The sequence below is a fragment of the Streptomyces sp. NPDC054794 genome (assembly GCF_053611585.1).
Window position 1 is genome coordinate 10,315 of sequence record NZ_JBSHAQ010000060.1, and the last position, 51,618, is coordinate 61,932.

Here is a 51,618-nt window from a genome sequence, read left to right on the forward strand (position 1 = left end):
GCCCCCGGCACTGCCGGGGGCCCCTTCTCGTACGCGGGTCGTGTCTCAGACCGTGGTGATGACGTCGTCGTACGCCAGTCGCGGCGAGCGCGGGAACCAGGCGTCCTCGCCCGGCCGGCCGATGTTGACGACCATCAGCGGGGTGTGGTCGTCGTCCAGGAACTCCTTCTGGACGCCGGCGAAGTCGAGACCGGTCATCGGGCCGGCAGCCAGGCCGGCGGCGCGGACGCCGATGATGAAGTAGGCGGCCTGCAGGGCGGCGTTCAGCGTGGCGGCACCCTCACGGACGGGACGCTCGTTGAAGAACACGTCCTTGGCCTGCGGGAAGTGCGGGAAGAGGGTCGGCAGCTCCTCGTGGAACTCGTTGTCCGCGGAGAGGATCGCGACCAGCGGGGCGGTGGCCGTCTTGGCCTGGTTGCCCTCGGCCATGTGCTTGACCAGGCGCTCGCGGGCCTCGGCGGAGCGGACCAGCGTGATGCGCAGCGGGGACTGGTTGAAGGCGGTCGGGCCGTACTTGACGAGGTCGTAGATCGCCTGGACCTGGTCCTCGGTCACCGGCTCGTCGGTGAAGGTGTTCGCGGTGCGGGCCTCACGGAACAGCAGGTCCTGGGCGGCGGGGTCAAGAACGAGAGACATGCGTGAACTTCCTCGAATGCGCGTCCGGTCCTGGAATGCCGGACCGGCTTACACGAGTGAACGTACGCCAATGAAGTTCAAGCTTCAACCAAAAGTGGGGCGTCGTGATCCGCTTCACAACCGACCAGCGCGTATGCCTAGCCGGCGGACCCTTCCGGCGACTCGGTCTCTTCCTCCTCGGCCAGGGCCGCGTCCAGCCGCGCCCGGGCCCCCTCCAGCCAGCGCCGGCACACCTTGGCCAGCTGCTCGCCGCGCTCCCACAGCGCCAGGGACTCCTCCAGGGTCGTCCCCCCGGCCTCCAGCCGCCGTACGACCTCGATCAGCTCGTCCCGCGCCTGCTCGTAGCCGAGCGCCTCATCCACCTTGCCGGTCATCCACTCACCCTAAGAATCGACTCGTACGGAGAACTCACCCTCGGCGACCCGCGCCCGCAGCGCCTCGCCCGCCGCCACCTCGTCCGGATCCCGCACCACATGGCCGTCGGACCTCTGCAGCACGGCGTAACCACGCTTGAGCGTCGCCGCGGGGGACAGGGCGACCACGCGCGCGTGCGTGTGCGTCAGTTCCGAGTCGGCACGGTCGAGCAGATGGCGCAGCGTGCGCCGGGAACGCTCCACCAGCGCCGCGACCTGGTCCGCCCGCTCCTCGATCATCCGGTGCGGATCCTCCATCGAGGGCCGGGCGAGCGCGTGCGCCAGCCCCCGCTCCTCACGCTCCACGATCGCCTCCACGCACCGCCGCGCCCGGTCCCGCAGCATGCGCACCCGCTCGAACTCCTCGCCCACGTCCGGCACGACCTTCTTGGCCGCGTCGGTCGGGGTGGAGGCGCGCAGGTCGGCGACATGGTCGAGCAGCGGGTTGTCCGGCTCGTGGCCGATCGCGGACACGACCGGCGTACGGCAGGCGGCGACGGCGCGCACCAGCTGCTCGTCGGAGAAGGGCAGTAGATCCTCGACGCTGCCGCCGCCGCGGGCCACGACGATGACGTCCACGTCGTCCCGCTCGTCCAGCTCCTTGACGGCCTGCACGACCTGCGGGACCGCATGCACGCCCTGCACGGGGACATTGCGCACCTCGAAGCGGACGGCGGGCCAGCGGTGCCGGGCGTTCTCCAGCACGTCCCGCTCCGCGGCCGAGGCGCGCCCGCAGACCAGCCCGATCAGCTGCGGCAGGAACGGCAGCGGTTTCTTGCGCTCCGGCGCGAACAGCCCCTCGGCGGCCAGCGCCTTCTTCAGCTGCTCCAGCCGCGCCAGCAGCTCGCCGACCCCCACGGGCCGTATCTCGGCAGCCCGCAGCGACAGCTGCCCGCGCGGGGCGTACCACTCGGGCTTCGCCTGGACGACCACCCGCGCGCCCTCGCCGACGACATCGGCGACGGCGTCGAAGACCTGCCGGTAGCAGGTCACGCTCACGGAGATGTCGTACGACGGATCGCGCAGCGTCAGGAACACCACGCCGGCACCGGGCCGCCGGGACAGCTGGGTGATCTGGCCCTCCACCCACACCGCCCCGAGCCGGTCGATCCAGCTCCCGATGAGCCGCGACACCTCACCGACGGGCAGGGGAGTCTCCGCGGACGTGTTGACAGCCATGCGCCGAGCGTAACGGCCGCCACCGACAACCGGGCGAGCGCGGCGAAGGGGCGCGGGGGCGGTGGGGACACGCGCTCTCGGGGCCGTCGAACGTGGCCCTTACGATGGGTCCATGACCGCTTCGCCTGGCCGCCGTGTCCTGCTCGCCGCCCCCCGGGGCTACTGCGCCGGTGTGGACCGCGCCGTGATCGCCGTCGAGAAGGCCCTTGAGCAGTACGGGGCCCCGATCTACGTCCGGCACGAGATCGTCCACAACAAGTACGTCGTACAGACCCTGGAGAAGAAGGGCGCGATCTTCGTCGAGCAGACGGAGGAGGTGCCCCCGGGGAACATCGTGATGTTCTCCGCGCACGGCGTGGCCCCCCTCGTGCACGAGGAGGCCGCCCGCGGCAGTCTCGCCACCATCGACGCGACCTGCCCCCTGGTCACCAAGGTCCACAAGGAAGCCGTCCGGTTCGCGGGCGAGGACTACGACATCCTCCTGATCGGGCACGAGGGCCACGAGGAGGTCATCGGCACCTCCGGCGAGGCCCCCGACCACATCCAGCTGGTCGACGGCCCCGGGGACGTGGCGAAGGTCGAGGTCCGCGACCCGTCGAAGGTCGTCTGGCTGTCCCAGACCACCCTGTCCGTCGACGAGACCATGGAGACCGTCGACGCGCTGAAGGACAAGTTCCCGCAGCTCATCTCCCCGCCGAGCGACGACATCTGCTACGCCACGCAGAACCGCCAGCTCGCCGTGAAGCAGATGGGCGAGGAGGCCGAACTGGTCATCGTGGTCGGCTCCCGCAACTCCTCCAACTCCAAGCGGCTCGTCGAGGTCGCCAAGCTGGCCGGCTCCCGCGAGGCCTACCTCGTGGACTTCGCCGACGAGATCGACGAGGCCTGGCTGGAGGGCGTGACCACGGTCGGCGTCACCTCCGGCGCCTCCGTCCCGGAGGTCCTGGTCGAGCAGGTCCTGGAGTGGCTGGCCGAGCGCGGCTACGGGGACGTCGAGCTCGTCAGGGCGGCCGAGGAGTCCATCACCTTCTCGCTCCCCAAGGAGCTCCGCCGCGACCTGCGCGAGGAGGCGGCCGCCCTGGTCGCCGAGCGCGGCGGGTCCGGTACGCCCGAGGCGTGAGCGGCGGTCCCGCCGAACGCGTCACTGTCAGTCGTACGACGTAACGTAGAGCCATGAAGATCTTTGGTGTGGACATCGGCGGGTCCGGGATCAAGGGTGCACCCGTGGATCTGGAGCGGGGCGATCTGGCGGAGGAGCGCTTCAAGGTGCTCACTCCGCACCCGGCGACGCCGGACGGGGTGGCCGACGGCGTCAAGGAGGTCGTCCACCACTTCGGCTGGACGGGCCCGGTCGGGCTGACCTTCCCGGGTGTGGTCACCGGCGGCGCCACGATCCGTACGGCCGCCAATGTGGACAAGAGCTGGATCGACACGGACGCGCGGGCGCTGTTCAGCGACCGGCTCGGCGGTCACGAGGTGACGGTCGTCAACGACGCGGACGCCGCCGGTGTCGCCGAGATGGCCTTCGGCGCGGGCCGCGACCGCCGCGGCACGGTCATCCTCCTGACCTTCGGCACGGGCATCGGCAGCGCCGTCTTCGTCGACGGCGCCCTCGTCCCGAACACCGAGCTGGGCCACCTGGAGCTGAACGGCCACGACGCGGAGAAGAAGGCCTCCAGCAAGGCCAAGGAGGACGGCGAGCTGACCTGGGAGCACTGGGCCCGTCGCGTCCAGAAGTACCTCGCGCACGTCGAGATGCTCTTCTCGCCCGAGCTGTTCATCATCGGCGGCGGCGTCAGCCGCAAGGCCGACAGGTTCCTGCCCCTCATCGAGGGCATCAGAGCGGAGATGGTCCCGGCGCAGCTGCAGAACAACGCGGGCATCGTCGGCGCGGCGATGCACGCGAGGAAGCGGGACTAACCGACCCGGGCCGCCCGGCGTCGGCGGTTCACCAGGCGGACTCTGCGGACGATCACGATCACTCCGGCGATGAGCGTCCCCCCGTACAGCCACCCGGCCTGCGTGGCGAGCCCGGTCACCAGGCCCATCAGCCGGCTCAGGATCCCGCCGCTGTCGTCGGCGACGGGCAGCAGGCCGGCGGCGAAGGCGATCGGCACCACGACCGGCGCGGTCAGCAGGTCACTCCCGCGCACCCACAGCGCGGTCAGCGCGCACACCGGCAGGAACAGCACCCCGTACACCGTCAGGGACGCCCCGAACAGCAGCTGGTCGAGCAGGCCCAGCAGGAACATGACCGCCAGGCAGAACAGCCCGCCGCCGAGCCCGGTGAGCCGGGGGTTCGGCATCCGCCCCGGCTGCCGAACCGGCCGTTCCGGCCGCGGGGCGGGAGGCCGTCCCGCCGGTGGGCGGCGTCTGGCCTGCGGCGGGAGATGTGCCGGCGGCGTGCCGCGTCGCGGTGCGTGCTGCGGGGGTCGCGTCCTGTGTTGCTCCACTGGACCAACTTAGGTCTGTTTATGTGCAGAATCGCCCCTCAGACACGCCGAACGGCCGAGCTTGGCCAAGCGTTCGACGGGACCGACGGGCCGGGCACCGGACGCCGTAAACTGGTGGATCGGCCGGACCTCTGGCCCCCTGGCCCTCTGACTACGGGAAGTCGCAACGTGTCGCTCACGATCGGAATCGTCGGTCTGCCGAATGTCGGCAAGTCGACCCTGTTCAACGCCCTGACCAAGAACGACGTGCTGGCGGCCAACTACCCGTTCGCCACGATCGAGCCCAACGTCGGCGTGGTCGGCGTTCCCGACGCGCGCCTCACCAAACTGGCCGAGATCTTCTCCTCGCAGCGGACCCTTCCGGCCACCGTCGACTTCGTCGACATCGCCGGCATCGTGCGCGGCGCCTCCGAAGGCGAGGGCCTGGGCAACAAGTTCCTCGCGAACATCCGTGAGTCCGACGCGATCTGCCAGGTCATCCGCGCCTTCAAGGACGAGAACGTCGTCCACGTCGACGGCAAGGTCTCGCCGAAGGACGACATCGAGACGATCAACACCGAGCTGATCCTCGCCGACCTCCAGACCATCGAGAAGGTCCTGCCGCGGCTGCAGAAGGAGTCGCGGATCAAGAAGGACATCGCGCCCAAGGTCAAGGCGGTCGAGGAGGCCAAGGAGATCCTGGAGAAGGGCGACACGCTCTTCGCGCACGGCATCGTCCAGGGCACCGAGCGCAACGAGCTGCTGCACGACCTGCACCTGCTGACCACCAAGCCCTTCCTCTACGTCTTCAACGTCGATGAGGACGAGCTGGTCGACGAGGACTTCAAGAACGAGCAGCGCGCCCTGGTCGCCCCCGCCGAGGCCATCTTCCTCAACGCCAAGCTGGAGGCGGACCTCGCCGAGCTCGACGAGGAGGACGCGCTGGAGCTCCTGGAGTCGGTCGGCGCCGAGGAGCCCGGCCTCGCCACCCTCGCCCGCGTCGGCTTCAACACCCTCGGCCTGCAGACCTACCTCACGGCCGGCCCGAAGGAATCCCGCGCCTGGACCATCAAGAAGGGCGCCACCGCCCCCGAGGCCGCCGGTGTCATCCACACCGACTTCCAGAAGGGCTTCATCAAGGCCGAGGTCATCTCCTTCGCAGCCCTCGTCGAAACGGGCTCGGTCGCCGAGGCCCGCGCCAAGGGCAAGGCCCGCATGGAGGGCAAGGAGTACGTGATGCAGGACGGGGACGTGGTGGAGTTCCGCTTCAACGTCTGATCGGACGTGGACAAACGGCCTGACCTGCGAGAAAGCAGGTCAGGCCGTTGTGGTCCGCAGCTGTCCGCAGAAGCTGGAGCAGCTATGTGCCGTAGACCGTGGAGCGGTGTCCGACGTGTACGACCCACACCACCAGCTCCCCGTTGTCGATCGTGTAGACGACACGGTAGTCACCGATCCGAAGGCGGCGGCGCTCAGGCTGGGACACGAGTGCGGTGGTGTTGAAGCCGAAGGGGTCGCTCTCCAGCTCTGTCAGTTTGGCCAGGATGCGAAGCGCCATATCCCGCGGGATCTTGCGCAGCTCGGCCTGGGCCTCGGGCCGGAACACCGTGCGGTAGTCACTCACTGCGTGCGAGCGTCTCCCTCATCACGTCCTCGATCGGGACGCCCGCGGCCGGGCTCGCCATGCGCTCGTCGATGATGCGGTTGATCTCGCGCTCCTCCCACTCCTGGTACTTACGCAGCACGTCGATCGAGACCACGGCGGCGACCTGCTTGCCGCGACGGGTGATGACGGTGGGCACGTCGTCACGGTCGGCCCGTTCGACGACTTCGGCCAAGTGGGCGCGTACGTCGCGGATGGACTCTATGGGCAGCGGCTGAGTCATGCTTCAAAGGTACCGAGTGTGCCATGTGTACACAACGCCTGTGGGCCCCGGTCGGTGCCAGGAGCCGCTAGGTCGCGTGCGGCGAAGTAAGATTCAATCTACGTAATAATTGATCTGCGTTACCTCCTGGAGTGTGTCGTGGAGTTCCAAGGCCGGGTCGGGGATCTTGAACTGCTGGCCGAGCAGTACCGGGCAGTGGCGGAGGGCGCCGGTGCCACGCGAGGGCGGGCCGTGATCATGACGGGCCGTCGCCGCGTGGGGAAGTCGCGGCTGGTCCAGGAGTTCTGCGATCGCTCGGGAGCGCCGTACGTGGTGTTCCAGGCCACCCGGGGGCGCAACCCCGTGACGGAACGTGCCGAGTTCGCCGCGACCCTCGGGCAGTCGCTGTTGCCAGGGGCGGAACTGGTCGCCGGCCTTCAGTCGCAGGACTGGAACCAGGCCCTGCGCTCGCTCGCGCTTGCGGTACCCGACGACTCTCCCGCCATCGCGGTGATCGACGAGGTGCCCTGGCTGGTCGAGCAGGATCAGGAATTCGAGGGCGCGCTCCAGACCGTCTGGGACCGGCACCTGTCTGCCAAGCCCGTACTTCTGCTGTTGGTCGGCAGCGATACATCGGTGATGGAGGCACTGCAGTCGTACGGGCGCCCGTTCTTCGGCCGTGCGGCGACCATGACCGTCCGTCCCCTGAACCTGGCCGACGTGCAGGACATGACCGAACTCGACGCCGCGGCGGCCGTCGACGCCCAGTTGATCACCGGCGGATTCCCCGAGATCGTGCAGTCGTGGCGGCCGGGAATGGATCGCACGGCCTTCTTGCGGGCGTCGGTCGCCAATCCGCTCTCGCCCTTGCTGGTGGCAGGCGAGTTGTCCCTGCTGGGTGAATTTCCCGAGGCTTCGCACTCACGTGCCGTACTGGAAGCGGTGGGGAGTGGTGAGCGCACGTTCAGCGCCATCGCGGCCCGGGCGGGCGGCGCCGGCGCACTGCCGTCGGGCACGCTCTCCCCGCTCCTGGCCATGCTGCAGGCCAAGCGAGTCCTGGCCGCTGACCTCCCCCTGTCCGTCAAGCCGGACACCAAGAACAAGCGGTACCGGATCGCCGACCCCTATCTGCGGTTCTGGCTGGCCTTTCTGGCACGCGCGATCCCGCTCATCGAGCGTGGCCGCGGTGACTTGGCGCTGGAACGTATCGAGCGGTCGTGGACCACTTGGCGCGGACGGGCGGTCGAGCCGCTGGTCCGCGAGTCCTTGCTGCGTCTGATGCCCAACGACGAGTGGCCCGAGACCGAGGCCGTCGGCGGTTGGTGGAACCGGCAGAACAACCCCGAGATCGACCTCATCGGCACGGACCGTGAGCCGTTGGCTCGGCGGGTGCACTTCGTCGGGTCGGTCAAGTGGCTGGAGACCGAGCCCTTCGGGCGCCACGATTACGACGCCTTGGTACGTGACATGTTCGCCGTCCCCGGCACCGCCCCGAACACTCCCCTGGTGGCGGTCTCCCGCTCAGGGGTGGCCGACGATCTGCCCCTCAACGCGTGCTGGGGTCCGCAAGACCTCGTACGGGCCTGGCAGCCCCGATAGCCGCACCTGATGGATGCGGGCTGCTCCATCGGGTCCGCTGTACGGGGTCAGGTCTTCGGGTGGAGGTCCGTGCGGTCGATCCAGCTGGGGGCGACGAAGATGTCGTCGGCGATCGGGGCGTTCGCGGCCTGGCGCAGGGACTGGGCGCGGGACTCCTCGACCAGGTGCCCCCAGGGGGCGGTCCAGTCCAGTTCCTGGTCCGTGCCGGGGCCGTAGACCCAGTAGGTGCGACCGCTGTCCACGCGCCAGAACTGGGAGTGGAGGATCACCTGGGCGTGGTCGGCCAGGTCGTCGACGAGCTCGGTGAAGCGGGCCGAGGGCCAGCCGGGGGCGTCGGGCCCGGCGGCCGCGCGGAGGCGGGCGGTGAGGGGTGGGACGACGGGGGTGCGGGCGCCGAGCGCGGTCAGGGCCCAGCGGATGCCGCCGGGCTCGGTCCAGTCGGGCGGGGTCTACCGTGCCAGGCAGGCGCGGTAGGCGCGGCGCAGCGGCTCGACCGCACCGTCGATCTCCAGGCTCGCCAGTGCCATGGCCGCCCATTCGCGGACGGTCGGGTCGTCGCTGTCCAGCAGCTCGACGAGAGCGGGGCCGCAGCGGGCGTCGCCCACCCCCTCGAAGACCTCGATGGCGGTCAGCTGCCCGAAGCCGCCCAGGGAGGGCAGCCCCTCGACGACGGCGGGGATGACTTCGGGGCCGATCCCGATCAGCTCCGCCCGGGCGTCGTAGGACGCGCCGGCCTCGCCGTCGAGCTGCTGCACGAGGCTCGCGATTCTCTCCGTCCGGGAAGTCACCGGTGCAGTCTCGGCTACGGGCCGGTCCCGGTGCCAGGCATTTCCGTCGGCGTCGTGGCGCCCTCCTGGTGCAGTTCCAGCGTGACGCTCAGATGGATCTGGGCGTCCACCCAGGCCGGGACCGCCGTGGTCGCGCCGTCGCGATGGAGGGTCGTGTGCAGGTCGGTCAGCAGGCGTGCGGCGGTGTGCAGGCCGGTGCGGCGCAACTCGGCCGCGCCGTCGGTCAGTCGGGTGCGGTTGGCGCCGGTCAGCCGGCTCAGACCGTGGTGGGCCGCGTCGGCCAGGGCGGTCAGGGCCGATTCCAGTGCCGCCGTGATCGGGTCGGCCGGGCGCAGCGGCGCCGTGTCCAGCGTGGCGTCGCCGGTGCCGGGCGCGAGGTCCGGGACGACCATGCCCGTGGCGGTCAGCACCGCCAGCGGGTCCAGCACGATCCGGCCGTCGGCGCGGTTCAGCATGCCGCTGACACAGCGGACCTCGTCCTCGCCGAGCGCGGCCGCGAGCGCGTCCAGGCCGCCCGGGCAGAGCGGGTTGTAGTCGGCGCGGATCAGGATCTCGTTGCCCGCCGGGTCGTGGACGATCGCCTCCAGACGCTGTGCCGCGGGGTCGTAGCCGACCGAATCCACGGTGCTCACCGCGACCACCCGCACCGACTCCGCCTCGACGCGGGGCCGGACGAGGCGCGGCGGGCGGTCCCCGGCGGCCCGCAGATGGGCGGCGACGTCCCGGAGCAGCAGGGTGCCCGGCAGTTCCGTCCAGGCGGAGCCGACCGGGGTGACGCTGGTGGCGGCGATCCGGCCCCGGGAGATGGCCACCGTACGGTCGGCCGCGCGCGAGGTGTGCTCGCTCACCACGTTCGCCGTGGCCAGCCCGAGCAGCGGGGAGCCGAGCAGGCGCCGCGTGGACAACTCGTGGCCGGTGGGCTCCTGGCCCTCCGTCAGCTCCCAGCGCTTGCGCAGCACCAGGACGATGCCCGCGTCGGCGTGGGCGAAGTACGTCTCGGCGGTACGGTCCCCGGCGGTGCCGCCGATCCGGCAGCCGAGCGCCACCAGACGTACCCGGCGCAGCGGGGTCACCGGCGCCTCCTTGGTGCCCAGCACCCCGGCCGGGTCGCGCCTTGCCGCGCGGTGGCGGGCGTGCAGTTCGGCCAGCAGAGAGGCGAGGAGCCGCGGGTCGTAGTGCGTGCCGCGCGCCGCGTACGCCCCGACCTGCTCCTGGAGCTCGGCCACCGCTCCGGCCGGCCAGTGCCGGGACGTGGCCGTCAGCGCCTCCCGGGCGCGCTGGAGCGACCCGGCGAACACCGGGCCCGCCTGCTGCACTCCGTCCAGCAGGAGTTCGTCGGCCAGCGCGAGGGCGGTGCGCAGCGCGTCGTCGGGGCCGTCCGCGGCGGCCGTACGACCGCCGACGGCCACCTCGGTCGTCCGTCCGGTGTCGCCCGCGCGGAAGGCCCAGACCGCCAGGGCCACGACCTCGCCGCGCAGCGGACCGGCCGCGTCGGTGAGGGCGTACCCCAGCTCGCGGGGGACCGGGAAGCTGACGGAACAGGTGGGCAACTCGACGCGGGGCACCGGGTCCTGGGGGTCGGGGCGGTGCAGGCGCGCGGTGTAGCCGCGGTCGCGGAGCCGGCGCGCGGAGGTCAGCGCGGGGCGGCCCAGGGCCGCGGTGAGCGCGTCGTCGTCGAAGTCGCCCGGTGACCAGTCGACGAACCCGCGCTCGGTGCCGGGCTCGACCGGGGTCGTTGCGGAGTCCCCGGCGCGCTCGACCGGATTCGTGAGGGTGTCGCGGGCGCGCTCCGAGGAGTCGGGGGCGTCCGCGTCCGTGCGGTGATCCGGGGTGCTCCCGTCCGTGTCCCGGTCCGGCGCCTCGGGTGCGGTGCCTGGACCGGGGACGTCCGCCGTCGCACGATGCTCCTCCGGGGCGCCCACGGCCGTCCGCCGATACGCGAGGACCAAGCCGATCCGGTGCCGGCAGATACCCGCCGCGCCGCAGCCGCACTTCGCCTCGTCCAGGCCGACGCCCGGCGCCAGTTCGGTCTCGGTGCCGTCCGGGAACGTCCCGCGTACCGTGCCGTCGTCGGTGGTGGACACGGTCGGACCGGAGCCCGCCGTGAGGTCCTTCTCGGCGCGCTTGACGAGGCCGCGGTTGGCGAGGGCGGCGAGCGTCTCCGGCGTCAGCGCCCGCAGGTCGGCCCGGTTCATCGGCTCTGCCCTCCGCTGCCCACCTTCTCGGCGACGAACTCGGCCAGCCGGCCGGGCGTCATCGCGCCCACGTGCGCCCCGGCCTCCGCGAGCCGCGCCCCGAGGGCCCGGTCGTAGACGGGATCGGCCTCCTCGTCCAGCGCGGCCAGACACAGCACGGTGGTGCCCTGCCCGACCATCGTCCGTACGGTACGGACCAGGCGGTACGAGTCGCCGCCCTCGTAGAAGTCGGAGACCACGGCGACGATGCTCCGCCGGGGGTTCCCGATCAGACCGGCGCCGTAGTCGACGGCGCGGGCGATGTCGGTGCCGCCGCCGAGCTGGACCTTCATCAACAGCTCCACCGGATCGGTCACGTCGGAGGTCAGGTCCACCACCTGGGTGTCGAAGGCGACCAGATGGGTCTTCAGACCCGGCAGGCTGAACAGGCAGGCGGCCGTGACGGCGGAGTGGATCACCGAGCCGGCCATCGACCCCGACTGGTCGACCAGCAGCACCAGTTGCCACTGCTCCAGGTGGCGGCGGGTACGGGAGTGGAAGTGCGGCCGCTGGATCAGGATGCGGCGCTCCTCGGGCTGGTAGTGGGCGAGGTTCGCCCGGATCGTGCTCCGGAAGTCGAAGTCCCGGGCCAGGGGCAGCAGGCTGGGGCGGCGGGAGCGGGCGCCGGTGAAGGCCCGGCGGACCTCCGGCCGCAGACGCTCCATCAGGTCCCGTACGACCTTCTCCACGATCCGCCGGGCCGCCGCCAGCACGTCGGCGCTCATCAGGTGCTTGGTACGCAGGACGGCGCGCAGCAGGGTCTGGCTGGGCTCGACGCGGGCGAGGACGTCCGGGTCGGTGACGATCTCGTGGATCTCGTACTGCTCCACGGCGTCGCGCTCCAGCCGCTCCACGGTCTCCTTCGGGAACAGCCGGTGGATGTCGTCGAGCCAGTCGACGGCGGTCAGCTGGGACGGCTCCGAGCCGCCCTCGCGAGGGCCGCCCGGGCCACGCCGCACACCACGTCGGCGCAGGTCCTCGTCGCGGCCGTAGAGCCAGTCCAGCGCGGCGTCCTGGGCGGCGGCCGAGCCGTGCAGCGCACCGGTGCAGCGTTCGGCGGCGGAACCGAGGATCAGACGCCAGCGTTCGAGGGAGGCCTCGGGGACGGGGGCGCTTCCCGACGCCGACGCCGGGGCCGGGGCCGGTTCCGAGGCTGCTCCCGAAGTCCCCTCCGGTTCGACGGAGTTCATCGCGTCGCCCCCAAGCCGTACCGGTCGAGCATTCGGGCCACGTTGTCCTCCAGGGCTGCGGCGCGGGCCAGCAGCAGTGGGTCGGCGGTCGTGCGCAGCAGGGAACGGGCCGAGCCGCGTGCCCCGCGCCGCTCCAGCAGGCGCTGTGCGATGCGCTCCCGTTCGCGGGGCGGGAAGAAGGCGAAGGCCTGCCGGAGCGCGGGCAGGCCGATGAGGAAGTCGCCCTCGGTCATCGCCGAGACGACCCCGTCCAGGACGTCCACCAGTGGCTCCCCGCTCGCCGCCGCGCCGCCCACGACCTCCTCGCGGGCCACGGCGAACAGGCCGGCCAGCCAGTCCCCGAGGGTGTCGGCCGGGGCCGAGGCGAGAGCCCGTACGGCCGCCGCCGGATCGTCCGGGGTGCCGAGCGCCCGGCGCAGGCCGAACGCGGCACCCCGCAGGTCGGCGGGGGCCCGCTGGTCCCGGCTGATACGGCCGGCCGCCTCGGCGGCCGCCTCCCGGGTCAGCGAGAGAAGTTCGGGTGCGTGCAGCAGCGCGTCCCGCGCGGCCGCGAGCGCGCGCAGCCGGGCGAAGTCCACGCCGGGGCCGCCGTGCAGCCCCTCCGCCAGCCAGAACACCCGGTCGGCCGCGTCCGCCACCACGCTGCCCAGCAGCCGGTCGCGGGCCACGCCGAACACCCGGTCGTGGCGCCACAGGCCCAGCGCCGCCGCCAGCACCTCGCCGAGCGAGCCCAGCTCCCTGATCTGCCCCACCCGCGCGGCCAGAGCACCCAGCAGTTCCCCGCACAGCGGGCCCACCCCGCACAGCACCGTGTCGAACAGCAGCCCCGCGAGCGGGCCGACGTCCGGGCCCGCGTCGCGCGCCCGCTCGCCGAGCACCACCGAGGCCGCCTCGTCCAGCCGCGCCCCGTACGCGCCCGCCTCGATGAGTGCCGCCTCGCGCCCGCTGGCCCGGCCGGGCTGCCAGCGTTCGGTGAACACCGGGTCGGCGCCGTCGGCCGGCCCCGAGACCCGGGTGAAGCCGGGGATGTCCAGCACCCGCAGCCGGTGCAGGACCTGGCTGCGCAGCAGTCCGTCCGCCGACGTCAGGTCGAGGGTGACCGGTCCTTCGGCGTCGGCGAGACCCAGGCGGACGAGCCGCTCGGTCACGTCGTGCACCAGTGGGGGCAGGGGCGTGTCGGGGTGCAGCCGCCCCTCGGCCTCACCGGCACAGGCGGCGACCATCTCCACCACCACCGGGTGCGTGCCCGCGCCGAGCGTGCCGCCGGTGGTCCACGGCAGCGGCCGGTCCAGGTCGTCGCTGATCAGAGCACCGGCCAGACCGTCCAGGACGTCCACCCGGGTCTCGTACGGATGCCCGCGCAGCAGGGTCAGCCCCTGGGCCAGACCGCGCGCGGCGATCAGGTCGGCCGTGGACACCGGGATCCCGCGGGCCCGCAGCCGGTCGGCGACCGAGCGGAGCAGGTCCCGCGCCGCCTGCTCCGGGCCCGCTTCCCACAGCCGCTGGTAGTAGCCGGGCGAGGGCATGCCGGACTGGTAGCCGGAGAAGGCGTCCAACTGCCGGAAGGAGTACGGCACCAGGAAGCTCCCGCCGAGCGCCTCCCCGGGCGGCGCGGGCACCTCGGGCCAGTCGGCCGGGCCGTCCCGGTCCGCCAGAGCGCGCAGCGCCGGCTGGTGGAAGCCGCCGGTCACCACCAGCACCGGCCGCCCGCCCGCCCGCGTCAGCGCGGCGCGCACCCACGACGCCATGTACTCCTCGCGCGCCCGGTCGCCGGGGTCCGCCTCGGCGTCGCCGCGGACCAGGTCGAAGTAGGCGTCGAGGCGCGTCATCAGGTCGTCACCCGGTTCGGTGACCTCGAACAGCCCGTCCCACAGCGCGTCCACCGAGTCGACGTCGAAGTGCGCGCACAGCCGCTCCGTCGCCCGCGCGTAGCGGGCCTCGGCGTCGGCGTAGCGGTTGGCGTACCGCTCGGCGCGCTCCGCGAAGGCCGGGTGCCAGGCGGGCAGGTCGATGAACCGCACCTGCGCTCCCGAGGCCCGCCCCTGACGCAGGGCGATCCACTCCGGGGAGTACTCGCACAGCGGGGCCCACGAGGTGGCGACGCGCGCCTCGTCGCGGTAGTGGCTGAAGACGGCGATCGGCAGCCGGTGTTCGAGCAGCAGCTCGTCCAGCCGGGCGTTCATGTCCGCCGGCCCCTCCACCAGCACGTACGCCGGCCGCAACGTCTCGATCGCCCGGGCGACCAGACGGGCGCAGGCGGGGGAGTGGTGTCGTACGCCCAGGAAGACGGCGGACGCGGTGGAGACGGTGGAGCCGGCGGCGGCGACCGGCGCCGACGGGTCGGCGGGCGGGGTGTTCGTCATCAGTCCGCCAGCAGGTGCCGTGCGTCGTGCAGGGCCCGCCACTGGGTGCCCTTGCGGCGCGGTACCTCCTGTTCCAGGAAGCGGCGCAGCCGGGCCAGGTCCTCGGGGCTGTCCTTGGCCGCCGTACCCGCGAGGCTCGCCACCACGTCGGCGGCGCTGCCCGGCTCCCCGCGCAGGAACCAGCCGCGCACCCCCACCGCGTGCGCGACGGACACGGCCTCGGCGGTGCTCATCACCGTGGACATCCGCTCGCCCTGCCCACCGGCGCCGCGCAGCTCGCGGAACGTGCCCACCAGGACCTCCAGCACGTCCCGGCGCGGCGGCGGCTCCACCCCGGACTGCCGCAGCAGCGCCGTGGCCTCGGCCTCCACCAGGGCCAGCTCGGTGTCGAAGTCGGCGATGGGGAAGACCGTCTCGAAGTTGAAGCGGCGCTTGAGCGCGGCGCTCATCTCGTTGACGCCCCGGTCGCGGGTGTTGGCGGTGGCGATGACGTTGAAGCCCTGCTTGGCGAAGACCAGGCCCTGCGGTCCGTGCAGTTCCGGGATGGTGATGACCCGGTCGGACAGCAGGGAGAGCAGGCAGTCCTGCACCTCCAGGGGGCAGCGGGTGATCTCCTCGAACCGTACGATCCGCCCCTCGGCCATGCCGCGCAGCATCGGCGCGGGCACCAGTGAGCGGGGAGAGGGTCCTTCGGAGACCAGCAGCGCGTAGTTCCAGGAGTACTTGATCTGGTCCTCGGTGGTGGCCGCGCCGCCCTGCACGGTGAGCGCGGAGCTGCCGCTGACGGCCGCCGAGATCAGTTCCGACAGCAGCGACTTGGCCGTGCCCGGCTCGCCGACGAGCATCAGGCCGCGGTTGGTGGCGAGGGTCACCAGGGCCCGCTCCACCAGGGAGGCGTTGCCGACGAACTTGCGGCTGATTCCGGCCCGTTCGTCGCCGACGATGAAGCGGCGGGCGGCGCGCAGGCTGAGCTGCCAGCCCGGCGGGCGGGGATCGCCGTCGGTCGCGCGCAGGGCCGCGAGTTCGTCGGCGTACCGCACCTCGGCGGGCGGGCGCTGCACCAGCTCCTCGGTGCCGGTGCCGGTGCCGCTATCGGTGCCGGTGGCGGGTGTGGCGGTCACTTCGCGGTCACCTCGGTGAGGTCGGCGAGCAGTTCGGAGGCGATCACCGGGGGGAGGCCGGCGAAGCGGAGCGGGAACGGGCGGCTCTCCCAGAAGTCGCCCGGAGTGGTGTCGATCCAGACGGCCCGGAAGGTCTGGTCGCCGAGCCCGTCGACCCAGCCGACGGGGATGCCCGGGTCGAGGTCGATCACCAGGTAGCGGCCGTCGTCGATACGCCGGTGGAACCAGCGCTCCACGCCCGCGTCCTGCGGTTCGCCCCGCTCCCAGCCGCGCTTGGTCAGGCCCAGCAGCTTGCCGACCGGCACGGTGGCGCCCTCGAACCGGGCCAGCCGGTGGCCCGACTCCTCCTCCGCGGTGAACGCGTGGACCGCGCGGCCCAGTTGCGGGAAGGGCTGCAGGATCTCGTAGTCGGCGAACAGCTCCGACCAGGTCTCCAGGTCCCCGCCCAGGTGGAGCGGGTGCGCGACGCGGACGGTCGCCTCCTGGGACAGCGTCAGCTCGTCGTCGTCGACATCGGCGAACGTGCGGTCCTCGGCGACCCGGAAGGCCGTCACCGTACCGTCCGTCTCGCTGAGCCAGACCAGCCGCCGTACCAGGTGCCACAGCAGCGGGTGGGCGACGAACAGCTCCTGGAACTCGCCCGCCGTCCAAGCGCGCTGCGCCACCATAGCCGCCTCCAGCCGTCGCACCTGGTCGGTGGCGACGGTGCGGACGTCCTTCTTCAGCGCGGCGAACCGCTTGCGCTCGGCGGGCGCCAGCTCCGGGTCGTCCTTGGCGCCGGGGGCCGGCAGGGCCTTGCGGCGCTTGCCGTCGGAGTCGCGGACGTAGGGGCGCAGCTGCTCGTCGAAGCCCACGGTGAAGCTGCGCGTGCCGTAGTCGATGACCGTGCTGCCGTCCGCGTCGAGACCGAAGTCGGGGACGAGACGGTCGCCCAGCTGCTCCGCCGTGAGCCCCAGGCCCTCGGCGACCTCGGTGATCTTCTCCTGGGCGCGGACCTTGAGCGCCTTGAACGGCACCCGCTGGGCTATGCCGTGCAGATGCAGCAGCGCCACGTCGGTGCCGATCGTCGCGAGGACGCCCAGGCCCTCCACGGCACGGTGGTGCGCCCCGTCGCCGGGCCAGGCGCGCAGCACGGGAGTGAGGCGGCGTACGGTCTCGTCGTCGCCGAGCCAGCCCAGCGCGTACAGCGCCCAGCTGTCCTTGGCGGGCATGCCGGACAGCCGCCACTGCTCGAACAGGCCCCAGACGAAGTCGGCGAGGGAGTCGGCGGTGCAGCGCGTGGTCAGGGTGTCCAGGCCGGGGTAGACCTCGCCGGGCTTGGACAGCGCGAGCAGGGTGAGGGCGTGCCGCACCGCGTCGGCGGGCAGCGCGCCGCCCTCCGTGAGCACCAGCTGCGGCAGCACCGCCGGGTCGGCCCAGGCGGCGACGGCGGGGATGCGCGCGGGAAGGGCGCTCTCCAGCGGGTCGGCGGCCAGCAGCTCCTCGACGATGCCCGCGGCCTCCTGTCCGCATGCGGCGGCGGCCCGCAGGACCGCCTCGTCGCCGTGTTCGGCCGCCAGCAGCCGCAGCGCCTTCTCGCCGCCGCGCCGCACGACGCCGACCGGACCCACGGCGTGCGGCACGAGGACGGGCACGGCGGCCAGGCCGTGCCGCGACAGCCAGGCGCGGCCCGTGGCGTCGGCCGACTTCAGACGGGCCAGCCAGTCGCACACCTGACCGGCGACCTCGACGTCCAGATACGGCAGGAGCAGCGGGCCGAGCGTGCCGGGGTGCCGTGCGGAGGCGCGCAGCAGCAGCGGGAGGGCGTGCACACCGTGCTTCGCCGCCACCGGCTTGAGCGCGTTCTCGCCGTCCCAGTAGTCCTCGGGGGTGAAGTGGGCCAGCAGCGGGCGGACCACGTCCGCGGCGACGGCCACGAACAGCCGGGCGTCCCGGACGTCCTTGAGCTGCTCGCCCCGCCGGAGCTTCTTGATCTCATCGCTCCAGGTGTACGAACCGCGCCAATTGCTGTACCAGGAGGTGGTCCCGGCCCAGGTCTCCTGCTCGTCCGGCTGCCAGACGACCCGCGGCGCCGGGGCCGCAGGTATCTCGGCCGTCACGCGGGCCTTGCGCGCCGTACGCTTCTTCGTCCACGGCGGGTTGACCAGCAGCGGCGGCAGCGCGTCCGCCGGAGCCTCGGGCATCCGGTCGGTGCGGGTGAGCAGGGGTTCGACGTGGGCGGCGACCTCGGCGGGCAGGTCGGGCAGCGCGGCGGCGGTCAGTTCCGGGTGCGCCAGGACGTGCGAGGCCAGCAACTGCTCGGCCACCGGCGCGTACTTGGCGGGGCCGCGCGCCGCCTCGCTCAGCAGGCGCAGGGCACGGACCGGGTAGCAGCGCATCGCCTCCAGGAGGTGCGGGCGGACGTGCTTGTCCTCGACACGGGTCAGGAGGCTGTGGAAGGCACTGTCCGTCGGCAGCTTCACCAGGGCGCCGGCGAAGACCTTGACCCGGTCGGAGCCGTACGCCGACTCGATGGCCTCGTCCAGCACGGGCGCGAAGGCCTTGCCGGTGCCCTCGGCGAGCGTGGCGACCAGCGACATGGTCCAGTCGTTGTAGCCGAGGCGGAAGCTGCGGCCGAAGTGGGCAAGCTGCTCGGGGGAGTTCAGCGAGCACAGCAGCATCGCCCTCAGCGCCCCGTCGGCCTTGTCCGCCTCCGCGCAGCACTCCTCGACCCAGTCGCGCTCGCCGGGCACCAGGTAGGACACGACGATGCGGCGGCGCACGTCGCCGCGGCAGTCGGCCAGGGCGGCGACCGTCCGCCGGTAGGTCTCCTCGTCCGCCGCGGCCAGCAGGAAGCGGATCCGGTCGGCGAACTTGGACCGTCCGTCGTGGAAGCCGAGGGGGCTGGTCACCGGGAGCGCGGAGATCCAGGGGTCCTCCCGGTGTCCCCCGTACTGCATGTAGTGGAGTTCGATGTCGAAGTACTCCACCACCGCGCGGGCGGCGAACGCCAGCCCGTGGTCCTGCACCCAGGTGTCCGCGAAGACGCCGTCGGGCAGCTGGTAGTGCATGGTCAGATGCGCCACGACGGCCGCGCCCAGCGGGTTGTGGCTGCCGTTCAGGTGCGCCCGGGTGTCCTCGACGATCCGCTGGTCGCTCTTCGGGGCGGACAGCATCTCCTCGATCCAGCTCGCCGACTCCTGCCGCCGGCCGGCCACCAGCTCAGCGGCATCGGCGTGCGGCCGGGGGACGCTGCGCTCGATCCCGCCGCGCCTCGGGTACACCAACCGCCGCCAGCCGACGGGCATCTCGAAGGACTCCTCGTCGGGGAACACCACGCCCTGGGCGTCCTCCGCACCGGCCGACACGTCCTCCGCACCGCGCTGGGTGCCGCCCTCCGCTCCGCCCGGTACGTCCGCCGGTGCGGGCGCGGTCTGCGCCGTCACCGCCCGCGTCGCGGTCCCCGACGCCTCGTCCGTGACCTCCACGTACCCCTTGCGCTCCTTCTCGGCGACCACCTTCGCCAGGTACCGCTCGGCCGCCTCGGCGGACTCCAGCTCCTTCACCTGCGTACGACCCTCCGTGCCGATGCGCCCGTAGCGCACGGTGACGGTGTCGCCCTCGGCCTCCGCCTCCCAGAACTTCGCCGAACCGTCGCCGACCAACTCCCAGCGCCCCACAGCCCCTCCTCCGCCGACTCGGTGGTCGGATGATCGCTCGATCAGGTGGCGGTCACAGTAACGGGGCACACTGACAACGCCTCCGCCTGTCCGTCAGAAGCCGTATATCCGCAGGTCCATAGCGTTGTCAGTGGCCCCTGCGATGATCCGTTCATGCGCTACGACACCCTCCTGGACGCGGCCCGGCGGACGTTCGAGGCCGGTCGCAGGAGTGCCCGATGAACACCGCCGAGCGTCTGACACGCGCGCTGACCGATCCGGCCTCGCCGCACGACGTGCGAGGCATCGACCTGTCGCGGATCTCCGACGAGGAACTCGGCGACCTCGTCCCGGTGGCCTACGGCCTCGGCCGTGCCGCCACGCCCACGGCGACCTGGGCCCGCTTCGCGGTCGAGGGCGCCGGCAAGGAGCGGCAGCCGCGCTACACGCCCGTCGCGTGCCGCCGGATGTTCGAGGCGCTCGTCGCGCAGACGGAGGTCCGTGACTGGGCGGACCTCACACTCGGGGCAGGCTCGCTGGTGCGCTGCACGGGCCCGCTGCCCGACCTCGCCGAACCCGCCCGCGCACTGGTCCGGTTCCGCCTCGACGGCGACGACGTACGCCAGCCGTACGCGCTGCTCGCCGTGGCCGGGCTGGCCGGCGACGACTGCCTGCGCGCGGCCGCCGAGCGCCTGGGCCGGGACGAGGGTGCCGTCGCCCGGGACGAGATCGCCGTCGTCCGTGACCTCGCCCCGGCCGAACGGCTGTTGCTGTCCGAGGTCGACCGGGCCCATTCGTTCACCTCGCCGCCACCCCTGCCGGACGTGTGGCGGGGGCCGGCCGGCATCCCCGCCTACGCCGCGTACGCCCGCCGCGCGCTGGAAGCGGCTGTCGACCGGGCCGACGCGATCCACGCGGGCACGATCCCCTACCGTTCGGACAAGGCCTTCACGCCCGGGGAGGTCACCGCTCTCGGGCATGCCGCCCGGGTGGCGCTGCTGCGCGACGAGCCGTGGCTGCCCGAGCTGTTCGACCGGCTGCTGCCCGGCATCTCCCTCGCCCCGACGGCCGCCCGGACACTGCCGTCGTCGGCGCTGCTGTACGAACTGGTGCGCGCGGGGCAGGACTTCCCGACCCCGGAACTGGTGACCGCGATACGCACCGTACGGGCGAGCGTCCGGCACGCCGGGGTGCCCAAGCAGCTCGACAAGATGCTCAAGAAGGTCGACGCGGCCCTGGCCGAGCGCACCGACGTGGCGCACAGGCTGCCGCGCCTGGGATTCGACGCCCCGTCCGTCGACACCCCGTCCGTCGGCGGCACCGCCGTAAGCGGCGTCCTGCGCCGGGAGGCGGGCCCCGGCTGCACGGCTGTCGTCACCGTCGCCGAGACCGCCGTACTGACGTGGGAGAAGGACGGCCGTCCGCTGCGCTCCCTGCCCGCACCGGTCCGCCGCGACCACGGCGGTCTGGTCAAGGAACTACGCGACCTGGTGAAACGGGTGGACGTCCAACTCGCCACCCTCGCACGCGCCTTGGAGGGCGGCTTCACCGTCGACGCCGTCCACCCGTACGGATGGTGGCGGAACGAGCTGGCCGGGCATCCCCTCGCCGGGGCCGTGGTGGGCCGGCTGATCTGGGAGATCGAGGTCGCCCAGGGCGACTGGCGGCCGGTCCTGCCCGCCGTCGGCGACGACCCGCCCGAGGCCGCCGACGACGCCTCCGTACGGCTCTGGCACCCGCTGCGCTCCGATCCCGAAGCCGTGCGGGCCTGGCGGGACCTGCTCACCGAGCGGCGGATCCGGCAGCCGTTCAAGCAGGCCTTCCGGGAGATCTACCTGCTCACCCCCGCCGAGGAGGAGACCCGCGACCACTCCCACCGGTTCGCCGCGCACCTCGTCCACTACCGCAGGATGTTCGCGCTGCTGAGGGCCCGCGGATGGACGAGCGGACTGCTCGGCCCCTGGGACGCGGGGGACGTGGACGAGGCCGTGCGGACCCTGGCGGCGGGCAGCTGGCAGGTCCGCTTCCGCCACAGCTGGGCGGACTGGGCGGGCGACCGGGAGCTCGCCTCGACCGACCGGGTTCGCTTCGCCCGCCGCGAGGACGGCCGGTGGCGGGACGCGCCGCTCGCCGACGTCCCCCCGCTGGTGTTCAGCGAGGCGATGCGCGACGTGGACCTCTTCGTCGGCGTGACCTCGATCGCCGCCGATCCCGACTGGACCGAGGACGGCCCCGGGCGCGCCTACTGGGAACGGACCGGGTTCGGGGAGCTGACCGAGAGCGCCGAGGCGCGCCGCGACGCCCTGGAGCGGATCCTGCCGCGCCTGAGGATCGCCGACCGGTGCTCGCTGGACGGCCGTTTCCTGGTGGTCCGGGGCGGCCTGCGCACCTACCGGATCCACCTCGGCTCGGCCAACATCCTCATGGAGCCGGACCATTCCTACCTGTGCGTCGTGCCGGCACGCGGAAAGGCGGCGGACGGCAAGGTGTTCCTGCCGTTCGAGGACGAGCGTCTGTCCCTCGTCCTCAGCAAGGCGTTCCTGCTCGCCGCCGACACCGAGATCACCGACGCGTCCATCCTCCGGCAGATCGAGCGAGGTGCCTGATGGCCACCGTGACGTTCCGGGACGAGACCGCGACGGGCAGGCCGGTCGGCGCGTGGGAGGTCGCCGGCCTCCCGGACCGGATGACCGTGCGCGACCTGATCCGGGTGCGGGTCCGGGAGGAGGTCGCCCGCCACAACGCCCGCCCGGCCCACCGCTTCAACGGCCTCGTCCGCCCGGAGGACGCCGAGACGGACCTGAACGGCTACCGCCTGCGCACACCGCGGCCGCTCGACTGGGAACGCCAGGCCGCGATCGCCGAACGCGCCTTCCTGGCCAACGGCTTCTTCGTCCTGGCCGCCGACCGCCAGGTCGAGGACCTCGACGAACTCGTCGACCTGACGACCGACCCCGACCTGGTCTTCGTCAGACTGGTCGCGCTCGCCGGCGGCTGAGGCGCCGGCCGTCAGATCCCGTGCACCCGCGCCACGGTGAACGGGATCTCGGGCACCCCGGGTCCCATCGGCCCGCCCTTGTCGAACTGCGACCGCACCACGAGCAGCCGCCCCCGCTCCCGGACCAGCGTGGTCGGGATCTGGAGCGCGGGATCGGTGAAGCTGCGCTCCAGGCGGGCCGAGGTGCCGTCCGGCGACAGCCGCCAGCGGCTGATCGTGTTCACGGCGTTGTGCGCCGCCCAGAGCGTGCCGTGGGCCAGCTCCAGGCCGTCGCCATGGGTCAGGTCGCCGCCGTGCAGGGCGACCCGGCGTATGGCTCCGGTGGCCACGTCCACCCGGTAGAGGTCGCCGCCGGTCATGTCGACGACGAACAGCCGGCGCCCGGCAGGGTCGGCGACGATGCCGTTGAGGGTGAAGGCGTCGGTGGGGTGCGGGGCCAGCACGCCGCTGAAGTCGACGTACGGGGTGAGGGCCGCGCGGCCGCCGCAGGCGCGGGCCAGGTCGGCGGGCGTGACGCGGTAGAGCACCGGGCGGAGGCTGTCGGTGAGGTACGCCGTGCCGTCCGGGGTGATCACCAGGTCGTTGACCATGCTCGGGCCGCTGCCCGGCACCTCGAAGCGGGCGATCAGGGAGCGGTCGCGCAGGTCGTACACGTCGACGCCGGCGCTGGAGTCGATGACCCAGAGCCGGCCCGCGCGGTCGGCCTTCAGGCCGTTGGCGGTGTGCCGGCCGTCCGCGCCGGCCGGCAGGAAGACCTCGGCGGTGCGCCGGCCGGGGGCGGCCCGGTACACGGTGCCGTCCGCGAACGAGCCGACGTAGGCGTCGCCGGTGCGCGGGTCGAGCGCGATGCCCTCGGGATAGACGCGGTCACCGGGCAGCGTGAAGGCGGGGGCGACGCGGGTCCTCTCGGCCGCGTGGGCGCCGGGGGCGGCCGCGGCGACGGCCAGGGCGGCGGTGGCGGTCAGGAAGGTACGGCGGTGGATCGAACGGGACACGGTGGTGCCTCTCGATTCGGCTACTCGCTTGATGACGAATATGAACCTAAATTAGAGCTCTAATCATCGTCAACGTATTAATGCTTGCGTGGGCGTGAATCGATGTACGCGCTGGCTACCATGCGCAGATGACGTCCATGCCCGTCGCCGAGCGCCTCGGCTCCCACCTCAAGCGAGCCGAGCAGGCCCTCAACGCGACCAAGGCCGCGGTCCTGAAGCCGGCGGGCCTGACCGTCGCGCAGTACGCCGCGCTGCTCCACCTGTCCGCCAACCCCGGCATCAGCGCGGCGGCCCTGGCCCGGCTGTGCGGGGTCACCCCGCCGACCATGAACACGGTCCTGAGGAACCTCCAGGACCGTGAACTGATCGAGCGCACCCCGCACGAGTGGCACAAGAACGTGCTGGAGACCCGCCTCACCGAGGCGGGCCGCACCGTCATGGCCGACGCGGACGCCCGGGCCGTACGCGTGGAGCGGGCGCTGGCCGCCGAGTTCACGGGCGAGGAACGCGCGGCGCTGACCGGCCTCCTCGCCCGCTGCGTCAGCGTCCTGGAGCGGGAACGCCCCTGAAGTCTGGGGCCGGATACGGACTCGGCTCCGCGACCCAGCCCGCCACCAGGACCAGACGGGTCTCCCGGTGCGCGGCGAGGAAGCCGAAGGGACGGTCGAACAGCGCCCGGACGACGGTGGTCTCGTGGCGGAACCGTGGCGGCCCGCTGCCCGCCACCGGCATCAGGGCCGTCGCCGCGGCCGCCCGGAAGCCGAGCGCGCCGAACTCGGCGACCGCCGACTGCCCGGCTGCCCCGAGCGCGAGCGGGGAGCCGCTGATGCCGGGGAAGTGCCCCTGCCGGGTGTCCAGCGCGGACGTCAGCCCGAACAGCTGGTGCAGGACCGTCAGATCGTGGTCCGCCGCCACCCGGTACGCCACGGTCGTCACGTCCAGCGCCGGCGGCTCCGGCGTGACGGACGGCACCCGCTCGACCGACAGGCCCGGACCCGCCTGCCCGTACGGCAGCCGGCCGCCCCCGGTCACCGCGAGCGCGCGCTCCAGGACGCCGACGCCCGCCCGCAGCACCTGCCCGGGGGACATCCGCTCCTCGCCGAGCAGCAGATGGACGTCGATGCCGTTGTCGCCCGGCACCTTCAGCGAGGTGACGAACCCCTCGGGCGTGCTCGTCACACCGACCCGGTCCGGCCGTACGCCCCTGCGGTGCAGCCCGAGCAGCGTGCGGCCCTGCCACGGCCCGCCGCGCGGCCGCAGCGGCAGCTGGGTGAAGGGGTGCGGCCAGTCCGTGCGCAGGGCGAGCGCCGAGGCCAGCACCATCCGGGCGTCCGGGGTGAGCGTGACGGGCATCCGCTCGATCAGCCCGCCGGTCCGCTTCACCGCCCACGCGTCCAGCGCCTCCTGGGAGGCCGCGAGGTCCGTGGTGAGCACCCCGTGCGCCTGAGCGGGCAGCCCGGCCCGCCACTGCTCCCGCAGCTCCAGCGCGCGGTCCGTCCACAGGCCGAGGGCCGAGTCCAGTCCGGACATCGTGTCCAGCACGGCCAGTAACTCCCGTGCCGCGAAGGCCGCCCGCTCCGCCGGCACCCCGAGCGTCCGCGCCAGCTCGGCCCGCGCCGGGCCCGCCGCGCCGTCGGCCAGGAAGGCCAGCAGCGGCCAGACACCGGCGGCCGAGAAGGCCGTGCCCCGCGCACAGCTCCCCGCCCAACGCGCCGTCAGCCCGTTGACCGCGCGCACCGTTTCCCCGGTCGTCCCGCTCACCACTCCTCCTCCCCGTCGAACTCGGGGAACGGCAGCGGATCCGTGACCCAGCCCGCCGCCAGCACGAGACGCGTGTGGCGGTGCAGGGCGAGGAAGCCGAAGGGGCGGTCGAAGGCGGCGCTGATCCTGGTGGTGACGTAGCGAGGCTCGGGCGCGCCCGCGCCGGCCATGCCGAACGCCGTCACCGCGGCCGCCTCGAAGCCCAGCGCGCCGAACTTCGCCATCGTGTTCTGCTCGGCCGACCCGACGGCGAGCGGGTACGCGCTCACGCCGGGGAAGTGGCCGCGGGAGGTGTCCCGTGCCGTCGTGAGTCCGAACAGCTGGTGCAGCCTCAGCAGGTCGTGGCTCGCCTTCATGTCGTACGCCACGGTCGTCACGTCCAGGGACGGCGGCTCGGGCACCGTGGAGCGCACCTTCTCCACCCGCAGGCCGGGACCGACGTCCCCGTACGGCAGCCGGGTCCCGGGCAGGACCGCGTGCCGGCCCGCCAGGATGCCGACGCCCGCTCCCAGCACCTGCCCCGGTGTCATGCCCTCCTCGCCGAGCAGCAGGTGGACGTCCAGGGCGTTGCTCCCCAGCACCTTCAGCTCGGTGACGAACCCGTCGGGCGTGCCGGCCACACCGATCCGGTCCAGCACGGCAGTGGAGCGCCGCAGGCCCAGCCGCTCCGTGGTGGCCCAGGGTTCGTACGCCGTCTCCAACGGCACCTCGTGGAAGGGCCTCAGCCAGCGCGTCCGCAGGGCCAGCGCGCTCGCCAGCACCATCTCGGTGTCCTCGGTCAGCCCCACCGGCATACGGTCGATCAGCCCGCCGGTCTGCTTCACCGCCCAGGCGTCCAGCGCCTCGCGGTCCGCCCCGACGTCCCCGGTCAGCACCCCGTGGGCCTGGGCGGGCAGTCCCGCCTCCCACTCCTCGCGCAGCTGAAGCGTGCGCTTGGTCCACAGCCCCAGAGCCGTGTCGAGCCCTTGCGCGGCCCCCATCCCGGCGAGCAACTCCCGCGCGGCGCCGGCCGCCTGCTCCGCGGGCAGTCCCAGCGCCTGGGACAGCTCCGCCCGCGCCGGCCCCGCGGCCCCGTCGGCCAGGAAGGCCAGCAGCGGCCACACCCCCGCCGCCGAGAACACCGTTCCGTCCCCCGTAGTGCCCGCCCAACGGGCGGTCAGCCCGTTCACCGCGCGGACCGTCGCACTCGCGACCCGCATTCCACCCCCACCCGTAGCGCGCTTACGATGCGCCCAGTCGTACGTCAGTTCAGCGTCGTCGCCGCCCGACCCAGGAGCACGGTACCCGTGTCCATACCTCCGCCACCCGGCCCCCAGCAGCCCGAAGGGCAGTACCCGCCGCCGTACGCGCAAGGACCGTACGAACAAGGCGCCTACGCGCAGGGCCCCTACGTCCAGGGCCCCTACGGGCAGCCGCCGTACCAGACCTGGAACCAGGGCTACAGCCCCTTCAACCACCCGGCGCCCGTCAACGGACTCGCCATCGCCGCCCTGGTCCTCGGCATCCTGTGCTTCCTGCCGGGCGTGGGCCTGGTGCTCGGACTGATCGCGCTGAGCCAGATCCGCAAGCGGGGCGAGCGCGGCAAGGGGCTGGCGATCGGCGGCTCTGTGCTGTCCACGATCGGGCTCGCGCTGTGGGTGCTGGCGCTCGCCACGGGCGGGGCGTCCGACTTCTGGCAGGGGTTCAAGGAGGGCGCGCGCGGCGGCGCGAGCCTCTCGCTGGCCAAGGGCGAGTGCTTCAACGCGCCCGGCGGCGCGCTGACGGGTGAGACGTACGACGTCGACAAGGTGTCCTGCGCGCGCGAGCACGACGGCGAGGTCTTCGCCGTCTTCGAGCTGGCGGGCCGCTCCTACCCCGGCGACGACGCGGTCACCGACACCGCCGACCGGCGCTGCTACGGGCTCCGGGACAGCTACGCGATGGACGGCTGGGCCGTCCCCGACGACGTCGACGTGTACTACCTGACGCCCACCCGGGGCAGTTGGCGCATGGGCGACCGCGAGATCACCTGCGTGTTCGGCAGCGTCAGCGAGGGCAAGAACCTGACCGGTTCGCTGCGCAACGACGAGACCGTCCTCGACGCGGACCAGGTCGCCTACCTGAAGGCCGCGCACTACCTCAACGCGGCGCTCGACTCCGCGCCCGACGCGGAGTACGTCGAGGACGACCTGCCCGGGCACAAGGCGTGGGCGGACCGGGTGTCGCGGGCCCTGACCCGGCAGGCCGGGCTGTTGCGCGCGCACCCGTACCCGGCGGACGTGAAGAAGCCGGTCGACGTCCTGGCCAAGGAATTGGACAAGGCCCGGGCCGAATGGTCCAGGGCCGCCGAGGCCGCCGACGCGGACGCCTTCTACGCCCACTACGACAAGGGGTTCAAGCTCCTCGACCCGACGAAGTCGGTCACCGCACGCAAGGCTCTGGGCCTGGCCACCACCCCGCCGTCCGCCGACAGCGGTGGCAGTGGTTCCGGCAGCGGGTCGGACGGCGCCGGCATGCAGGTGTGAGGGCGGCCATAGCGGGGAGAAAGTGCCTGGTAAAGCCCTCCCGGTCCAGAAGTCATCACATCGAGTGATTCTCTGGCCTCTGCTTGCATGGCACAACCCACGGTTGCCACGCTGTTGCTGTCTGTACAACCTGATGGGAGTGGCCCGTGACATTCGGTGAGCAACCGGCGTACCTGCGTGTCGCGGGTGATCTCCGCAAGAAGATCGTCGACGGTTCGCTGCCTCCCCACACCCGGCTGCCCTCGCAGGCGCGCATCCGCGAGGAGTACGGGGTCTCCGACACCGTCGCCCTGGAGGCCCGCAAGGTGCTGATGGCCGAGGGGCTGGTCGAGGGCCGCTCCGGCTCGGGGACCTATGTGCGCGAGCGGCCCGTGCCCCGGCGGGTGGCCCGCTCCGGGTTCCGGCCCACCGGCGGCGCCACGCCGTTCCGGCAGGAGCAGTCGGACGCCGCCGCCCGCGGCACCTGGGAGTCCAACAGCGAGCAGACCGAGGCGAGCGGCGCCGTCGCCGAGCGGCTCGGCATCCGGCCCGGCGACCGCGTGATGTGCACCAAGTACCTCTACCGGGACGCCGGCGAGCCGATGATGCTCTCCACCTCCTGGGAGCCGCTCGCCGTCACCGGCCGCACGCCCGTGATGCTGCCCGAGGAGGGCCCGCTCGGCGGCATGGGCGTCGTCGAGCGCATGCGCGCGATCGACGTCATCGTCGACAACGTCACCGAGCAGGTCGGCGCGCGCCCCGGCCTCGCCGAGGAACTGCTCGCCCTGGGCGGCGTCCCCGGCCATGTCGTCCTGGTCATCCAGCGCACGTACTACGCCTCCGGCCGCCCGGTGGAGACGGCGGACGTGGTGATCCCCGCCGACCGCTACCGCGCCTCGTATCACCTCCCGGTGAAGTAGCGCACACCTCAGGGGCAGTTGGCCCCGTACTCCGCCCGATTCACGCCCGCCGGCGGGCCGTTGGAATCCGGCCGTTCTCGCAGGTGGTCCCGGCTGTCCCGGGCGTGCCGCCGACCGGAGTCACCGGGCCCGCGGACGGCGCATTCGTCATCGTGCGCCCCCGGTGTTCTGGCTGGTTGCGTACCTCTTTGTGAAAAGGCGTGTTCGCTGCGTAAAGGTTAGGCGTACGCTCGGGCATATGCGGAGTGCGGTTTCCTTAGAGGGCGAGGCCAGAGCACGCGGAGGGGCGGGGTGCGATGAGCGGTGAAGGCGCGGTCTCTTTCCCCTGGCTCGTCATACGGCAGGACGACAACGGCAATCGCTACCGCGTGGGCAGGTACGCGACCCGGGCCGAGGCCCAGAAGATCGCCGACAGCCTCGACGACCGCGGACACAAGCAGCTCTACTGGGTCGAGCGCATAGGTCACAACGGCGACGGCAGGCGCAACTGACGGCCGGTGCCCTCCCGTAGGCTCGCGACCATGACGGAACGGATCGTGGTGGTCGGAGCGGCCCTGCTCGACGACGGCCGCCTGCTCACCGCGCGGCGCAGCGCGCCCCCCGAGCTGGCCGGCCGCTGGGAACTGCCCGGCGGAAAGGTCGAGCCCGGTGAGCGGCCCGAGCACGCCCTGGAGCGCGAACTGCGCGAGGAACTCGGCGTCGAGACCGAGGCCGTCGAGCGCGTCCCGGGGGAGTGGCCCCTGAAGGCTCCGTACGTGCTCCAGGTGTGGACCGCCCGGCTGCTTCCCGGCTCCGCCCGCCCCAAGCCCCTCCAGGACCACGACGAACTGCGCTGGCTCACCCCCGCCGAGGTCTGGGACGTGGACTGGCTCGACCAGGACGTCGCCGCCGTGCGGCAGGTCGAGGCCCGTATCGACGCCGGGGCGCGCTGAGCACCCGTACGCCGTTCGTGCCACAGTGCGCCCTTCGGGGCGGTACTGCCCGCCGGATATCGGGTATGTGCCCATTAACCCCATGAAACAGGACATGGGTGGGCTCACCGGCCTGGGAAGTGATCGGCGTGATCGACACCGAAGGCGACTGCGCCAAGTGGACCTTCCCCGCCGACCCCGGCGCCGTGCGCACGGCCCGCAGGGCGGTCCGCACCCAGTTGCGGGGCTGGGGCCTCGAAAGCCTCGCAGACATGACGGCACTGCTGGTCAGCGAACTGGTCACCAACGCCCTGCGGCACGCCACGGGTCCCATCGGGGTACGCCTGGTCCGCCCTGGCGACCTCCCCGACGTCCTCCTCGTGGAAGTCTCCGACCCGCTCCCGGACCCGCCGCGCGAGCGCGTCGCCCACGACGACGACGAGAGCGGCCGCGGCCTCCAACTGGTCGCCAGCTCCTCGCGCCGCTGGGGTACCCGGCCCGGCGTCAACGGCAAGACCGTCTGGTTCGAACTCGCCGTTCCGGACTGAACCGGTGTACAGCACCCCCAGCCCCGTCCAGCGGACGGAACTGGCCGGAGACCGTTGCCCAAGAGCGTGATTCGAGGGCGTGTTCCCTGGTTAGAAGACTGGAAGTGTTGCCACGGTACGGTCCGAAAACCGCTCGGTCCGTGCTGTGATCGTGAACACCGTGTCGTGCGGCGCCGTAGTGCTGGATACTGCGGGCAGCCGCCCCCGGTGACCGGTACCGGACGCGGTGAGCTGGAGGGGACGGTTCGCGTGAGCGAGATACCAGCGAAGGCGACGGAGTCCGAGGACCCGTCGGACGGCGCGAGGGCTCAGGCCGCAAGGAACGGCGCGGCGACCGGCGATGCCATGTGGCAGAGCAGCCCGCCCGGCTCCATGTACGACTACATCAAGGTCGCCTCCTTCGCCATCGGCCCCGGCGGACTGGTCGACCAGTGGAGCCTGCGCGCCGAGCAACTCTTCGGCATCCCCGCCGAACGCGCCGTCGGCATGGACCCCATCGACGCGTTCATCGACCCCGACCTGCACGAGCGCGGCCAGCGCAAGATGGCCGAGATCCTCGACGGGCGGGAGTGGACCGGGGTGGTTCCCTTCCGGATGCCGGACACGGCGGACGGGGTCCGCGGCGAGGAGGGCCTCGCCGAGGTCTACGTCATGCCCACCAAGACCGCCGAGGGCGACAAGGCCGCCGTCTGCATCGTGGTCGACGTCCGCACCCTGCGCAGCATCGAGACCGACCTCGCCGCCTCGCAGGCCATTTTTGGTCAATCTCCCTTCGGCTTCCTGCTGATCGACACCGACCTCACGGTCCGCCGCGCCAACATGCGGTTCGCCTCCATCTTCGGCGGGACACCCGACGACCACCGGGGCAAGGGAGTTCACGACTACCTGCGGCGCGGCGAGGCGGAACGGGTCTCGGCCACCCTGCGCCGGGTCCTGGAGACCGGCGACTCCATCACGGACATGCACGTCACGGGCTTCGTCCCGGGTTCGGAGGAGCGCCGCCACTGGTCCGTCAACCTCTACCGCGTACACAGCGGCAGCGGCCGGCCGATCGGCGTCGCCTGGCTCGGCACCGACATCACGGCGCGCCGCGCGGCTGCCCGCGAGGCCGCCGCAGCCCGGCGAAATCTCGCCCTTCTCAACGAGGCGGGCGCCCGCATAGGCAACTCCCTCGACCTGGAGACCACGGCCCGCGAACTCCTCGACGTCGTCGTCCCCGGCTTCTGCGACCTCGCCACCGTCGACCTCTACCAGGGCCTCCTGGCCGGCGACGAGACACCGCCCGGACTCGCCGACGGCAGCGCGGAACTGCGCCGCGTGGCCTTCGCCAGCGCGGTCTCCGACGTGCCCTTCGGCGGCGGCGGCCTGCCGGTCGCGGTCGGCGCCGTCCACCACTACCCGTTCAACTCCCCCTGCGCGGACGCCCTGCGCACCGCCCGCCCGCAGTCGGTCCCCGCGGAGGAGGGCGGACTCGTCCAGTCCACGCTGGCCGTTCCGATGGTCGCCCACGACACCGTCGTGGGGCTCGCCCAGTTCGCCCGGACGAAGGGCAGCGAGCCGTTCGGCGACCGCGACCGGGACCTGGCGGTGGAGCTGGCGGCCCGCGCCGCCGTCTGCATCGACAACGCGCGCCTGTACCGCCGCGAGCACGAGCGGGCGTTGATACTGCAACGGTCCCTGCTCCCGCCCGGCGACCCGGAGGCCTCCGGACTCGACATCGCGTGCCGCTACCTGCCCGGCAACGCGGCGACCGAGGTGGGCGGCGACTGGTTCGACGTCATCGAACTGCCCGGACACCGCACCGCGTTGGTGGTCGGCGACGTGATGGGCCGCGGCCTGCGCGCGGCGGTGGCGATGGGCGAACTGCGCACGGCCGTGCGCACCCTGGCCCTGCTCGACCTCGAACCGGCCGAGGTCCTCGCGGCCCTGGACGAGATCGCCCGCGGCCTCGGCACCCCCGGCGGAGTCCAGCAGGCCACCCGCGCGGCCCGCCAGCCGCGCACCGCGGACCTGTCCGAGGTCTACCTCGCGACCTGCGTGTACGCGGTGTACGACTCGGTGACCAGGCGCTGCACGTTCGCCAACGCGGGCCATCTGCCACCGGTACTGGTGGAACCGGGCGAGGCGGCCCTGATGCTGGACGTACCCCCCGGCATGCCGCTGGGCGTGGGTGGCGAGCCCTTCGAGGAGGTGGAGGTCGAACTGCCCGAAGGGGCACTGCTGGCGCTCTACACCGACGGCCTGGTCGAATCCCGCGACCACCCCCTCGACGAGGGCCTCCAGGCGTTCGTCGGCGCGCTCACCGACCCCACCAGCCCCCTGGAGGACGTCTGCGACCACGTCCTCAACACCCTCGACACCCACCACGGCGAGGACGACATCGCCCTGCTCATGGCCCGCGTCCAGGGGCTGCCCGCCGACTCCGTCGGCGACTGGACGCTGCCGCGCGAGCCGCGCAGCGTGGGCCGCGCCCGCGAGTACGCCCGCGGCCAACTGCTCAGCTGGGACCTGGAGCCCCTGGTCGACACGGCGGAACTCCTGGTCAGTGAGCTGGTGACCAACGCCCTGCGCTACGGCGAGGGCGACATAAGGCTCCGCCTGCTGCTGGACCGCACGCTGGTGTGCGAGGTCTGGGACTCCGGCCTGGTCCAGCCGCGCCGCCGCCGCGCCCGCGACACCGACGAGGGCGGCCGCGGCCTCCAGCTCGTCGGCCTCCTCAGCGCGGCCTGGGGCTCCCGCCGCACCCCCCGCGGCAAGACGGTCTGGTTCGAACTCCCGCTCCCGGACGGCGAACACGGCCTGACGGACCCGGCGGAGGCGCTGCTGAGCCTGTTCTGAGGGGGCGGCACCGGAGCCCGCCGGCCAGGACCGAGGCCCGCGGCCCGCGGCCACCCCGGTCTACGGCCGCGCGAGCCTGCGGCGGCCCCGGGTCTCCGGTCCGCCGAAGCTCGCCGGAGGCCCGCCGTCGGTTTCCTCGGCGAGGAGGATCCCGCCGAGGACGGCTCCGGCCAGTCCGCTCGCGGGCTCGGCGTCGGCGTAGGGGTTCCCGCGCGTCCGTACGTCCCGTTCGGCGAGCTCCCGGGCCTCCCGGGCCAACTCGTCGGCGTCCGCGCAGGGCGTACCGAGGCTCCTGCCCTGCCCCTCGTCCGCCTCCGCGAGCAGCCGCCGCGCCTCCGCAAGCCGGGTCCGGGCCTCGGCGCCGACCGCTCCCCGGTGGGTGGCGACGAAGTCGCCCGCGGCGGCGGTGGCGCTGCGGGCGACGACCAGGGCGGCCACCGGGACGACCCCGGTGCGCCCCACCTCCAACTGCTCGACGGCCCGCGCGATTCGGCGCAGGGCGTCCAGCGGGTCGTACGGACCGGAGGTCAACTCCGTCCGTACGGCGGCCAGGGCGACGTCGGCGCGGGCGATACGGGCATGGAGCTCACCGGCGGGGAGCGGTACGGCGGCGGCCGGCCCCCGTGCCGCCGCGATCTCCACCTCCCCGCCCGTGAGGGCCGCCGGCACGATCCCCGCGGCCCGGCGCAGGTCGCCGGCGAGCCGGTGCACCCCCGCCAGGAAGGTGCCCGCCTGGGCGATGGCCCCCTCGGCGGCGCGGAGCCGACGGGCCGCCTCTTCGAGGTCGTCGGAATCCGCGGCCTGACGGGCCCGGTTGAGGTGGCTCGTGGCGAACACGAGCCGGTCCTTGGCCTGTTCGACGTACCCGACGACCGGCGCGACGGCCGGGTGCGCGTACCGCTCGCGCATCTCGTCCAGCGCCGCCTGCGCCCCCGCCGTCCGCCCGGCCAGCTCCCGGAACCGCCCCTCGGCGACCCGCAGCGCGTCGCCCACCCCCTGATCCAGCGCCCGCAGCCGGTCGAACCCGGACGCCTCCGCGTCCAGCCGCCGCCCGGCCTCCGCGCACCGTCCGACGATCCCGACGAGCGCCTGCCGCCGGGCCACCTCGTCCCCCGGCAGCCCCCGCTCGTACCGCTGCCGTATCGCGAACGCGGCCGCCAGTTCGGTCTCGGCCGCGCGCAGCGCCTGCGCGTACGGCGCCACGGCCTCGGCCCCGAACAGGACCTCGGCGAAGCCGAGTTCCTCCCGGCTCGTGCGCACGCAGTCGTCCGCCTGCACCAGCGAGGCCTGGGCCTGCCGCTCGAAGTCGCCCGCCGTCGGCTGCGGCGGCCGCTCGGACACCACACCGGAGGCGGCACGGCGCCGGGTGCGCCGGGTGCGCCGCACGTACCAGTAGACCGCCACCGTCCCCGCCGCGCCTCCGGCGACGAGCGGCAGGACCAGATCGGCGGGAGACGTCCCGCCCTGCTCCGGCGTCTCGGCGGCGCCCGCCACCGGTCCGGCCCGCGCCGCGGGAACCGGGGCCTCGGCGTTGATCGTCATCACCGGCAACATCAGCCACACGCCCCCGGCCACACCGCCCAGCACGGCATGCGCCACCCGCACGGCTATGTGCGCCGTGGCGTGCCTGGGCCGGCCCCGGATCAAGGATGACGTCACATTTCGGAGCGTATGGGCAGGTAACCGCCCTCGCGACCGGGCGCATACACGCGGGGGACGACGAGAACAGGGGGACGAGGCATGGACGAGCCCGGGACGAACGACGAATCACCCCCGGCCCCGTCCCTCGACCCGGAACCCCCCGCACAGGAACCGTCCACACCCGCAGAAACTGAGGCGAAACCCCGCCGCACCCGCGCAAGCCGCGTCCGCAGAGCGATCCTCGTCACCCTCCTCCTGCTCCTCGTCCCCCTCCTCGCCGCCGAGACCGCCCTCCGCCTGAACTACACCGGCGACCCGGCGGACGGCACGTACACCCGTGACAAGGACGCGATCTGGCTCGGCCACGCCTGGGTCGACGGCCGCAGGACCGACGCCGACGTCACCGCCCTCGCCCACCGCCTGCGGGGCACCGGCATCCGCGACCTCTACGTCCACTCGGGCCCGCTGGAACACGACGGCACCCTCCCCGAGTCCGCGTACCCGAAGGCCCGCCGACTGATCGCGGCCGTACACCGCGAACTCCCCGGCATCCGCGTCCAGGCCTGGCTGGGCGACAAGCTCGCCTCCGAGGGCCCCGACGGCCTGCGCCTCGAACGCGCCGACACCCGCGCCGCCGTGGTCCGCTCCACCCGCCAGATCCTGGCCGCCGGCTTCGAGGGCGCCCACTTCGACCTGGAGCCCCTCCACTCGGGCGACCGCCACTACCTCTCGCTCCTCGACGACCTGCGCGCCGTCACCCGCGACCGGCACGCCCTGCTCTCCGTGGCCGCCCACCAGATCGACCCGCTGCCCGCGTTCCACTCCTTCTGGGGCGCGACCACCGGCCACCCCAAGTGGTGGTCGCAGGCCTACTTCGGCCAGGTGGCCCGCCGTGTCGACCAGATCGCGGTGATGTCGTACGACACCATGCAGCCGCTGGAGAGCCTGTACGGCGGCTATGTCGCCCAGCAGACCAGCCTCGCCCTGGAGGTCACCCCGCCGACCACCGACCTCCTCATGGGCCTGCCCTTCTACCACGAGAACCGCTTCGGCCACTGGGCGCACGCCGAGACCGTCCCGGCCGCCGTACGCGGCGTACGCCTGGGCCTGTCCCGCACGGACGCGGACCGCGCCCGCTTCGGCGTCGCCCTCTACGTGGACTTCGCGGCGACGGAGGCCGACTGGACGGCGTACCGGAAGGGCTGGACGGATCGTTCCTGATCTGGTGCGGAGCCAGGGCCCCGTGGGATGATCACGGTCATGCACATGTACTTGGTGGTGGCCTCCGCGCTGTGCGTGGCGCTGCTCGCGGCGGCCGGCACGGCGGCCGTGGCGACCGGCTGGGTGGCCCCGTGGGGACGGCGCCGGGTCCTGCGGCCGAAGCTGTGGGGCTGGGGGTCGCTGGTCGGCGCGGTCGGCGTGGGGGTGTTCCTCTTCGTGGGTCCCGAGGGCGGCGGACCCTCGGTCGGCGTCCGCGGTGTCGTCGCGTGGTGCGGCTGGGGCCTGTTCATGGTGGGACTGCTGGTCCAGTTCCTGGCCCAGCGCCCCGGCCGCACCCCCTGACCGGTCCGTCCAGCGGGCCTAGGAGGACTGGGAGGACCGCCGCCCGATCTTCGACCCCAGCCACACCAGCGGGTCGTACTTGCGGTCGACGGCCCTTTCCTTCATCGGGATCAGCGCGTTGTCCGTGATCTTGATGCCCTCGGGGCACACCTCCGTACAGCACTTGGTGATGTTGCAGTAGCCGAGGCCGTGTTCGTCCTGGGCCGAGCTCTTGCGGTCCAGCCCGGACTCCGCGGCCGCGTCGAGCGGATGCATGTCCAACTCGGCCACCCGCATCAGGAAACGCGGCCCGGCGAACGCCTTCTTGTTCTCCTCGTGGTCACGCACCACATGGCAGGTGTCCTGACACAGGAAGCACTCGATGCACTTGCGGAACTCCTGCGAGCGGTCCACGTCCTCCTGCATCATCCGGTACTCGCCCGGCCCGACCCCGGCGGGCGGCACGAAGGACGGAACCTCCCTGGCCTTCTGGTAGTTGAAGCCGACGTCCGTCACCAGATCGCGGATCACCGGGAAGGCGCGCAGGGGTGTGACGGTGATCGTCTCCGCGCGGTCGAAGACCGACATCCGGGTCATGCACATCAGCCGCGGCCGCCCGTTGATCTCCGCGGAGCACGAACCGCACTTGCCCGCCTTACAGTTCCAGCGCACCGCCAGGTCCGGCGCCTGCGTCGCCTGCAGGCGGTGGATGATGTCCAGGACCACCTCGCCGTCGTTGACCTCGACCGCGAAGTCCTCCAGGCCGCCGCCCCCGACATCACCCCGCCACACCTTGAAGCGGGCCTCGTAGCTGCTCACTCGTAGAGCTCCTCTTCGGCGAGGTACTTGACCAGCTCCTCCTTCTCGAAGAGGGCGAGCAGGTCGGTGCGGATGGGTTCGGTGGTCTCGCGGGCGAGGGTGATCTGACCGCGGACGGGATCCGTCGCCGCCAGGCCCCCGGTGGGATCGGCGAGCCGGCACAGCAGGTTGATCCGGCGCCACTCGCGCTCCATCGCCGGATGGTCCTCGCGGGTGTGCCCGCCGCGCGACTCGGTGCGCTCCAGCGCCGCCCGGGCCACGCACTCGCTGACCAGCAGCATGTTCCGCAGGTCCAGGGACAGGTGCCAGCCCGGGTTGAACTGGCGGTGCCCCTCGACCCCGGCCCGCCGCGCCCGTACCCGCAGCTCGGCCAGCCTGCGCAGGGCCTCGGCCATCTCGCCCTCGCGGCGGATGATGCCGACCAGGTCGTTCATGGTCTGCTGGAGTTCCTGGTGCACGGTGTACGGGTTCTCCGGCGGGCCCGATGCGGGTACCTCGACCTCCGCCGAGAACGGCCGCAGCGCCTCGGCGGCCGCCGCGTCGATCTCGGTGTCGTCCACGGGCGGGCGCCCGTCCGCGTGCTCCGCCGCGTACTCGGCGGCGTGCCAGCCCGCCCGGCGCCCGAACACCAGCAGGTCGGACAGCGAGTTGCCGCCGAGCCGGTTCGAGCCGTGCATGCCGCCGGCGACCTCCCCGGCCGCGTACAGCCCCGGCACCCCGCGCGCCGCCGCCGTGTCGGAGTCGACCGCGATGCCGCCCATCACGTAGTGACAGGTCGGCCCGACCTCCATCGCCTCCGCCGTGATGTCGACGTCCGCCAGCTCCTTGAACTGGTGGTACATGGAGGGCAGCCGGCGCTTGATGACCTCCGCGGGCATCCGCGTCGACACGTCCAGGAAGACACCGCCGTGCGGGGAGCCGCGGCCCGCCTTCACCTCGGCATTGATGGCGCGGGCCACCTCGTCGCGGGGGAGCAGCTCAGGGGGACGCCGGTTGTTGTCCGGGTCCTCGTACCAGCGGTCGCCCTCCTCCTCCGACTCGGCGTACTTCTCCTTGAAGACGTCCGGGACGTAGTCGAACATGAACCGCTTGCCGTCGGAGTTCCTCAGCACCCCGCCGTCGCCGCGCACCGACTCGGTGACCAGGATGCCCTTCACCGAGGGCGGCCAGACCATGCCCGTCGGGTGGAACTGCACGAACTCCATGTTCAGCAGCGGCGCCCCGGCGAGCAGGGCGAGGGCGTGCCCGTCGCCGGTGTACTCCCACGAGTTCGACGTCACCTTGAAGGACTTGCCGATGCCGCCCGTCGCGATCACCACGGAGGGGGCTTCCAGGACGAAGAAGCGGCCGGTCTCGCGGTCGTAGGCGAAGACTCCCGAGACCCTGCTCCCGTCCTTGAGGACCCGGGTGACCGTGCACTCCTGGAAGACCTTCAGCCGGGACTCGTAGTCACCGGTCTCCTTCTCGTCCTCCTGCTGGAGCGAGACGATCTTCTGCTGGAGGGTGCGGATCAGCTCAAGACCCGTGCGGTCGCCGACGTGCGCGAGGCGCGGGTACTCGTGGCCGCCGAAGTTGCGCTGCGAGATCTTGCCGTCCTTCGTACGGTCGAACAGCGCGCCCCAGGTCTCCAGCTCCCACACCCGGTCCGGGGCCTCCCGCGCATGGTGCTCGGCCATCCGCCACTGGTTCAGGAACTTGCCGCCGCGCATGGTGTCGCGGAAGTGGACCTGCCAGTTGTCGTGCTCGTTGACGTTGGCCATCGCCGCCGCGATGCCGCCCTCGGCCATCACCGTGTGCGCCTTGCCGAACAGCGACTTGCAGATCACCGCCGTCCGGGCGCCCCGCTCGCGCGCCTCGATCGCGGCCCGCAGCCCGGCGCCGCCGGCACCGACCACGACGACGTCCCATTCCTGCCGGTCCACCACGGGCATCAGAAGAACCTCGGATCGTCGAAGACACCGGACGCGAGCAGGTACACGTAGAAGTCGGCGAGGGCCACGCTCACCAGTGACGCCCAGGCCAGCAGCATGTGGCGGGCGTTCAGCTTCCCGACGAACTGCCATGCCTTGTAGCGCACGGGATGCTTGGAGAAGTGCTTGAGTTTCCCGCCGACGATGTGCCGGCACGAATGGCAGGAGATCGTGTACGCCCAGATCAGCACGATGTTGGCCAGGAAGACGAGGGTGCCCAGGCCCATGTGGCCCCAGCGGTAGTGCTCGTCGCGGAAGGACAGCACGGTGTCGTAGGTCAGCACTCCGGCGACCAGCAGCGCGGCGTAGAAGAAGTACCGGTGGACGTTCTGCAGGATCAGCGGGAAGCGGGTCTCGCCGGTGTACTTCTTGTGCGGCTCGGCCACCGCGCAGGCCGGCGGGGACGCCCAGAAGCTGCGGTAGTAGGCCTTGCGGTAGTAGTAGCAGGTCAGGCGGAAGCCCAGCGGGAAGATCAGGATGATGATCGCCGGGGAGATCGCCCACCAGCTGCCGAACAGATCGGCGTTCGGGCCCGCGTGCATGGTCCGGCAGTTCTCCGCCAGACACGGCGAGTAGAAGGGTGAGACGTACGGCGCCGCGTAGTAGTGCGCATTGGCGAAGGCCCGCCAGGTCGAATAGACGACGAAGGCGAACAGACCGGCCGCGGTGACGGCCGGGGCCAGCCACCAGCGGTCGGTCCGCAGATGCGGGGCGGCGATCGCGGCGCGCGTACCGGTCTGTACGCCGCCGCTGTTCATATGGGGTTCCGTACCAGTGGCCAACTCATGACTCCGGTCGGGTTCGGGTTGTGGGGGTGCCCGCGGGCACCCCCTGGGCGGCCTGCGGGCAGCACTCCTAGGGGGCGTGCCGGTCGCGGGCGCCGAGACCCTCGTCGTCCGTGTCCGTCCACAGGCTGATGTCGTACGGCGTGTCGGAGATGGTCACGAGATCGGGGCGACGCGACTGGCCGAGGCCGGGGGCGGCCTCGCGCAGCAATGCCACGCTCTCGCGCAGGTGATCGGCGTCGGCGCGGACGCGGCGCATCTCCAGGCCGCCGCTTCCGAGCTGCTGCTCCAGGCGCCCCACGGACCGGAACAGGTCGTCGAGACTGCGCTGGACTGACGTCAGGTCGTCGTGCACGGACATGACGTGACCTCACTTCCCGCGGACCTCTTGGTCCTAGGCGGCAACGTTCATGCGCCTGCGAGTGTTGCGCGTCACACCTGCTGATGTGAAGCCATGTGCAGCGATTGGCGGATTGCGCGCCTCCACCGCACGCCCGCACGCGCGCTCTGCGTGCGCCGGGGGCGCTTGTTGCGCCGCACGGGTGGGCTTGGGAGCCCCGGCCGCCGTGTCGCCCCCGGCAGGCGAACCCTTTCCTCTTCAGTGGGTCCGTAGATCTGATCAACACCAAAATACCGCCAAATGTGAACAGACCACACCCGTGTCACCGGGCTCCCCGGAGGTAGCAGAGATGTCCCACGACGGCGTCGGACTGCGCGCGGTCAAGCGCTCGGTCGTCTTCCTCACCGCGGGCGCACTCGCGGTGCCCCTCCTCGCCGGCTGCAGCTCGGACGACGAGGCGGCCAGCCCGCTGGTCGGACAGGACATCGCCTCCGTCACCCGGGACAAGGTCGCCGACGGCGGCACGCTGCACTGGGCCGTGGACGCCGTACCCGAGACGTTCAACACCTTCCAGGCGGATGCCGACGCGGGCAGCACCCGGGTCGCCCAGGCCGTGCTGCCCTCGATGTTCCGGATCGACGCGCACGGCCGCCCGGTCCGCAATCCCGATTTCCTGGAGTCCGCCGAGGTCGTCGAGACCGAGCCGCGCCAGGTCGTGCTGTACAAGCTCAACCAGCAGGCCGTCTGGAGCGACGGCCGGGAGATCGGCGCCGCCGACTTCGCCGCCCAGTGGCGCGCCCTGTCCGGCCAGGACGCCGCCTACTGGACCGCCCGCAACGCCGGCTACGACCGCATCGCCAAGATCGAACGCGGCGCCAACGACCTGGAGGTCCGGGTCACCTTCAACCGCCCCTACGCCGACTGGAAGTCGCTGTTCTCCCCGCTGTACCCGAAGGACGTCATGGGCACCCCGGACGCCTTCAACGACGGAGCCCGCCGCAAGCTCAACGTCAGCGCCGGCCCCTTCCGGGTCGAGAAGGTCGACGTCGCCGCGAAGGACGTCGTCCTCGGCCGCAACCCGCGCTGGTGGGGCCACCCCACCAAGCTCTCCCAGATCGTGCTGCAGGCCGTGCCCCGCGACCAGCGGGCCACCGCGCTCGCCGCCGGCAGCGTGGACCTCGCCGACGTCGATGCCGCCGAGGCCGAGCGGATCACCATCGCCTCCCGCGACCAGGGCGTCTCCACCCCGCTGCAGGGCGCGGGCCGCACCTCCGCCAAGAAGCTGCGCGACTGGGCGCGCGCGCACGGCCTCGACACCGAGGAGACCGACGGCGACAACGGTGACGACGGCGACAAGGGCGACGGCGACAAGAAGGAGCTGCGCGAGGTCATCGCCCGCTACGTCCGCCAGCAGGAGCAGCTGACCGGCTTCGAGGTCCGCAAGTCGCTGGAGCCCGCCTACACCCAGCTCGCCCTGAACGGCTCCACCGGTCCCCTCGCCGACGAGCGGGTGCGCCAAGCCGTCGCCCACGCCCTCGACCGCGCCGCGCTCGCCAAGATCGTCCTGACCCCGCTCGGTCTGCCCGCAGTCCCCGTCGGCAGCCACCTCGCACTCGCCGGCCAGGACGTCTACGCCGACAACAGCGGCGCCCTGGGCGGTCAGGACACCGCGCAGGCGCAGGCGCTGCTCGCGGACGCCGGCTGGGTGTCGGGCGGTCCGATCAAGGAGGAGAAGAAGGCCGAGAAGGCGGCCGGCCCGGAGGCGGAGAAGGCCGCCGACGAGTCCGAGGGCGGCCAGGACGGCACGTACATCGTCGGCGAGGATGACAAGGACCACCGGGGCAAGAGCAAGCGCCACGAGCCGACCGGCGACGAGGGCGGCCGGCACCTCGCCCAGGACGGCGGCCGGCACCTGGGTCAGGGCGGGGCACCCGGCGCGTACGCCCCGAAGGGCACCGCGGCCCCGGCGGGCGCCGCGGCCGCACCGCTCGCCAAGAACGGCAAGGCGCTCCTGCTGCGCTTCGTGCTCCCCGCCGGCCCCGGCTCGGACACCCTGCGCGGCGTCGCCGACCGGATCTCGCTGATGCTGGAGAAGGTCGGCATCCGCACCGAGATCACCAGGGTCCCCGACGAGAGCTACTTCCGCGACCACATCGCGGCCGGCCAGTACGACCTCGCCCTCTACTCCTGGCCGTCCTCCGCCTTCCCCGCCACCGACGCCCGCCCGATCTACGCCAAGCCCGTCGTGGCCGCCGACGGCTCCGTGAACATCGAACAGAACTACACGCGCGTCGGCACCGACCAGGTCGACCAGCTCTTCGACGAGGCCCTCGCCACACTCGACGAGGACGAGGCCCGCGATCTGCTGCGCAAGGCCGACTCGCGCATCTGGGCGGCGGCCGGCTCCCTGCCCCTCTACCAGCGCCCGCAGCTCATCGGGGCACGGAAGGACCTGGTCAACGCGGGTGCCTTCGGATTCCAGACGCCCGTCTACGAGGACATGGGCTTCCTGAAGAAGGGCGCGAAAATCTCCCCGAGCCCCTCGGCGAAGTGAGCACGCGAGCCCCGTCGCAGACCGCTCGGAGGCCGCTCCGAGGCCGCTCCGCCTCGGGGCCGGGAGGCCGCCCCCCGCGAGGCCACGTAACATGGGGTGAGGCCGTGGCATGTCAAGCCCGGCAGGGCCCGCGTCACACGGACGTACGCAGAGGGCCTTCCTCACACTCCGGGAGTACGTCGCAATATGGCCACGCGCCACGACATCCGCAACGTCGCCATCGTCGCCCACGTCGACCACGGCAAGACGACCATCGTCGACGGCATGCTGAAGCAGGCCGGTGCCTTCGCCGCCCACCAGCTCGAAGGCGTCGACGACCGCATGATGGACTCGAACGACCTGGAGCGTGAGAAGGGCATCACGATCCTCGCCAAGAACACGGCGGTGAAGTACCACCCCAAGGACGGCGGGGACCCGATCACCATCAACATCATCGACACCCCCGGCCACGCCGACTTCGGCGGCGAGGTCGAGCGCGGTCTGTCGATGGTCGACGGTGTCGTCCTGCTCGTCGACGCCTCCGAGGGCCCGCTGCCGCAGACGCGCTTCGTGCTCCGCAAGGCGCTCCAGCAGCGCCTGCCCGTCATCCTGTGCATCAACAAGACGGACCGCCCGGACTCCCGCATCGACGAGGTCGTCAACGAGACCTACGACCTCTTCCTCGACCTGGACGCGGACGAGGAGCAGATCGAGTTCCCGATCGTCTACGCCTGCGGTCGTGACGGCATCGCCTCGCTGACCAAGCCGGACAACGGCACGGTCCCGGCGGACTCCACCAGCCTGGAGCCGTTCTTCTCCACGATCCTGGAGCACATCCCGGCCCCGACCTACGACGAGGCCGCCCCGCTCCAGGCCCACGTCACCAACCTGGACGCCGACAACTTCCTCGGCCGTATCGCGCTGCTCCGCGTCGAGCAGGGCGAGCTGCGCAAGGGCCAGACCGTCGCCTGGATCAAGCGCGACGGCTCGATCAGCAATGTGCGCATCAGCGAACTGATGATGACCGAGGCCCTCACCCGCAAGCCCGCCGAGATGGCCGGCCCGGGTGACATCTGCGCCGTCGCCGGTATCCCGGACATCATGATCGGCGAGACCCTCGCCGACACCGAGAACCCGATCGCGCTCCCGCTGATCACGGTGGACGAGCCGGCGATCTCCATGGTCATCGGCACCAACACCTCCCCGCTGGTCGGCCGCGGCGGCACCGGCAAGGGTGCCGAGGCCAAGTCGGCCGTCAAGGACCGCAAGGTCACCGCCCGCCAGGTCAAGGACCGCCTCGACCGCGAGCTGATCGGCAACGTCTCGCTGCGCGTCCTGGAGACCGAGCGTCCGGACGCCTGGGAGGTCCAGGGCCGTGGTGAGCTGGCGCTCGCCATCCTGGTCGAGCAGATGCGCCGCGAGGGCTTCGAGCTGACCATCGGCAAGCCGCAGGTCGTCACCAAGGAGGTCGACGGCAAGGTCCACGAGCCGGTCGAGCGCATGACGATCGATGTCCCCGAGGAGCACATGGGCGCGGTCACGCAGCTCATGGGTGTCCGCAAGGGCCGGATGGACAACATGTCCAACCACGGCTCCGGCTGGGTCCGCATGGAGTTCGTCGTGCCGTCCCGCGGTCTGATCGGCTTCCGTACCGAGTTCCTGACCCAGACCCGCGGCACCGGCATCGGCCACTCCATCCACGAGGGCTTCGAGCCCTGGTTCGGTCCGCTCCAGACCCGCAACAACGGCTCCCTGGTCGCCGACCGCGCCGGTGCCGTCACCGCGTTCGCGATGACGAACCTCCAGGAGCGCGGCGTGCTGTTCACCGAGCCGGGCACCGAGGTGTACGAGGGCATGATCGTCGGCGAGAACTCCCGCTCCGACGACATGGACGTCAACATCACCAAGGAGAAGAAGCTCACCAACATGCGGTCGTCCACGGCCGATGTGGCCGAGTCGATCGTGCCGCCGCGCAAGCTCTCCCTGGAGCAGTCCCTGGAGTTCTGCCGCGACGACGAGTGCGTCGAGGTGACCCCGGAGGCGGTCCGTATCCGCAAGGTGAACCTGGACGCCCGTGAGCGGGCCCGCGCCGCGAGCCGCGCCAAGCACGGCTGATCCACCCGGTCGCCGGCAGTCACGAGGCCCGGGTGTCCCCATCGTGGGGATGCCCGGGCCTTTTGCAACTCATTTTTCGGGCTCCGTGCGCTGTCCAATGTCCGTAATGCGGAGATCCCTGCCCGATACCCATGTAACACGTCCGTTTCGCGGCCTTCTTCGGTCGAACCGTTTGTCCAGATTTTGGAAGGTCTACACGTGAGCTGTGACTGAATTGAGATTTAAGAACGGTGGTCGGTAGTGGACCCATGGCAGATAGTTAGCCGCGTACCGCTCGGGTCAATGGGTCACGCGCTGTGGGGACAGCGCCGACTCACGAGCACCAGGGGGTGTCTGGCCCTCCGTCAGGGGTGTCGGAGGACCGGGACGGAAACCCCCTTCCGTTGGTGAACACGTGACGTCATGAGGAGGATCCCCATGCGTGGTAGTCCCGGCCGTTCGTCCGGCGACCAGCTCTGAGAAAACCGCGACCGCGCTCTGCGGCCGCTCAACTACGCGCGTCCCAGTGGGGATTCGTGTTGCTCGGAATATCTGGACGCCTCTCACACCCACACCTGTGAAACGGACGAACAGTGACAAGTCCTATCGACATTGAGGGCGGCGGGACAGCGTTGGCCGTCGGCGGCGAGCCGGGGCCACAGACGCAGTCCGAGGCCGTCAAGCTCGAAGGCCGGTCCCCCGGCCAGCTGATGTGGATCCGCTTCAAACGCGACCGGACGGGCGTGATCTCGGCCTACGTCGTGGTGTTCTTCTTCCTGATCGGGCTGCTCGCCCCGCTGATCTCCAAGCTGTACGGGAAGGACCCGTACACGGTGTACGCGGACGAACGCCCCGAACTCTTCGACAGTGCCGGTGTGCCGGTCCAGCCCAACGGCGGCATCAGCGGCGACTTCTGGTTCGGCCTCGAACCGGGCAACGGATACGACGTCTTCACCAAGCTCCTGTACGGCATCCGCACTTCGCTGATGATCTCGGTCGCGGTCACCGTCGCGGTCGTGCTGACCGGCATCCTGCTCGGGGTGGCGGCCGGCTATCTCGGCGGCCGGACGGACTACTTCATCGGCCGGGTGATCGACTTCCTGCTCGCCTTCCCGGCACAGCTGTTCTTCATCGCCAGCATGCCCGTCGTGGTCTCACTGTTCGTCAGCCCCCGGGACGAGACACCGACCTATGTACGGGTGGTCGCCCTGATCCTCGTCCAGTGGTTCCTGGGCTGGATGAGCCTCGCCCGCATCCTGCGGGGCACCTCACTCGCCCTGCGCGAGCGGGAGTTCATCGAGGCGGCGAAGGTGAGCGGTGCGTCGCCCTGGCGGATCATCCGCAAGGAGATCCTGCCGAACGTCGTCACCCCGCTGCTGGTCCAGGCGACGTATCTGCTGCCCAGTTTCGTGACCGCCGAGGCCGGTCTGTCGTACCTGGGCGTGGGCATCGTCGAACCGACGCCGGACTGGGGGCAGATGTTCTCCAAGGCGTCCACGGAACTGGTGATGCAGAACGACATCACCTACATGTTCTTCCCCGGCATCTCGATGATCATCTTCATCGTCGCGTTCAACCTGCTCGGGGATTCGGTCAGGGACGCCTTCGACCCCAAGACCGCTCGCTGACCGGGCATTTCGCGAATTTCCACGGCAGTTCTTTCGCACTGGTGACACACGGAGCACTGGTGACACACAGATGGGTGGGAAACTGAGTGATGAGTAGGGGACGCCACGTCTACGGCGCACTCTCCGTGCTCGCCGCCGGAGCTCTTGTGCTCAGCGGTTGCAGCAAGGGCGGCAGCGACAGCGGCGGAGACAACAAGAAGCAGCAGGAGAACGCCAAACGCCAGCAGGCGTCGATCAAGTTCGGCGACGCGGCGGCCTCCACGGGCCCGGCGCCGGATGTGCCCGGCGCCAAGGCCGGCGGCACCATGGAAGTACTGCAGCGTGACAGCTACGCACACCTGGACCCGGCCCAGATCTACGTCTCCGACGAGGGCTCCCTCGCCACGCTGCTCCACCGCGGCCTCACCGGCTACAAGGCCACCAGCAACGACGGCGCGCAGCACGAGGTCGTCGGCGACCTGGCCACCGACTCCGGTGCCACCACGGACGGCGGCAAGACCTGGAAGTACACGCTGAAGGACGGCATCAAGTTCCAGGACGGTTCGCCGATCACGTCCAAGGACGTCCGGCACTCCCTGGAGCGGCTGTTCGCGCCCTTCATCAACCAGGGCCCGACCTACGTCCAGCAGTGGCTGGCCGACTCCCCGGGCACCGCGTACCGCAAGCTCCTCAAGGACGGCCCGTACAAGGGCAAGCACCTGCCCAACAGCATCCTTGAGACGCCGGACGACAAGACCATCGTCTTCCACTTCAAGACGGCGCACCCGGACCTGCCGTACGCGCTGGCCATGGCCGGCTACGCGGTCGTCTCCCAGAAGGGCGACACCAAGGAGAAGTACGACAAGACCCCGGTGGTCACCGGCCCGTACAAGATCCAGTCGTTCAAGTCCGGCAAGTCGATGGTGCTGGTCAAGAACACCAACTGGGACCCGAAGACGGACCCGATCCGCCACCAGTACGTGGACCAGTTCAACATCACCTTCAACCAGCAGTACGAGACCTCCACCAAGGCCCTGCTGGCCGACAGCGGCGCGGACCAGACCGGCCTCAGCTTCAACAACCAGGTGGACGCGGGCAACCTGTCCAAGGTCCTCAAGGACCCGAGCATGAAGTCCCGTACGGTCTCGGGATACCAGCCGTACGTGGGCCAGATGAACATCAACATGAGCCACCCGGCGCTGAAGGACAAGACGGTCCGCGAGGCCATCGCCTACGCCCTGCCCGTCACGCCGTTCGTCCGCGCCTACGGCGGCACCGACGCCATGGAGGTCGCCGGCGGCCTGATCTCCCCGACCGTCAGCGGCTACGACGCGGCCTTCGACCCGTGGGGCAAGAAGAAGAAGCCCGCCGGTGACCCGGACAAGGCCAAGGAGCTGCTGAAGAAGGCCGGCAAGCTCAACATGAAGCTGACCTTCGGCTACATCAACACCCCCGAGGGCCAGCAGTACTCCACCGCCATGGCGGCGGGCCTGAAGAAGGCCGGCTTCAACGTCCAGCGCCAGGAGATCCCGGCCGAGACCTACTACGACCAGGTCAGCAAGCTCGACAACAACTACGACATCTTCCACACCGCGTGGGGTGCCGACTGGCCGTCCGCCTCGACCGTGATCCCGCCGCTGTACGACGGCCGCGTGATCGCCGACGGTGCGCAGAACTACTCGCAGGTCAACGACCCCAAGGTGAACAGCGAGATCGACCGGATCAACCAGATCACCGACCCGGTCAAGTCCGCGGCCGAGTGGGAGAAGCTCGACCAGTACCTCGTCAAGGACGTCGTCAACGTCGTCCCGACGGGTGACTACAAGCAGACCCAGATCGCCGGTTCCAAGGTCGGCGGCCTCGTCTACGACGACGTGATCGGCGGCATCGACCCGCGTCGCCTCTACATCAAGTAACCGTCCCCGCCCGGTACCCGGTGTGCCGCCCCACGGGTGCGCACCGGGTACCGTCCGGCCCGCCGACGTCAGAGAGCTGCCCCTGTCATGCTGCGCTTCCTCGTCCGCCGGTTCCTCGGTGCCGTCGTCATTCTCTTCCTGTTGAGCATCGTCACGTTCTTGCTGTTCTTCGGGATGCCGCGTGACCCGGCGCTGCTGATGTGCGGCAAGACCTGCAACCCGCAAAGCCTCGCCAACATCCACCATGTGCTCGGCCTCGACAAGTCGGTCCCCGAGCAGTACTGGATCTTCCTGCACAACCTCGTCGCGGGCAGCGACCAGTTCGCCCAGGGCCCCTGCCCCGCCCCCTGCTTCGGCTACTCGTACCACACCAACGAGCAGGTCTGGGGCACGCTGATGGACCGGCTGCCCACCACCGTCTCGCTCACCCTCGGCGGGGCCGTCTGCTTCCTGATCGTCGGTCTCGGCACCGGCCTGCTCGCCGCCTGGCGGCGCGGCACGCTGATCGACAAGGCCGCGACGGCCGGGGCGATGGTGCTGAGTTCGATGCAGATCTACTTCCTGGGCCCACTGGCCCTGGCGATCCTCGTCTACCAGACCCACTGGTTCGACAAACCGGCCTACAACGACTTCACCGCCGACCCGTTCACCTGGTTCACGGGGCTGATCCTCCCCTGGGTCGTCCTGTCCACGATCTTCGCCGCGCAGTACACCCGTATGGCCCGCTCGTCGATGATCGAACAGCTCCAGGAGGAACACGTCCGCACCGCCCGCGCCAAGGGCATGTCCAGGCAGTACGTCTTCTTCCGCTACGCCTGGCGCGGCTCGCTGATCCCCATCGTCACCATCTTCGGCATCGACCTCGGAGCCCTGCTCGGTGGCGCCATCATCACCGAGTACACCTTCAGCCTTCCGGGACTCGGTCAACTCGCGGTGCAGTCGGTGTTCTTCAGCGATCTGCCGCTGCTGCTCGGCGTGATGCTGTTCTCCGCCAGCATGATCCTGCTCTTCAACATCATCGTCGACGCCTGCTACGCCTTCATCGACCCGCGTGTGCGGCTGGCCTAGGCCGTGTGGCCGTTTTAGGAGCACTGTCGTGACCACTCTGACCAAGGAGGCCGGCGTCCCCTCCCCGGCCGGTGCGGGCCCGCTGCTCTCGGTGCGGGACCTGCACGTCAGCTTCAAGACCGAGGACGGCATCGTACGGGCCGTGGACGGGCTCTCCTTCGACCTGATGCGCGGCAGGACGCTGGGCATCGTGGGGGAGTCGGGCTCCGGCAAGTCGGTGACCAATCTGACCGTCCTCGGCCTGCACAACCCCATGTTCACCACGGTCGAGGGCGAAATCCTGCTGGACGGGCAGGAGTTGACCACGGCGCGGGAATCCGAGATGGAGAAGCTGCGCGGCAACAAGATGGCCATGATCTTCCAGGATCCGCTGACCGCGCTGTCGCCGTACTACACCGTGGGCCGCCAGATCGCCGAGCCGTACATGAAGCACAACGGCGCCTCCAAGCGGGCCGCCTGGGACCGCGCGGTGGAGATGCTCGGCAAGGTGGGCATCCCGCACCCGAAGGAACGGGCGAAGGACTACCCGCACCAGTTCTCCGGCGGTATGCGACAGCGCGCGATGATCGCCATGGCGCTGGTCTGCGACCCCGACCTGCTCATCGCGGACGAACCGACCACGGCACTGGACGTGACGGTCCAGGCGCAGATCCTCGACCTGCTCAAGGACCTGCAACAGGAGTTCGGCACCGGCATCGTCTTCATCACCCACGACCTCGGGGTGATCGCCGACATGGCCGACGACATCATGGTGATGTACGCGGGCAGCGCGGTGGAGCGGGGCACGGTCGACGAGGTGCTGCGCTCGCCCCAGCACCCCTACACCTGGGGTCTGCTGAACTCGATGCCGCGCATCGACTCCGCGCTCGACACCCCGCTGTCCCCCATCCCCGGCACCCCGCCCTCGCTGCTCAACCCGCCGTCCGGCTGCCGTTTCCACCCCCGGTGCACCTTCCAGGACCGGGTCTCGGGCAGCGGCCGCTGTGTTTCGGAGCGCCCGCTGCTCGCCCCCGACCGGGCCTCGGCATGCCACCTCACGGCGGAGCAGAAGCGGACCATCTTCATCGACGAGATCAAGCCCCGCCTGGGCCAGGGCTAGGAGGACAACGCCATGAAAGAGGACCTGGTCCTCCCCGTCCCGCGTCAGTCCGACTCCGGGGCGGACTCGGAGCCGCTCCTGGAAGTCTCCGGGCTGACCAAGCACTTCCCGGTCAAGGGCGGCTTCCCGATCCGGCGTACGGTCGGTCATGTGCAGGCCGTCGACGGCATCGGCCTGACCGTGCGCGTCGGCGAGAGTTTCGGCCTGGTGGGCGAGTCGGGCTGCGGCAAGTCGACCACGGGCCGGCTGATCACGCGGCTGCTGGAGCCCACGAGCGGGAAGATCACGTACCGCGGCCGGGACATCAGCCATGCCTCGCGGGCGCAGCTGGCGCCGATCCGGTCCGAGATCCAGATGATCTTCCAGGACCCGTACTCCTCGCTGAACCCCCGGCAGACGGTCGGCAGGATCATCTCCAACCCGATGGAGATCAACGGGATCGAGCCGGAGGGCGGACGGGAGAAGCGGGTCCGTGAGCTGCTGGAGATCGTCGGCCTGAACCCCGAGCACTACAACCGCTTCCCGCACGAGTTCTCCGGCGGTCAGCGCCAGCGCATCGGTGTCGCCCGCGCGCTGGCCCTGTCCCCGAAGCTGATCGTGGCGGACGAGCCGGTGTCGGCCCTGGACGTCTCCATCCAGGCCCAGGTGGTCAACCTCCTCCAGGAGGTCCAGAAGGAACTGGGCATCGCCTTCCTGTTCATCGCCCACGACCTGGCGGTGGTACGGCACTTCTCGCAGCGCGTGGCGGTGATGTACCTGGGCAAGATCATCGAGGTCGGCGACCGGGACTCCATCTACACCCGCCCCCGCCACCCCTACACCCATGCCCTCCTGTCCGCCGTCCCCGAGGTGAACCTCACGGACGACGACTCGGCCGGCCGCGAGCGCATCCGCCTGGCCGGCGACGTCCCGTCCCCCATCTCCCCGCCCTCCGGCTGCCGCTTCCGCACCCGCTGCTGGAAGGCCCAGGACAGGTGCGCCACCGAGGAACCCCCACTGATCCAGATCTCCGGCAACCACACCGGCCACTTGACGGCATGCCACTTCCCGGAGGAACCCACGATCGAGGCCCGCGACGAGGACATCGTCCTGGACCCGGCGTTGGCGGCGCTGGAGGAGGCGGGGGAGTAGGGGTGGGGGAGGGGGGTGTCCCCGGGGTCGGTTCCCTGGTGACCGTGGGGGCCGCCCGCTTCTTGTCCAGTGTCGTGCTTGCGCGCCCCGAGTAAAGGGCGCTGCGCTGTCGCTCCGCGTCGCCTTCGGCGATGGCCCTGCGGGCCACCCTTGACTCGGGT

43 protein-coding genes are annotated in these 51,618 nt (G+C 71.6%); 22 read left to right on the forward strand and 21 right to left on the reverse strand.

From position 1 onward, the window contains the following. Window positions 1-45: 45 nt before the first annotated feature. From ACWGKT_RS40460 to xseA, 3 genes are all read right to left on the reverse strand, one after another. On the reverse strand, window positions 46-636 hold the full coding sequence (locus ACWGKT_RS40460) for a malonic semialdehyde reductase (protein ID WP_356152579.1): 591 nt from the start codon (window positions 634-636) through the stop codon (window positions 46-48). Window positions 637-773: 137 nt separating this feature from the next. Beyond that, complete coding sequence (locus ACWGKT_RS40465) at window positions 774-1,010, reverse strand: exodeoxyribonuclease VII small subunit (protein ID WP_356152577.1); 237 nt, start codon at window positions 1,008-1,010, stop codon at window positions 774-776. A gap of 9 nt (window positions 1,011-1,019) precedes the next feature. Then, window positions 1,020-2,228: an exodeoxyribonuclease VII large subunit gene (xseA, locus tag ACWGKT_RS40470; protein ID WP_453277609.1), complete on the reverse strand. Its 1,209-nt coding sequence runs from the start codon at window positions 2,226-2,228 to the stop codon at window positions 1,020-1,022. A 112-nt stretch (window positions 2,229-2,340) separates the two neighbouring features. Between xseA and ACWGKT_RS40475 the strand changes: the two genes are divergently transcribed. Together ACWGKT_RS40475 and ppgK are read left to right on the forward strand one after the other, a co-directional pair. Continuing rightward, window positions 2,341-3,348 (forward strand): 4-hydroxy-3-methylbut-2-enyl diphosphate reductase, encoded by a 1,008-nt coding sequence (locus tag ACWGKT_RS40475; RefSeq protein WP_453277610.1) that lies wholly within the window; start codon window positions 2,341-2,343, stop codon window positions 3,346-3,348. A 53-nt stretch (window positions 3,349-3,401) separates the two neighbouring features. Next, window positions 3,402-4,148: a polyphosphate--glucose phosphotransferase gene (ppgK, locus tag ACWGKT_RS40480; protein ID WP_356152572.1), complete on the forward strand. Its 747-nt coding sequence runs from the start codon at window positions 3,402-3,404 to the stop codon at window positions 4,146-4,148. Here the strand turns inward: ppgK and ACWGKT_RS40485 are convergent. Then, window positions 4,145-4,681, reverse strand: a complete 537-nt coding sequence (locus ACWGKT_RS40485; protein WP_453277611.1) for a DUF6542 domain-containing protein — start codon at window positions 4,679-4,681, stop codon at window positions 4,145-4,147. The two genes, ppgK and ACWGKT_RS40485, sit on opposite strands and share 4 nt — an antisense overlap. A gap of 168 nt (window positions 4,682-4,849) precedes the next feature. On the opposite strand from ACWGKT_RS40485, the gene ychF reads away from it, so the two are divergent. Beyond that, window positions 4,850-5,938, forward strand: a complete 1,089-nt coding sequence (gene ychF / locus ACWGKT_RS40490; protein WP_453277612.1) for a redox-regulated ATPase YchF — start codon at window positions 4,850-4,852, stop codon at window positions 5,936-5,938. 82 nt (window positions 5,939-6,020) lie between these two features. Here ychF and ACWGKT_RS40495 read toward each other — a convergent pair whose 3' ends face one another. Next, window positions 6,021-6,284 (reverse strand): type II toxin-antitoxin system RelE family toxin, encoded by a 264-nt coding sequence (locus tag ACWGKT_RS40495; RefSeq protein ID WP_453277613.1) that lies wholly within the window; start codon window positions 6,282-6,284, stop codon window positions 6,021-6,023. Beyond that, window positions 6,277-6,546: a type II toxin-antitoxin system Phd/YefM family antitoxin gene (locus tag ACWGKT_RS40500; RefSeq protein ID WP_235455136.1), complete on the reverse strand. Its 270-nt coding sequence runs from the start codon at window positions 6,544-6,546 to the stop codon at window positions 6,277-6,279. The genes ACWGKT_RS40495 and ACWGKT_RS40500 overlap by 8 nt, the downstream gene beginning before the upstream one ends. Before the next feature lie 138 nt (window positions 6,547-6,684). Between ACWGKT_RS40500 and ACWGKT_RS40505 the strand changes: the two genes are divergently transcribed. After that, window positions 6,685-8,124 carry an ATP-binding protein gene (locus ACWGKT_RS40505; protein WP_453277614.1) on the forward strand — a complete coding sequence of 480 codons (1,440 nt, stop codon included), beginning with the start codon at window positions 6,685-6,687 and terminating at the stop codon, window positions 8,122-8,124. Between the two features lie 47 nt (window positions 8,125-8,171). On the opposite strand, the gene ACWGKT_RS40510 is transcribed toward ACWGKT_RS40505, so the two are convergent. The 7 genes from ACWGKT_RS40510 to ACWGKT_RS40540 form a co-directional block, all read right to left on the reverse strand. Further along, complete coding sequence (locus tag ACWGKT_RS40510) at window positions 8,172-8,393, reverse strand: hypothetical protein (protein WP_453277615.1); 222 nt, start codon at window positions 8,391-8,393, stop codon at window positions 8,172-8,174. Between the two features lie 180 nt (window positions 8,394-8,573). After that, the gene (locus tag ACWGKT_RS40515; protein WP_453277616.1) at window positions 8,574-8,912 is read right to left on the reverse strand and encodes a HEAT repeat domain-containing protein; all 339 of its coding nucleotides are present in this window, start codon (window positions 8,910-8,912) and stop codon (window positions 8,574-8,576) included. A 14-nt stretch (window positions 8,913-8,926) separates the two neighbouring features. Then, on the reverse strand, window positions 8,927-11,107 hold the full coding sequence (locus tag ACWGKT_RS40520) for a hypothetical protein (protein WP_453277617.1): 2,181 nt from the start codon (window positions 11,105-11,107) through the stop codon (window positions 8,927-8,929). Beyond that, a complete protein-coding gene (locus ACWGKT_RS40525) occupies window positions 11,104-12,336 on the reverse strand; it encodes a VWA domain-containing protein (RefSeq protein ID WP_453277618.1) in 1,233 nt (410 codons plus the stop codon). The genes ACWGKT_RS40520 and ACWGKT_RS40525 overlap by 4 nt, the downstream gene beginning before the upstream one ends. After that, window positions 12,333-14,699 (reverse strand): DUF5682 family protein, encoded by a 2,367-nt coding sequence (locus ACWGKT_RS40530; protein ID WP_453277619.1) that lies wholly within the window; start codon window positions 14,697-14,699, stop codon window positions 12,333-12,335. The genes ACWGKT_RS40525 and ACWGKT_RS40530 overlap by 4 nt, the downstream gene beginning before the upstream one ends. Further along, on the reverse strand, window positions 14,699-15,820 hold the full coding sequence (locus ACWGKT_RS40535; protein ID WP_453277620.1) for an ATP-binding protein: 1,122 nt from the start codon (window positions 15,818-15,820) through the stop codon (window positions 14,699-14,701). The genes ACWGKT_RS40530 and ACWGKT_RS40535 overlap by 1 nt, the downstream gene beginning before the upstream one ends. Next, window positions 15,817-19,479, reverse strand: coding sequence for a DUF4132 domain-containing protein (locus ACWGKT_RS40540; RefSeq protein WP_453277621.1), 3,663 nt, complete (start codon window positions 19,477-19,479; stop codon window positions 15,817-15,819). The genes ACWGKT_RS40535 and ACWGKT_RS40540 overlap by 4 nt, the downstream gene beginning before the upstream one ends. 218 nt (window positions 19,480-19,697) lie before the next feature. Between ACWGKT_RS40540 and ACWGKT_RS40545 the strand changes: the two genes are divergently transcribed. Together ACWGKT_RS40545 and ACWGKT_RS40550 are read left to right on the forward strand one after the other, a co-directional pair. Next, on the forward strand, window positions 19,698-22,064 hold the full coding sequence (locus ACWGKT_RS40545) for a DUF4132 domain-containing protein (RefSeq protein WP_453277622.1): 2,367 nt from the start codon (window positions 19,698-19,700) through the stop codon (window positions 22,062-22,064). Further along, window positions 22,064-22,456, forward strand: coding sequence for a hypothetical protein (locus tag ACWGKT_RS40550; RefSeq protein WP_356152548.1), 393 nt, complete (start codon window positions 22,064-22,066; stop codon window positions 22,454-22,456). The genes ACWGKT_RS40545 and ACWGKT_RS40550 overlap by 1 nt, the downstream gene beginning before the upstream one ends. Window positions 22,457-22,467: 11 nt before the next feature. Here ACWGKT_RS40550 and ACWGKT_RS40555 read toward each other — a convergent pair whose 3' ends face one another. Further along, complete coding sequence (locus tag ACWGKT_RS40555; RefSeq protein WP_453277623.1) at window positions 22,468-23,451, reverse strand: SMP-30/gluconolactonase/LRE family protein; 984 nt, start codon at window positions 23,449-23,451, stop codon at window positions 22,468-22,470. Between the two features lie 128 nt (window positions 23,452-23,579). On the opposite strand from ACWGKT_RS40555, the gene ACWGKT_RS40560 reads away from it, so the two are divergent. Beyond that, complete coding sequence (locus tag ACWGKT_RS40560) at window positions 23,580-24,020, forward strand: MarR family winged helix-turn-helix transcriptional regulator (RefSeq protein WP_453277624.1); 441 nt, start codon at window positions 23,580-23,582, stop codon at window positions 24,018-24,020. Here ACWGKT_RS40560 and ACWGKT_RS40565 read toward each other — a convergent pair. Together ACWGKT_RS40565 and ACWGKT_RS40570 are read right to left on the reverse strand one after the other, a co-directional pair. Beyond that, the gene (locus tag ACWGKT_RS40565) at window positions 23,992-25,212 is read right to left on the reverse strand and encodes a serpin family protein (protein ID WP_453277625.1); all 1,221 of its coding nucleotides are present in this window, start codon (window positions 25,210-25,212) and stop codon (window positions 23,992-23,994) included. The genes ACWGKT_RS40560 and ACWGKT_RS40565 overlap by 29 nt on opposite strands. Next, complete coding sequence (locus ACWGKT_RS40570; protein WP_453277626.1) at window positions 25,209-26,411, reverse strand: serpin family protein; 1,203 nt, start codon at window positions 26,409-26,411, stop codon at window positions 25,209-25,211. Before ACWGKT_RS40570 ends, ACWGKT_RS40565 begins: the two co-directional genes overlap by 4 nt. An 87-nt stretch (window positions 26,412-26,498) precedes the next feature. Between ACWGKT_RS40570 and ACWGKT_RS40575 the strand changes: the two genes are divergently transcribed. From ACWGKT_RS40575 to ACWGKT_RS40600, 6 genes are all read left to right on the forward strand, one after another. Beyond that, complete coding sequence (locus tag ACWGKT_RS40575; RefSeq protein ID WP_453277627.1) at window positions 26,499-27,716, forward strand: DUF4190 domain-containing protein; 1,218 nt, start codon at window positions 26,499-26,501, stop codon at window positions 27,714-27,716. Window positions 27,717-27,862: 146 nt separating this feature from the next. After that, a complete protein-coding gene (locus tag ACWGKT_RS40580; RefSeq protein WP_453277628.1) occupies window positions 27,863-28,615 on the forward strand; it encodes a GntR family transcriptional regulator in 753 nt (250 codons plus the stop codon). Between the two features lie 296 nt (window positions 28,616-28,911). After that, window positions 28,912-29,106, forward strand: coding sequence for an SPOR domain-containing protein (locus ACWGKT_RS40585; RefSeq protein WP_356152534.1), 195 nt, complete (start codon window positions 28,912-28,914; stop codon window positions 29,104-29,106). A 30-nt stretch (window positions 29,107-29,136) separates the two neighbouring features. Continuing rightward, a complete protein-coding gene (locus ACWGKT_RS40590; protein ID WP_453277629.1) occupies window positions 29,137-29,547 on the forward strand; it encodes a (deoxy)nucleoside triphosphate pyrophosphohydrolase in 411 nt (136 codons plus the stop codon). Window positions 29,548-29,645: 98 nt separating this feature from the next. Beyond that, window positions 29,646-30,074 (forward strand): ATP-binding protein, encoded by a 429-nt coding sequence (locus ACWGKT_RS40595; RefSeq protein WP_356152530.1) that lies wholly within the window; start codon window positions 29,646-29,648, stop codon window positions 30,072-30,074. A gap of 249 nt (window positions 30,075-30,323) precedes the next feature. Further along, window positions 30,324-32,912 carry a SpoIIE family protein phosphatase gene (locus ACWGKT_RS40600; protein WP_453277630.1) on the forward strand — a complete coding sequence of 863 codons (2,589 nt, stop codon included), beginning with the start codon at window positions 30,324-30,326 and terminating at the stop codon, window positions 32,910-32,912. Window positions 32,913-32,972: 60 nt separating this feature from the next. Here ACWGKT_RS40600 and ACWGKT_RS40605 read toward each other — a convergent pair whose 3' ends face one another. Then, the gene (locus ACWGKT_RS40605; RefSeq protein ID WP_453277631.1) at window positions 32,973-34,571 is read right to left on the reverse strand and encodes a hypothetical protein; all 1,599 of its coding nucleotides are present in this window, start codon (window positions 34,569-34,571) and stop codon (window positions 32,973-32,975) included. A gap of 81 nt (window positions 34,572-34,652) precedes the next feature. Here ACWGKT_RS40605 and ACWGKT_RS40610 point away from each other — a divergent pair, with 81 nt between their 5' ends. Beyond that, window positions 34,653-35,774 (forward strand): hypothetical protein, encoded by a 1,122-nt coding sequence (locus ACWGKT_RS40610; protein ID WP_453277632.1) that lies wholly within the window; start codon window positions 34,653-34,655, stop codon window positions 35,772-35,774. A 39-nt stretch (window positions 35,775-35,813) separates the two neighbouring features. Beyond that, window positions 35,814-36,116 carry a hypothetical protein gene (locus tag ACWGKT_RS40615; RefSeq protein ID WP_453277633.1) on the forward strand — a complete coding sequence of 101 codons (303 nt, stop codon included), beginning with the start codon at window positions 35,814-35,816 and terminating at the stop codon, window positions 36,114-36,116. A gap of 18 nt (window positions 36,117-36,134) precedes the next feature. Here ACWGKT_RS40615 and ACWGKT_RS40620 read toward each other — a convergent pair whose 3' ends face one another. From ACWGKT_RS40620 to ACWGKT_RS40635, 4 genes are all read right to left on the reverse strand, one after another. Next, the gene (locus tag ACWGKT_RS40620) at window positions 36,135-36,914 is read right to left on the reverse strand and encodes a succinate dehydrogenase/fumarate reductase iron-sulfur subunit (RefSeq protein WP_453277634.1); all 780 of its coding nucleotides are present in this window, start codon (window positions 36,912-36,914) and stop codon (window positions 36,135-36,137) included. After that, a complete protein-coding gene (locus ACWGKT_RS40625; RefSeq protein WP_453277635.1) occupies window positions 36,911-38,845 on the reverse strand; it encodes a fumarate reductase/succinate dehydrogenase flavoprotein subunit in 1,935 nt (644 codons plus the stop codon). Before ACWGKT_RS40625 ends, ACWGKT_RS40620 begins: the two co-directional genes overlap by 4 nt. Further along, window positions 38,845-39,666, reverse strand: coding sequence for a hypothetical protein (locus tag ACWGKT_RS40630; RefSeq protein ID WP_453277636.1), 822 nt, complete (start codon window positions 39,664-39,666; stop codon window positions 38,845-38,847). Before ACWGKT_RS40630 ends, ACWGKT_RS40625 begins: the two co-directional genes overlap by 1 nt. A gap of 73 nt (window positions 39,667-39,739) precedes the next feature. Then, window positions 39,740-40,030: a hypothetical protein gene (locus ACWGKT_RS40635; protein WP_453277637.1), complete on the reverse strand. Its 291-nt coding sequence runs from the start codon at window positions 40,028-40,030 to the stop codon at window positions 39,740-39,742. 328 nt (window positions 40,031-40,358) lie between these two features. Between ACWGKT_RS40635 and ACWGKT_RS40640 the strand changes: the two genes are divergently transcribed. The 7 genes from ACWGKT_RS40640 (at window position 40,359) to ACWGKT_RS40670 (ending at window position 51,457) form a co-directional block, all read left to right on the forward strand. Beyond that, window positions 40,359-42,563, forward strand: a complete 2,205-nt coding sequence (locus ACWGKT_RS40640; protein ID WP_453277638.1) for an ABC transporter family substrate-binding protein — start codon at window positions 40,359-40,361, stop codon at window positions 42,561-42,563. A 186-nt stretch (window positions 42,564-42,749) separates the two neighbouring features. Next, window positions 42,750-44,657: a translational GTPase TypA gene (gene typA, locus ACWGKT_RS40645; RefSeq protein WP_356152510.1), complete on the forward strand. Its 1,908-nt coding sequence runs from the start codon at window positions 42,750-42,752 to the stop codon at window positions 44,655-44,657. Window positions 44,658-45,229: 572 nt separating this feature from the next. Then, complete coding sequence (locus tag ACWGKT_RS40650; RefSeq protein WP_235455107.1) at window positions 45,230-46,264, forward strand: ABC transporter permease; 1,035 nt, start codon at window positions 45,230-45,232, stop codon at window positions 46,262-46,264. Window positions 46,265-46,353: 89 nt separating this feature from the next. Further along, window positions 46,354-48,159, forward strand: a complete 1,806-nt coding sequence (locus ACWGKT_RS40655) for an ABC transporter substrate-binding protein (RefSeq protein ID WP_356152508.1) — start codon at window positions 46,354-46,356, stop codon at window positions 48,157-48,159. Between the two features lie 87 nt (window positions 48,160-48,246). Beyond that, complete coding sequence (locus tag ACWGKT_RS40660; protein WP_453277639.1) at window positions 48,247-49,227, forward strand: ABC transporter permease; 981 nt, start codon at window positions 48,247-48,249, stop codon at window positions 49,225-49,227. 28 nt (window positions 49,228-49,255) lie between these two features. After that, a complete protein-coding gene (locus ACWGKT_RS40665; RefSeq protein ID WP_356152504.1) occupies window positions 49,256-50,326 on the forward strand; it encodes an ABC transporter ATP-binding protein in 1,071 nt (356 codons plus the stop codon). A 12-nt stretch (window positions 50,327-50,338) separates the two neighbouring features. Further along, window positions 50,339-51,457 (forward strand): ABC transporter ATP-binding protein, encoded by a 1,119-nt coding sequence (locus tag ACWGKT_RS40670; RefSeq protein WP_453277640.1) that lies wholly within the window; start codon window positions 50,339-50,341, stop codon window positions 51,455-51,457. Window positions 51,458-51,618: the final 161 nt, after the last annotated feature.

Excerpts from the sequence above, each read along its gene's own strand:
- ACWGKT_RS40640 (WP_453277638.1), top strand. The coding sequence starts at position 40,359 with ATGTCCCACGACGGCGTCGGACTGCGCGCGGTCAAGCGCTCGGTCGTC.
- ACWGKT_RS40615 (WP_453277633.1), top strand. The coding sequence starts at position 35,814 with ATGCACATGTACTTGGTGGTGGCCTCCGCGCTGTGCGTGGCGCTGCTC.
- ACWGKT_RS40520 (WP_453277617.1), bottom strand. The coding sequence starts at position 11,107 with ATGAACCGGGCCGACCTGCGGGCGCTGACGCCGGAGACGCTCGCCGCC.
- ACWGKT_RS40545 (WP_453277622.1), top strand. The coding sequence starts at position 19,698 with ATGAACACCGCCGAGCGTCTGACACGCGCGCTGACCGATCCGGCCTCG.
- ACWGKT_RS40530 (WP_453277619.1), bottom strand. The coding sequence starts at position 14,699 with ATGACGAACACCCCGCCCGCCGACCCGTCGGCGCCGGTCGCCGCCGCC.
- ACWGKT_RS40590 (WP_453277629.1), top strand. The coding sequence starts at position 29,137 with ATGACGGAACGGATCGTGGTGGTCGGAGCGGCCCTGCTCGACGACGGC.
- typA (WP_356152510.1), top strand. The coding sequence starts at position 42,750 with ATGGCCACGCGCCACGACATCCGCAACGTCGCCATCGTCGCCCACGTC.
- ACWGKT_RS40550 (WP_356152548.1), top strand. The coding sequence starts at position 22,064 with ATGGCCACCGTGACGTTCCGGGACGAGACCGCGACGGGCAGGCCGGTC.
- ACWGKT_RS40560 (WP_453277624.1), top strand. The coding sequence starts at position 23,580 with ATGACGTCCATGCCCGTCGCCGAGCGCCTCGGCTCCCACCTCAAGCGA.
- ACWGKT_RS40585 (WP_356152534.1), top strand. The coding sequence starts at position 28,912 with ATGAGCGGTGAAGGCGCGGTCTCTTTCCCCTGGCTCGTCATACGGCAG.
- ACWGKT_RS40500 (WP_235455136.1), bottom strand. The coding sequence starts at position 6,546 with ATGACTCAGCCGCTGCCCATAGAGTCCATCCGCGACGTACGCGCCCAC.
- xseA (WP_453277609.1), bottom strand. The coding sequence starts at position 2,228 with ATGGCTGTCAACACGTCCGCGGAGACTCCCCTGCCCGTCGGTGAGGTG.
- ACWGKT_RS40570 (WP_453277626.1), bottom strand. The coding sequence starts at position 26,411 with ATGCGGGTCGCGAGTGCGACGGTCCGCGCGGTGAACGGGCTGACCGCC.
- ACWGKT_RS40525 (WP_453277618.1), bottom strand. The coding sequence starts at position 12,336 with ATGAACTCCGTCGAACCGGAGGGGACTTCGGGAGCAGCCTCGGAACCG.
- ACWGKT_RS40460 (WP_356152579.1), bottom strand. The coding sequence starts at position 636 with ATGTCTCTCGTTCTTGACCCCGCCGCCCAGGACCTGCTGTTCCGTGAG.
- ACWGKT_RS40625 (WP_453277635.1), bottom strand. The coding sequence starts at position 38,845 with ATGCCCGTGGTGGACCGGCAGGAATGGGACGTCGTCGTGGTCGGTGCC.
- ACWGKT_RS40655 (WP_356152508.1), top strand. The coding sequence starts at position 46,354 with ATGAGTAGGGGACGCCACGTCTACGGCGCACTCTCCGTGCTCGCCGCC.
- ACWGKT_RS40610 (WP_453277632.1), top strand. The coding sequence starts at position 34,653 with ATGGACGAGCCCGGGACGAACGACGAATCACCCCCGGCCCCGTCCCTC.
- ACWGKT_RS40660 (WP_453277639.1), top strand. The coding sequence starts at position 48,247 with ATGCTGCGCTTCCTCGTCCGCCGGTTCCTCGGTGCCGTCGTCATTCTC.
- ppgK (WP_356152572.1), top strand. The coding sequence starts at position 3,402 with ATGAAGATCTTTGGTGTGGACATCGGCGGGTCCGGGATCAAGGGTGCA.
- ACWGKT_RS40465 (WP_356152577.1), bottom strand. The coding sequence starts at position 1,010 with ATGACCGGCAAGGTGGATGAGGCGCTCGGCTACGAGCAGGCGCGGGAC.
- ACWGKT_RS40635 (WP_453277637.1), bottom strand. The coding sequence starts at position 40,030 with ATGTCCGTGCACGACGACCTGACGTCAGTCCAGCGCAGTCTCGACGAC.
- ACWGKT_RS40670 (WP_453277640.1), top strand. The coding sequence starts at position 50,339 with ATGAAAGAGGACCTGGTCCTCCCCGTCCCGCGTCAGTCCGACTCCGGG.
- ACWGKT_RS40475 (WP_453277610.1), top strand. The coding sequence starts at position 2,341 with ATGACCGCTTCGCCTGGCCGCCGTGTCCTGCTCGCCGCCCCCCGGGGC.